Genomic DNA, 57,153 nt, shown 5'->3' on the forward strand with positions numbered 1-57,153 from the left:
AGGCGAGGCAGGAGCCATCCTCCATCCGGAAGAAGGTGTGCAGCACGTCCGCCGAGCGGCCCGTCTGGGTGCGCTCGATCCAGAGCGAGCCGACCAGCGGCAGGCCCAGGAAATCCTCGTAGAAGGCGCGGGTCTCCTCGGAGTCGCGGCAGCGCCAGGCGTTGTGGTGCAGGCCCTGGATCATCGTCGGTCCCTCCGTTCGCTGCGTCGGACTGTCCGCCCATGATACCGCGTTCCGCCCCGGCGGGACAGGACCGAGGCGGCGGTTCCCCCCGCCGAGCCCGTGCCCTATCATCGCAAACTGTCAGGTAGTGGAGACGCGCGTTGCATCGACTGGCCCCATCCTGCGCCGCGGCGCTCGCCTGCCTGGGCTGGACAGCCGCGCAGCCCGCGGCGGCGGACCCGCCGTCCGATGGCATAATCCACGAGGCGAAGATCGGCCTGCTGCACCACGACACGGGCGGCCTGTGGAGCGGCTTCCGCCGCGAGGACGGGCTGGATATCAGCCTGGAGCTGCAGTTCTCGCCCCACTGGGAGGTGCTCGGCGGGCGGCTGCGGCCTGCGCTGGGCGCCACCATCAACACCGCCGGCGACACCTCCAAGGCCTATCTCGACGCCCGCTGGCAGTACGATTTCGAGGCCGGACCCTTCGTCGCCTTCGGCCTCGGCGCGGCAGTCCACAACGGCGATCTCGCGCCGCGGAGCGCCGACCGCAAGGCGCTGGGCTCGCGGGTGCTGTTCCACATCCCCCTGGAGATCGGTTTCCGCTTCGCCGGCCGCCACAGCGTCTCGGCCTATTTCGATCATGTTTCCAACGGCTTCCTCGCCGACTTCAACGAGGGCCAGGACACCATCGGCGTGCGCTACGGCATCCGGTTCTAGGGCGTTCCGCCAGAGCAATCCTCGGCTGGATAGAATCTATTGAAGTCCTCGGGCTTGACCCGAGGACCCGTGTCGTGGCGCGGACAAGCGCACAGGCCCTCGGATCAAGTCCGAGGGCGCCAATGCTGAGCGGTTCATTCAAACACGACCGCTCCGGGCCGCGGGCGAGACGGCGCGCGGGAAAATTTCCGCACGCCCCTTCACGAATCCTCAACCGATACCAGATATGGGCGTCTTCCGGCTTCCCCTCCAGCTTCGAGTGTCCCGCCATGTCCGATACCGGAACCCGTTCCGACCGCGCCGCCCGCGTCGAGGCGATCCTCTCCCAGGGCGTCATCCTGACGCTCGCCGCCGGCGTGCTGGCGCTGTTCGTCCTGGGCCTCGACGGCGGCAAGCCGCATGCGCCCGCCGCCCCCGCCCCGTCCGGCGCGACGGCGCCCGACCGCGGCTAGTCCGCAGCCGCCGGCGCCGGCTTCATCCCGCCTTCGGCCGCCTTTTCCGCCAGCACGTCCTGCAGGTCGGCCTCCGAGATCAGGCCGAGCCCGGCGGCGTGGCGCGCCATCTCGAAGCTGTCGTCGGCGAGGACCAGCGGACTGTGGCCGTCCGCGTCCAGGCGGCGGGCCAGTTCCTCGACCGCGCGGTCGCGCTTCGGGCGGGTGACGTCGCGGATGTAGACCGCCGCGACCCGGCCGGGATGGTCGCGCACGATGCGGGCGTAGATCTCCGGATCGTGCTGGCCGCTGTCGCCGATCAGCACCACGCGGTAGTCGGGGTAGATCGCCAGCATGGCCTCGATCAGGCCGCGCTTGTGATCGACGGCGCGGCGCGGCAGGGGCCGCTGCAGCGTCAGGCCCCAGTCGCGCAGGAACAGCACCGGCCCTTCGGGGATCCGGTGCAGGCGGAAGAAGGTCTCCAGCACCTCGTAGAGGCTCCAGGGCCCGCGCGAGACATAGACCATCGGGTTGCGCTCCTCGCCCGAGGGTCCGCGGTGCAGCGCCTGATAGAAGGCGGCGACGCCGGGAAAGGCGGTTCGGCTCTCAGCGCCGGCGACGAACAGCCGCCAGAGCATGGCCAGGGTGTTGCCGACGCCGGTGAACATCACCGTGTCGTCGATGTCGCTGATCACCAGATGCCGCGCGGCGGGCGGCGGCACGAAGACATGCGCCTCGTCTTCGACCGTCTCCCCCCTGTGGTTCAGGGAAAGCTTCATGGCGTGCCACATCCCGTCCCGCGGCAGCGGCCGGGCGGGCTTCAGCCGCACCGCGAAGAAGCCGGACCGGTCGGCAGTAACCCGCGCCGTGGCGCCGGCGAACCGGGCCTCGAGTTCGGCATGGCGGTAGCCGCGGCGCAGGAAGCGGCGCAGCACGTCGACCAGATCGCGGCTGGCCGGGTCGGACCGTTCCCCCAGCCCGAAGGGCGGCTGGCGCAGGACGCGGCCCAGCACCATGACCTCCCCGCCATTGCCGCAGCCGCGCCAGGCCTGGATGACGGGACCGCCGCGCCCCCCGCTGGTCCGCGCGGGCCGCGCGAGGCGGCGGATCAGACGGCGGAGCGCGCTCATGGACGGCCGGTCCTGCGGGTGGCAGCGACGATCGCGGGCCTGCGGTGAATGGTTCGGACCATTGATTCCAGCTAGGCGGCCGGCGCGCCGTTGCAATGCCCCCGGGGCCGATGCGCCGCATGGCGCGGGCGCGGAGGCAACGCTATTGGCGGGCCATGGAGCCCATCGTCAACATCGTCCTGCCGGTCTTCGCCATCGTCGCCGCGGGCTATCTCTGCGGCCGGCGCGGCCTGCTGGGCGACGACAGTTCGCGCGCACTCAACAGCTTCGTCTACTGGGTGGCGCTGCCGGCGCTGCTGTTCCGCGCCATGGCGACCGTGGACCTGGACAGCATCCACGAGCCCGATTTCCTGTTGGGTTTCGCGGGCGCGATCATCCTTCTCTGGACGGCTTCCATCCTGGTGGCGAAGTTCGTCTTCGGGCGCAGCCTGGCGGAGGCCGCGCTCCACGGCATGAACGGCGTCTACGGCAATACCGGCTACATGGGCATTCCGCTGGCCATCGCCGCCTGGGGCGAGGCGGCGGCGCTGCCGGCGATCATGGCGACGGTGATCGCCGCGCTCATCGTCGGCGTGGCCATCTTCCTGATCGAGGCCGGCGGCCGCGGCGCGGCAAGTCCCGGCCGGGTGGCGCTGACCGCCGCCGGCGCGGTGGTGAAGAACCCGATGATCGCCGCGCCGGTGCTGGGGCTTCTCTGGGCCGCCGGCCGGCTCGATCTGCCGGTTCCCGTGGACGCCTTCACCGGCATCCCGGGCGCGGCGGCCGGACCCTGCGCGCTGTTCGCCATCGGGCTGTTCATGGTCGGCAAGCCGACCAGCGAGGGGCGCATCGAGGTCGGCGTCATGACCGCCACCAAGCTGCTGGTCCAGCCGGCGCTGACGGCGGTTCTGGTCTTCCTCGTCTTCCCTGCCGATCCGCTCTGGGCCAAGGTCGCGGTGCTGATGGCGGCGCTGCCGACGGGCGCGGGCAGCTTCGTGCTGGCGCAGGCCTACGGGATCTACGTGCTGCGCACGTCCTCCGTGATCCTGGCCAGCACGGTGCTGTCGGTGGCGACGGTCTCCGTCATCTTCCTCTGCTTTCCGCCTGGCGTCTGAACCGGCCGGTCAGTAGGAAAGCGCCGCCGCGCGGCGCAGATAGCCGCCGCCAGACAACGCGCCCAGCATGAAATGGGCGACATCGGCGCGGGAGACCTTCAACTGCAGCCGGTCCGCCGCCGAGAGCGCGCCGTGACGGTAGTCGCCGGTGAGATCGCCGTCGGTGAAGGCGCCCGGCCGCACCAGGGTCCAGTCGAGATCGCTCTCGCGCACCGCCTGCTCCTGCGTCTGATGGTCGGCATAGGCCGCCCGCAGCAGCAGGCCGAACATGATCCGCTTCCAGAAGAAGTTCAGCAGGTGACGGCTGTCCCCCGCGCCGAGCGTGGAAAGGCAGACCAGCCGCTTCGGGCCGTGCCGTTCCATGGCGGCAATGATGTTGCGGGTCCCCGCCGCGCGCACATTGCCGTGCCGGCCGGCGCCCAGGGCGACCACCACCGCATCCTGGCCATGCACCGCGCGGGCCACGGCCTCCGCATCCAGCACGTCGCTCAGTTGGTGGACGAGATTCGGGTTCTCCGGTTCGCGCGCCGGCGCCGTGCGCTGGAAGGCGGTGACGCGATGCCCTTCGGCCAGGGCCTGGCGGACGACGTGACGGCCGATCGAGCCGGTGGCGCCGAAGACGATGATGTTCATTTTCCTGCTCCATGTCCGGTCACTTGACACTGTGTCAATTGACATCGTGTCAATTAGAGATGACTTTACAGCATGTCAAGTCCCGATCCCGACACGAAGACCCGGATATTCCGGGCCGCGATCGAGCTGCTGGAAAGCGGCGAGACCGCCAGGCTGCGCATGGCCGACATCGCCCGGAAGGCGGGCGTCTCGCGCCAGGCGCTCTATCTCCACTTCGACAGCCGCGCCGACCTGCTGGTGGCGGCGACGCGCTTCCAGGACGAGGAGAAGGGCACGGCACGGCGTCTTGCCCCCAGCCGCACGGCGCAGACCGGCGCCGAACGGCTGGACGCCTTCGTCGCCGCCTGGACGGCCTACATTCCGGAGGTCTATCCGGCGGCGCGGGCGCTGCTGGCGATCTACGAGTCAGACCCCGAGGCGGCCGCGGCGTGGGACCAGCGAATGGCGGACATGAAGGAAGGCTGCGCCGCGGCCATCGGGGCGCTGGCGCGCGACGGCATGCTTTCGCCGGGTTTCACGGCGGACGCGGCAACGGACATGCTCTGGATCCTGCTGTCCGTACGGAACTGGGAACTGCTGGTGCTCAGGAGCGGCTGGTCGCAGCCGACCTATGAGGCGACCCTGCTGGCCAGCGCGCGCAAGCTGTTCGTGGCGGGACCGGAGTGACGGGCAGGGCCGGCAGACCCTCAGTCGGCGTGGATCGCGAGCACCGACGGCATCCCCTCGCCGAGCTTCAACCACTCGGCCGACGCAGAGACCCGCCAGAGCTCGCCGTTGTCGGTGCCGACCAGCACGCCACCCGGACGTTCCGGATCGGTGGTGAGGCCGTGAAAGTTCGGCGCGGAAGGCGTATGGGCTTCGTCGCAGAGCGAGCGCCAGCTCCCGCCGCCGTCCTCGGAGCGGTAGAGCATGGCCCCCGCTCCGCCTTCGTCCCTGTAGTGGGAGAACGCCGTCGGCGCGCTGGCCACCGTCAGCGCCACGCCGCCGCGGCCGTCGACGCACATGGGCCGGGCATAGCGCGGCGTGATGCCCTTCCAGGCATAGGCCCAGTTCCGCCCGCCATCGTCGGAGCGGAAGACGCCGGCATTGCCCTCCACCATCTCCGCAATGCCGTCGAAGCGGCCATAGCCGGTTGAGGCGTAGACGACGCCCGGCTGTGCCGGATCCGCGAACATCATGTGCAGATCCGGATTGCCGCCGGGCATGACGAGGTTCCAGCTCCGGCCGCGGTCCTCGCTCAGCATGATGCCGCCGACCTCGACGCCCACGGCGATCCGCTGCGGGTCGTCCGGATCGACGACGATGGCCCGCGCCCGGCCGGGCAGCGGCGGATCGATCGGCACGCACCAGCGCGCCGCCTCCGGCGATTGCGTGAAGCTCTCGATTTCGGACCAGCTTTCGCCGCCATCCTCGCTGCGGAACAGGCCCGCCGGCTGGGTGCCGGCGTAGATCGCGCCGTCACCGGCCTGGCGGATCTGCCAGATTTCCCTGTCCGCCAGCGCCGCGCAGCGCCAGCTCCCGCCGTCGTCATCGGAGATCCACAGGCCTTCCCCGGTGCCGGCCATCAGCCGGCCGCCGGCGCGGACAATGTCGCGCACGCCGCGCGCCGTGAGCGTCTGGACCGGCGCCCCGCCATTGATCCGGAAGATGCCCCTGCTGGTTCCCGCCAGAATGTCCATGACCGCTCTCCCCTTGATTGCCGCCGCGGCCCATCATAGCAGAGCGGCGCGCGCTCTGGATTATTTGCGCCGCGCGTGGCATCACGCGCGCTCGACCGAGCGCAGAAAGGCAGACGGCAGATGACCGACATCCGGCGGGCCCTGATCACCGGCATCACGGGGCAGGACGGCTCCTACCTGGCGGAGCTGCTGCTGGCCAAGGGCTACGAGGTCCACGGCATCGTCCGGCGCGCGTCGACCTTCACCACCGAGCGCATCGACCACATCTACCAGGATCCGCACGAAAGCCATCTGAGACTGAAGCTGCACTATGGCGACCTCTCCGACGGCACGGGACTCAGGCGTGTCCTCGAGATGGCGCGGCCCGACGAGGTCTACAATCTGGGCGCCCAGAGCCATGTCCGCGTGAGCTTCGATCAGCCCGAATACACCGCCGACATTGTCGGCACCGGCACGCTGCGGCTGCTGGAGGCTCTGCGCGACTACACCCAGAACACCGGCCGGCAGGTGAAGCTCTACCAGGCCGGCAGCTCGGAAATGTTCGGCGCCGCGCCGCCGCCGCAGGGCGAGACGACGGCCTTCTATCCGCGCAGTCCCTATGCCGTCGGCAAGGTCGCCGGCTACTGGTTCTCGGTGAACTACCGCGAGGCTTACGGCCTTTTCGTGGCCAACGGCATTCTCTTCAACCACGAGAGCCCGCGCCGCGGCGAGACCTTCGTCACGCGCAAGATCACGCGCGCTGTCGGACGCATCAAGATGGGCCTGCAGGACAAGCTGTTCCTCGGCAATCTGAACGCGAAGCGCGACTGGGGCTTCGCCGGCGACTTCGTCGAGGGCATGTGGCGGATGCTGCAGCAGGACGAGCCGGACGATTATGTCCTCGCCACCGGCGAGGCGCATTCGGTGCGCGAATTCCTGGATCTCGCCTTCGCCCATGCCGGCCTGGCGCCCGAGGCGCATGTGGAGTTCGATCCGCGCTATCTGCGGCCGACCGAGGTCGACCACCTTTTGGGCGATCCGTCGAAGGCGCGGGAGAAGCTGGGCTGGACGCCGAAGGTCGGCTTCGAGGAACTGGTGCGCATGATGGTCGACAACGACATGGAGCTGGCGCGGCGGGAACGGACACTGAAGGACGCCGGCCACCTGGTGTCGACCCAGGCGGAGCGCTGAACATGACCGCTCCCGGCAGGGACGATCCGATCTACGTCGCCGGCCACCGCGGCCTTGTCGGCTCGGCGGTGCTGCGCGATCTGGAGGCCGCGGGCTACGGCAACCTCATCACCCGCACCTCGGGGGAACTGGACCTGCGCGAGCAGCAGGCCGTGCGCGACTTCTTCGGCACCGAGAAGCCGGCCTGGGTGGTCTGCGCGGCGGCGAAGGTCGGCGGCATCGTCGCCAACAACGACTATCCGGGCGAGTTCATCCACGACAACCTCGCCATTCAGACCAACGTCATCGAGAACTGCCGCGCGGCCGGCGTGCAGAAGCTGATCTATCTCGGCTCCACCTGCATCTATCCGAAGATGGCGCCCCAGCCAATCCGGGAGGAGCATCTGCTGACCGGCCCGCTGGAGCCGACCAACGAGGCCTACGCCATCGCCAAGATCGCCGGGCTGAAGATGTGTGAGGCCTACCGCAAGCAGTACGGCCTGCAGTCGGTCACGCTGATGGCAACCAATCTCTACGGACCCGGCGACAATTTCGACCTGGAACGCAGTCACGTCATCCCGGCGCTGATGCGCAAGGCCCACGAGGCGAAGCTGGCCAGCGCGGCGGCGATGGAGGTCTGGGGCACCGGCAGCCCGCTCCGCGAATTTCTCCATGTCGACGACATGGCCGCGGCCGTGCGCTTCTGCCTGGAGAACGACGTGCCCCATTCCATGGTCAATGTCGGCACCGGCGACGAGATCTCGATCGCCGGTCTGACCCGGCTGATCTGCGAGGTGGTGGGATTCGAGGGCGAATTGCGCTTCGACACGACGAAGCCCGACGGCACGCCGCGCAAGCTGGCCGACTCCTCGCGGTTGCGGGAACTCGGCTGGCGCCCGGCGACCGGCCTGCGCGAGGGGCTGGCGGCAACCTATGACTGGATGCTGAACACCGCCGACCTGCGCCTCAGCGCCAGCGCCTGATATTGGCGCGCCGCCAGCGCGACTTCCCCAGCATGTAGCGGAGCAGCGCCGCCGGCTGCCTGCGGAACAGCATGTGACGGCTGAGGATCTCGGGCCGGCCCGGGCCGGCCGGCAGGTCGGCGGCGCTCTCGACCACCTCGCCGACGAAGTTCGGAATGGTCCACTCTTCCATCACGCGCCGCCGCGCCTCGACGATCGCCGGCAGGCGCCGTTCATATTCGCCCGCCGCCATCGCTTTCCGGATGACCGCCGCGGCGCCCGCCGGATCGTCGATGTCGATGGGGATGAAGCTTTCGGGCGGGAAGTAATCCCCGGCATTGGGACAGCCGGCGTAGAACGGCAGGCAATAGCCGAGAAAGGCGTCGGAGAGCTTCTCCGTCCAGTGATGGGGGCCGATGTGGTTCTCGACGGCGACGTGGTAGCGGGAGACATCCAGCGCCTCCGCCTTCTTCTCCACCGGCCGGAAGTGACGTCCGTAGTGCTCCATGTCCGGCACTGCCTTCGACAGCGCCTCCAGGAAGACGTAACGGCGGTAGTTGAGCGTGTGCTTCGCCTGCTTGGGGGACATGAAGGTGGAGAGCCCGATGGTCTTCTCCGGCGGGGCGGGGTGGCGCGCCGCATCCGCCACGCCGCCATAGTACCAGATGCCGACCGGGGGCATGTCGCGCCGGCCCGGATGGGCGAGGGCCGACGGTTCGTGACTGGTCAGCACGTGGGCGAACTGCGCCAGGTAGTCGGGACCGTAATAGCGGATCGACGACGGCTCGTAGGTCATCAGGATGGTATTCGACGGCGGGCAAGCGAGAACCTCGCGGTTGAGGCTCAGCTTCTCGCCGCTGCGGCGCGGCAGGTCGTCATAGACAACGAACCAGTCATAGTCCCGCGCCGCCGGGTCGAGGACGAACTCATGGCCGGGATAGCGCCGCGGCAGGTCGGTGAAATGCGCCGGCTCGAGGCGATTCTTGGCGACGATCTTGATGCGGACGCTGCGTGACATGCGGGGAACTCGGGCCGGCCGGGACAGGGCCCGTTGTCATAGAACAAGATCGCGACCGTTGGAACAGGCCGGCGCCTGCCGGAGGCCCAAGCATGCGCGACCGGTACAGGTCCCGATTCGTGAACGTGCCTTCAGTCAAATATTAACGTATTGTTTACTTCAAGATCGCAGAGTCCAGAACGGGTAGGCGTGATCAACAAGATGCATGATAAATCAAGGGATACCACGCCCGGTTCGGTAAGTGCTGCATCGCCGGTCCAGTACGGCGCCACCGAATACGCGGCAATACGGAAACTCACGCTGGTTTTTCGGGACAGCGAGCTCGAGTCCCGTTTTCGCCACGAACAGCTTCAGCGTTCCCTGCCCGTCATCCGCCTGGCGCTGTTCTGCGGCATCGTCCTCTATGCCCTGTTCGGTGTTCTCGACTGGTACCTGATCGAGCGCAATCTCGACATCGTGCTGGCGATCCGCTTCTGTTTCGGCATCGGTCTGATGTCGATCTTCGTGGGTCTCACCTATTCCCGGCGCTTCCTCGACTACGCCCAGATCGTCCTGTCGCTGGCCATGCTCTCGGCGGGACTCGCCATCGTCGCCATGACCGCGATCATCGACAGGCCGGCGGCGGAGACCTACTACGCCGGGCTGATCATGGTGATCATCTACGCCGCGACGCTGGTGCGCATACGTTTCGTGCACGTCATCGCGGTCTCCCTGATCATCGCCGCCGCCTACTTCGCCGTGGCGACGCTGATCAACCCCATCCCCCGATGGGCGCTGGTCAGCAACATGTTCTTCCTCACGATGACCGTCGGCGTGGGCATCTTCGCCTCCTACGCCCTCGAACTGTCGTCACGCCAGAAGTTCGCCCACACCGTCGCGCTGGAAAACGCGACGGATGTCGCGATCCGGCTGAGGAACGAAGCCGTATCCGCCAACAACGCAAAGACCGAGTTCCTGGCCACCATGAGCCACGAACTGCGGACCCCTCTCAACGCCGTCCTTGGATTCTCGGAAGTCATGAAAGCTGAAATGTTCGGACCGATCGGATCGCCCCGCTACAGGGAATACGCCAGCGACATTCACAACAGCGCTGAGCACCTGCTGGCGATCATCAACGACATCCTCGACATCACCAAGGCGGACGCGGGCCGCATGGAGCTGGAGGAGAACGATGTCGACGCCAGCAACATCCTGCGCAACGCCATCCGCATCTGCTACGACCTGGCGGCCAAGAAGGGTGTGCGCGTCACCACCGAGTTCCCCGAATGGACGCCGGTAGTGCGGGTCGACAAGCGCCTGATGCAGCAGGTCGTGGTCAACCTGCTGTCCAACGCCATCAAGTTCACGCCTTCGGCCGGCGAGGTGAACGCACGTCTCTACTTCGAGGACGGCGGCGCCTGCCGCATCGCCATCACCGACACCGGCATCGGCATTCCGGCCGAGGATCAGGAGCGCGTCTTCGAACCCTTCACCCAGCTCCAGGACGCCTTTGCGCGCGACCATGGCGGCACAGGGCTCGGCCTGCCGCTGGTGCGGCGGATCACGGAACTGCACGGCGGCCAGGTATGGCTCAGCAGCCGTCTGGGCGAAGGCACGCAGGTGGTGGTGGAACTGCCGAAGTCCCGCACTGCCGGCTTCGCCGAACTTCAGGACACGCCGGTGCGGACGCTGAAGTCCGCCTGAGCGCGCTCAGGCCGCGTCCGGCCGGCGGAGCTGCAGCATCCAGACGCGGCCGGTGCGATCGGGCCGGACCGTCACCTCGGCGCCCGCGCAATCGGCGGCGAGACGCTGCATCTCCTCGCGGCTGCGGTAGATGACGTTCCAGTCGGCGATGAATTCCATCGGCCAGTAATTGCTCAAGGCGCTGTCGGCCATGTTGCCGATCATCAGCAGCCCGCCCGGCTCGACATGACCATAGAGGCCGGCGATCAGCCGCTGCGCCTGGCGCTCGCGGAAATAATCGACCAAGCCCACCGCATAGATCATGTCCTGCGGACCCAGCGCCTCGGCGACGGCGCGGCCGGACAGGAGTTGCCGGAAGGAAAGGTGCAGGCAGTTGACGCTGGCCTGGCCGCCCAGCCGCGCCAGATTCGGCATTGCCTCCTCGTAGGCGTGGGCCAGCGCCTCCTCCTCCTGGTCGATCAGGGTGAAGGCGGCAGCGCCGTCCAGGCGCGAGGCCTGCAGGATGTTCTGGACCTCCTTGGCGGGACCACAGCCGAGGCTGGCGATGCGCGCCACCTCGCCCGCCTTCGCGCGCCGCCGGATGGTTTCCGCGATGGACTGCTGCACCAGCACCATGCGGGTGGCGATGCATTCGGCGACCTCCAGACCGAGACGATGGAGAAGCTGACCGTAGGGATCCTTCCCCTCCCGCGCCCAGGCGTAGACCATGCGCATGATCTTGAAGTCGCCCGGATAGCCCAGCGGCTTCTCGAAGCTGCGCTGCCAGATCGGCCCGTCCATGAATTCCGGCGTCAGCACCTGCTCGGTGAAACGCTTGATCGCCCGGACCTGGGCGCTGTCGTGGGCGAACGCCCCGACAATGTCCTCGCCGCGCTGCCACAGGGTCTTCCAGTCGCGCAGGAGCCCGGCCTCGCAGGCGCGGTAGGCATCCTCCATGTCCTCGGGCGGAATCGGCGCATGGCCATTCGCCCGCACCCGGAAACGGGCGAGCAGCGCCTTCTGGCGGCGCAGCAGGTGGATCACGTCGGCGCACAGCGTCCGATAGGCGCCCGGCACCGCCTCGAGTTCGACGTCCGCGGGCCGATCGAGATCGAACTTGAGCAAAAGCTGTTCGTGGCGCCGGATCAGAGCCGCCATGTCCAGGAAGTCGTCCACGAAACGGATGCCAACGAGCTGGCCGCGCGCGGCCTCCTCGACGCGGCAGATCAGGCCGGGACTGCTGAACGCCGTCTCGCCGCCGAGCGTGATCTCGACGGGCACGCTGTCACCGGCGCGTTCCGACCAGTCGGCATTGGCGTCGCCGTCGATCAGGGCGATGCCCGACATGGAGAGATTCTCGATCTGGACCGGCCGCCCGTCCAGACGGGCGACCGCCAGCTCCGAGGAGAATACTTCGGCTGCCCGGAGTCGCCTGGCGCGATAATACACGCTCCGACCGCTGCCGCCGGCCAGGCTCTCGTAGTGCTTCATTACCCCTCACCATGCCCCCATGGAAACTCGTTTCAATTCTCAACCAAAAATTAACCATGAGTACAAGAGTTAGTTGCAACCTATTGGATTCGCATTGGCGAATATCTGTGGCCGGACGCAAGAATTCACGCCCCCCGGACGCGCGAATTCACGCGCCGACCAGCCGGGCCGGCGCCGGGAAATCAGGGGCTCAGGATACCGGTGGCGGCGAGGCGGCCGCTACCAGCTGTTGCGCAACTCGCGCAGCTTCAGGAACACCTCGCGCGGGCTCGGCTCCTTCGGCAGATCCGGGAATTTCTCGCGCAGGGCGTCGATCACGCTCCGGCTGCGCAGACGGAAGAAGGTGTTGACCTCCTTCTCCAGCGCCAGCGTGGTCAGCATCGCCTCGGCCGGATCCTGGCCCTCGACCTCGCCCAGCAGCGACTTCGCCCTGGCGTTGTCGGGCTCACGGTCCAGGGTGAACTGCAGATTGTTGGTAATGTAGTCGTGCCCCGGATAGATCAGCGTGTCCTCGGGCAGCCGGTCGAGCTGGTTGACGAAGGTGTCGTAGAGCTCATCGGGGTGGCCGCCATTGTGGCAATTGCCGGCCCCGGCGTTGAAAAGGGTGTCGCCGCTGATCAGCGCCGGCTGATCCGTCTTCGTCAGCAGGCAGACATGGCACATGGTGTGGCCGGGCGTATCGAGGGCTTCGATGTCGACGGTGCGGCCGACCTTGATCACGTCGCCGGCCTTCAGGCCGCGGTCCATGCCACGGATCTTGTCCTTGGCGTTGGCGTGGGCCAGCAGCTTCGCGCCCGTCGCCTCGATCACCTGGCGGTTGCCGCCGGTGTGATCAGGATGTTCATGGGTGTTCAGCACCTGGGTGATGTCCCAGCCCTTCTCCTTCGCGCGGGCCAGGCATTTCTCATGGTCCAGCGGATCGATGGCCATCGCCTCGCCGGTCTCGGGGCAGGCGATCAGGTAGTTGAAGTTCCGATAGGCGTTGCCGGTCCAGATCTGCTCGACGATCATCGCGATGGGCCTCCTGACCGTGTCGGTTCGCTTTGCTTGCAGTCCAACATGGCGCGGGGGCACAGTCAGTGCAAATCTTTCAACGGCGCGGGGGAGCAGGCGGCCATGGGCGACAGGATCAGCATCGAAATCTCGGACGGCGTCGCCGACGTCAGGCTCGCCCGGCCCGAGAAGATGAACGCCCTGGACCGCGATATGTTCCAGGCCCTGAACGACGCGGCGGCCCGCCTCGCCGATACGAAGGGCCTGCGCGCCGTGACGCTCTCCGGCGAGGGCCGGGCCTTCTGCGCCGGACTCGACTTCGGCAGCTTCCAGCAGATGGGCGACGGCGACCGCGAACTGGTCAACCGGCTGACCGACCGCACACACGGTCTGGCCAACCACGCCCAGAATGTCGCCTGGGCCTGGCGGGAACTGCCTGTCCCGGTCATCGCGGCCGTGCACGGCGTCGCCTTCGGCGGCGGCTGCCAGATCGCGCTGGGCGCCGACGTCCGTCTGATCGCGCCGGACGCGCGCATGTCGGTGATGGAGATCAAGTGGGGCCTGGTGCCCGACATGGCGGGGCTGGCGCTGATGCGCGGCCTGATCCGCGACGACGTCGCCCGGGAACTGACCTACACGGGCCGGCAGGTCACGGGGCAGGACGCTGTCGATCTCGGCCTCGCAACCCGGGTTGAAGCCGACCCGCGCGCGGCGGCGCTGGCCATGGCGCGAGAGATCGCATCGAAGAGCCCGGACGCCGTGCGCGCCGCCAAGCGGCTGCTCAATCTCGCCGCCGACGGCGACGCTGCGGCGATCCTGCTGGCCGAGTCCGCCGAGCAGGAGAAGCTGATCAGCAGCGCCAACCAGGTCGAGGCGGTGAAGGCCGGCCTGGCCGGACGCGACCCCCGTTTCGAGGATGTGGCATGAACCAGCAGACGCAGATTTCCAAACTCCCCGATCCGGCCGAGGGTATGGACTTCGAAACGCTCGTCGCCACGCGCCGCAGCGTGCGGGGCTATCGCAAGGATCCAGTCCCGCGCGAGCTGATCGAGGAAATCATCACCCTCGCCAAGTTCGCGCCCTCGTCCATGAACACCCAGCCCTGGCATGTTCACGTGCTCACGGGCGCGGCGCTGGACGAGGTCCGCCGGCGCAACATGGAAGCCATGTCGGCCGGCGCCGAGGTGAAGCGGGACATCAACACCCACGGCGCCTATGAGGGCATCCACCGCTTCCGTCAGGTCGACATCGCCAAGCGCCTGTTCGCCGCCATGGGCATCGAACGCGACGACAAGGACGGGCGGCAGGACTGGGTGCTGCGCGGCTTCCGCCAGTTCGACGCGCCGGTCTCCCTGATCCTGACCTACGACCGCGATCTCGACCCGGGCGCCGTGGTGCATTTCGACATGGGCGCCATCGCCTACGGCATCGTCCTGGCCGCCTGGTCGAAGGGCCTCGGCTGCGTCACCAACGGCCAGGGCATCATGCGCTCCGACATCGTCCGCGACGTCATCGGCGTGCCGGACGAGGAGGTGATCATGACGGCCATCGCCATGGGCTGGCCCGACGACGGCTTCGCCGCCAACCATGTCCGCTCCGACCGGGAGCCGAACGAGAACTTCGTCCGCTACCACGGCTTCGACTGACGGCCGCCATGCCTGTGGGGCGGGTTCACGGGCCGGCGCGGCCATGGTTGAATGCGTCTTTCAACGAAGGGGAGCGTTGAAGCCATGAGCCATCCGAAGCGCGAGGCGGACCTGGACGTCCTGATCGTGGGCGCCGGTTTCGCCGGCATGTACATGCTCTACCGGACCCGCAAGCTGGGCCTGAAGGGCCGCGTGTTCGAGCGCGGCAACGGCGTCGGCGGCACCTGGTACTGGAACCGCTATCCCGGCGCGCGCTGCGATGTGGAAAGCATGCAGTACTCCATGCAGTTCGATCCGGACCTGGAGCAGGAATGGGAGTGGACGGAGCGCTACGCCCCGCAGCCCGAAATCCTCGACTACGCCAACCACATCGCCGACCGCTACGATCTCAGGTCCGGCATCCGCCTGTCCTGCCCGGTCCGGGCGGCGCATTTCGACGAGAAGGCGGCGCTCTGGCGGGTCACCGTCGGCGACGGCAACGGTTCGGGCGAGACGCTAACCGCCCGCTTTGTGGTGATGGCCACGGGCTGCCTCTCCCAGCCCAACAAGCCAGGCGTCGAGGGCATGGAGGATTACCGGGGGCCGATCTACCACACCGGCGAATGGCCGAAGGAAGGCGTCGACTTCACCGGCCAGCGCGTCGGCATCGTCGGCACCGGCTCCTCGGCCATCCAGTCGATCCCGATCATCGCCGAGCAGGCGGCGCATCTCACTGTCTTCCAGCGCACGCCGAACTACGCCGTACCCGCCCACAACGGGCCCATAGACCGGGACATGGTGGAGCAGATCAAGGCGAACTACCGCGAACTGCGCGAGAAGGCCAAGACCATGCCGGCCGGCATCGCCTTCGACCTGCGCGACGTCTCCGCTTTCGAGGCCGACGACACCGAACGCCGCCGTCAGTTCCAGAGCCGCTGGGACTATGGCGGCCTCACCTTCCTCGGCTGTTTCAACGACCTGCTGCTGGACGAGGAAGCGAACCGCTTCGCCGCGGAGTTCGTGCGCGAGAAGATCCGCGAGATCGTCAAGGATCCGGCGACCGCGGAGATGCTCTGTCCCGACAACATCATCGGCTGCAAGCGCCTGTGTGTGGACACCGGCTACTACCGGACCTTCAACCGCGGCAATGTCAGCCTGGTCGACATCGCCGAAACCCCGGTCGAACGGCTGACCGAGAGCGGGCTGAGAGTGGACGGCCGCGACTACGCGTTCGACGCCATCGTCTTCGCCACCGGCTTCGACGCCATGACCGGCGCGCTGCTCAACATCGACATCCGGGGCCGCGGCAGCGAACGCCTGCGGGACAAGTGGGACGGCGGCCCGCGCAACTATCTCGGCCTGTCCATGCACGGCTTCCCCAACCTGTTCACGGTCACAGGGCCGGGCAGCCCGTCGGTGCTGACCAACATGCTGCCCTCCATCGAGCAGCATGTGGAGTGGATCGCCGATTGCATCGGGCACATGGACGCGAACGGCCGCGACCTCATCGAGCCGGAGCCGGAGGCCGAGGATTCCTGGGTGGACCATGTCAACGAGGTTTCCGGCCTGTCGCTGCGCTCGACCTGCAGTTCCTGGTATGTGGGCGCCAACGTGCCCGGCAAGCCCCGGGTCTTCATGCCCTATATCGGCGGGTTCCCCGCCTATGCCGAGAAGATCCGCGACGTCGTCGCCAACGGCTATGAGGGCTTCCGTCTCTCGACCGCGGCGTGAGACGCGGGCCCTCGCGGTTCCTTCAGGCAGAAAAAAATCGGCGTGCGGCAAGCAGTGGCCATCGGTCCGACCGCAGGGGCGGCAATGGCTGACCCCGCGTGCGGCAATGGTTGACGCATCGTAAACCAACATCGCGGCGGCCGTCGCCGTTCGTTTTCTCGCCCTGATCGGCAAACGACAGAACAGACGGATCAGTATTGGCGCGACGTACCTCGAATATTTGAACAGAAACCAAAGGTCAAAACGCCGAGTCCGAAGATATTCATGCGCCAAATCAGGCGCCTGCTGGGTCAGCAAAGCTGTCCTACGACATCGATTTCTCTCGGAGCGACATGCACATATCTAATCCAGGCAAGGGTCTTATGATCCTCGCGCTTGACTAACGGTCCGGCAATGAGAAGGATTTGGCATGGGCCATTCCGAGGGCGCGCCGCGATGTTCAGTTCCGCGCGCGTTCCGGCGTTGAGCATCGGCCCTCGAGCGACAGGGCGGGGCCGGTCGATCAGGCCAGGATCCAAAGACGGGCGGAAACACACCGAAGAGCCCGACCGAGCTAACTGGGAGACATCATGGACAAGAGAACCGAATCCGAACTCATCGAGCGCATGGCTCGTGAAGCGAAGCAGGGCCGACTGTCGCGCCGGGATTTCATGCACTACGCCCTCGCCGCCGGCGTCACCGCATCGACCGCAGCGGGCCTCTGGACCACCAAGGTCGCCCATGCGCAGCCCAAGAAGGGCGGCACCTTCCGTCTCGGCACCCATGACGGCAACACCTCCGACACGCACGATCCGGGCACCTATCTCAGCTTCTCGGTCATCCAGCTGGCGCACACCTACCGCAGTTATCTGACGCTGATCACGCCGACCAACGAGCTCGGCCCGGACATCGCCACTTCCTGGGAAGCGACGCCCGACGCCAAGAACTGGACGTTCAAGCTGAACAAGAACGCGTCCTTCCACGACGGCCGGCCCTTCACCGCCGAGGACGCCATCGCCTCGCTGAACCATCACCGCGGCGAGAAATCGACTTCCGCGGCCAAGGCGCTACTGAAGGACGTGGACGACATCGTCAAGGACGATGACCACACGATCACGGTCAAGCTTGCGACCGGCAATGCCGACCTGCCCTGGCTGATGACCGACTACCACCTGGCCATGTGCCCGGCGAACGAGGACGGCACCATCGACTGGCAGTCCGGCCTCGGCACGGGCCCCTACAAGATCGTCAGCCACGAGTTCGGCGTCGGCACCTCGCTGGAACGCCACGAGGGCTGGCATCTGGACGGCGCCTATTTCGACAATGTCGAGATGCTGGTGCTGAACGACCCGAACGCGCGCCAGACCGCCCTGGTCACCGGCGACGTGGACGCGGTCACCCAGCTCGAGCTCAAGACGCTGGCGCTGCTGCAGCGTTCGCCGGACATCGAGATCGACAACGTGCCCAGCGCCGCGGCGATCACCATGCCCATGTTCTGCGACCAGGCGCCGTTCGACGACGTCAACGTCCGCAACGCGCTGAAACTGGCCATGAACCGCGAGGAGATCATCCAGAAGATCGCCTTCGGCACGGCCATTCCGGGCAACGACTTCCACGTCGCGCCGAACATGCCCTACCACCCCGACGACATTCCGCAGCGGACCTTCGATCCCGACCAGGCGAAGTCGCTGCTGAAGAAGGCGGGCGCGGAGAACCTCTCGGTGGACCTGCGCGTGGCCGACAGCGTCTATTCCGGCGCAGTCGACCTCTGCGTGCTCTACGCCGAGCAGGCGAAGCAGGCGGGCATCGACATCAATGTCGTGCGGGAGCCGAACGACGGCTACTACTCCGACGTCTGGCTGAAGAAGCCGTTCTGCATGGTGCAGTGGGGCGCCCGTCCGACGCCGGACGTGATGTTCTCGCTGGCCTACAAGGACGACGCCGCCTGGAACGAGAGCCACTGGCAGAACGAGCGCTTCAACGTGCTGCTCCGCCAGGCCAAGGCCGAACTCGACCAGGCGAAACGTGCGGAGATGTACCGGGAAATGTGCCAGCTCGCCCGCGACGACGGCGGCACCATCATTCCGATGTTCACCAACTTCGTCTACGCGCGGCGCAAGAACGTCCGCCACTCGGGCAACCTGGCGGCAAGCTGGCAGTGCGACGGCGCGCGCGCCTGCAGCCGCTGGTGGTTCGCCTGATTGAGGCGAAGGAGATCCGGCGTCGGGGGGCGCCGGATCTCCGCCGCGGTGCGGCGCGCCGGCAACGCCGGGGCGCCGGACCGCGCCATTCTTTTGATCATTTGCCAACCGCACGGTCGCGCTGACCGCAGCGGCATGAGGGACAGGGCCCGCCGAGGCGGCGCCCGGATCGGAGGGGCAAGATGGGCGATGTAGTCAAGATCGTTCTCAAACGACTGGGACTCGGGTTACTGACGTTGTTCGTCATCTCGATCCTGATTTTCGGCGCCGTGGAACTGCTCCCCGGCGACATCGCGGAAGCGGTGCTGGGACAGGGCGCGACCGAGGAGAACGTCGCGGCGATGCGGGAGGCGCTGGGACTCAACCAGCCGGCGCCGTTGCGCTATCTGGACTGGCTCTCGGGCGCCGTCGTCGGCGACTTCGGCGTCTCGCTGGTTTCCGGCGCGAGCGTCAGCGAAACCATCGCGCCGCGCTTCGGCAACACGCTGTTCCTGGCGGCCTATGCGGCGATCATCGCCGTGCCCTTCGCGATCATGCTGGGCGTCCTCGTCGCGCTGCTGCGCAACTCGGTCTTCGACCGGGTGGCCAACGTGCTGACGCTGACCTCGATCTCCTCGCCGGAGTTCTTCCTGGGCTACATCCTGATCCTCTACCTGGCGGTGAAAACGGGCTATTTCCCCGCGATCGCCAAGCTGAGCGACGACATGAGCTTCTGGGAGGTGCTGAACAGGACGTTCCTGCCGGCCCTGACCATGGTGCTGGTGGTGACGGCGCACATGATGCGCATGACCCGCGCGACCATCATCAGCCTGCTGTCCTCGCCCTATATCGAGATGGCGCGGCTGAAGGGCACGCCGGCGTGGAAGGTGATCGTCCATCACGCCCTGCCCAACGCCTGGGCGCCGATCATCAACGTCGTGGCGCTGAACCTCGCCTACCTGATCACCGGCGTGGTGCTGGTGGAAGTGGTGTTCGTCTATCCAGGCATCGGCCAGTTGCTCGTCGACGCGGTCACCAAGCGCGACTTCCCCGTGGTGCAGGCCTGCTGCCTCATCTTCGCGGCGACCTTCATCCTGCTCAATCTCGCGGCCGACGTCGGGGCGATCCTGACCAATCCGCGTCTGCGGCATCCGAAGTGAGAGGCGAGCCATGAACTATTTCGTCATCGGTTATTACGCGCTCCTCATCGGAGCTTCCTGCGGGGCTGCGTACTACAAGCAGCGCTCGGCCTTCCTGCTGCTGTTCTCGCTGACGCTGGCGTCGTTCGTCATGGGCATCGTCGGCGGCGAGTCGGCGCTGTGGACCGTGACCATCGGGGCCGGCCTGCTGGCCCTTGCGGCGGGCACCTCCTACGCCTTCCGCGAGTTCCTGATAATCATCGCCGGGCCGGAGACGGCGAAGATGCTGCGCACCGCGCCGCTGACCGCGGCCTTCGGACTGTTCGTCATTTTCGTCTATGCGATCCTGGGCATCTTCGCCCCGATCATCGCGCCGTTCGGCGAATCGGAGGTGATCTCCCAGGCGTTCGCGCCGGCGGATGACGTGATGCTGCTGGGCGCCGACCAGCTCGGCCGCGACATGTTCAGCCGCATCGTCTACGGCGCGCGCAACACGGTCGGCCTGGCGCTGACCGCCACTCTGCTGGCGTTCTTCATGGGCGCGTTTGCCGGCCTGCTGGCGGCGACGCGGGGCGGCTGGTTCGATCAGTTCATGGGCCGCGTGGCCGACATCATCATGTCGATCCCGTCGCTGATCTTCGCCCTGCTGCTGCTGTCGATCTTCGGCACCAGCGTGCCGGTGCTGATCGTCATCGTCGCCATCATCTACAGCCCGCGCGTCTTCCGCCTCACCCGGGCGGTGGCCGGCAACGTCGTGGTGATGGACTATATCGAGGCGGCGCGGCTGCGCGGCGAGGGCATGTGGTACCTGATCCGCCGGGAGATCCTGCCCAACTCGACGGCGCCCCTGATCGCCGAGTTCGGCCTGGAGTTCTGCTTCGTCTTCCTGCTGGTCGCGGGCCTCTCCTTCCTCGGCCTCGGCATCCAGCCACCGACGGCGGACTGGGGCTCGATGGTGCGTGAGAACGCGACGCTGATCTCCTTCGGCGAGATCACCCCGCTCATTCCCGCCGCCGCGATCGCCTTGCTGACCGTGGCGGTCAATTTCGTGGTCGACTGGATGCTGTACCGCTCGTCCGGCCTGAAGGAGTAGTTGCGATGAATGACAAGAAGAAGGACGTGCTTCTGGAGATCGAGGGCCTTCGCATCGAGGGCTATGCCGACGAGAAGTGGATCGAGATCGTCCACGGCATCGATCTCACCCTGCATCGCGGCGAGGTCATGGGCCTGATCGGGGAATCCGGCGCGGGCAAGTCCACCATCGGCCTCGCGGCCATGGGGTTCACCCGCGATGGCTGCCGCATCTCCGGCGGCTCGGTCGAGTTCGACGGCATGGAGCTGACGACGTCGACCGAGTCGGAGCGACAGGCGTTGCGCGGCTCCCGCATCGCCTATGTCGCCCAGTCCGCGGCGGCCTCGTTCAACCCGGCTCACAAGCTGATCGACCAGCACACCGAAGCGCCGGTGCACTACCGCATCAACAAGCGGCTGCAGGCCCAGGAAGACGCCATGGAGCTCTATGAGCGCCTGCGCCTGCCCAACCCGCGCGAGATCGGCTTCCGCTATCCGCACCAGGTCTCGGGCGGCCAGCTCCAGCGCGCCATGACGGCCATGGCGATGGCCTGCAGGCCCGACCTGATCATCTTCGACGAGCCCACCACGGCGCTGGACGTGACCACGCAGATCGAGGTGCTGGCCGCGATCCGCGACATCGTCGACCAGTTCAACACCGCAGCGATCTACATCACCCACGACCTCGCGGTGGTCGCGCAGATGGCTGACACCATCAAGGTGCTGCTGAAGGGCGACGAGGTCGAGCAGGCGCCGACGGCGGAAATGCTCGACAACCCGAAGGAGGACTACACCAAGAGCCTCTGGGCGGTGCGCAGCTTCAAGCGCGAGCAGAAGTCCCGGCCCGGCGGCGACGCCGTGCCGGTGGTCTCGGTGCAGGACATCGACGCCGCCTATGGCACGACGAAGGTGCTGGAGGATGTCTCCTTCGACGTCTATTCCGGCATGACGGTCGCGGTCGTTGGTGAATCCGGCTCGGGCAAGTCCACCACGGCCCGCTGCATCACCGGCCTGCTGCCGCCGACCAAGGGCAAGATCCTGTTCAAGGGCGAGGAGCTGCCGCCAAGCTACAAGCAGCGCACCAAGGACCAGCTCCGCCAGGCGCAGATGATCTACCAGATGGCCGACACGGCGTTGAACCCGAAGGTGCGCATCAGCGAGATCATCGGCCGCCCGGCGCAGTTCTACAGCGGCCTGAAGGGCACGGCGCTGAAGAGCCGGGTGGACGAACTGCTCGACCTGATCGAACTGGAGCCGTCGAAGTTCTACAACCGCTATCCGCCGGAGCTCTCGGGCGGCCAGAAGCAGCGCATCGGCATCGCGCGGGCGCTGGCGGCGGAGCCGTCGTTCATCATCTGCGACGAGGTCACCAGCGCGCTGGACCAGCTCGTCGCCGAAGGCATCCTGCGGCTGCTGGACCGCCTGCAGCGGGAGCTGGACCTGGCCTACATGTTCATCACCCACGATCTGGCGACGGTGCGCTCCATCGCCGACGAGGTCGTGGTCATGAAACAGGGCCGCGTGGTGGAGCAGGGACCGAAGACGGAGATGTTCACCCCGCCGCACCATCCCTATACGGACCTGCTGCTCTCATCGGTGCCGGAGATGGATCCGGACTGGCTGACAACGGTGCTGGAGGAGCGCGGCGTCGACAATGTCGGCGAGGCCGCAACGACATGAACCGAAAACCGGGTAGGTCCCCCAGGGCCTTCAGACGGCGTCGGGAAGCGTGTCGCTTTCGGGTCGGCCCGTCCGGCCGCTGCGTCCGAAGCGGCTGCGGCTGAACCGCTCGGCGAGATTTTCAAGCCGTTTGAGCCGCCGGTCCAGCGCCGACATGGTGCGCGAGAGGTCGTCGCTGTCGTCGTCGAGAAACGTCCGGAAGGCATCGCCATAGGCCAGCGCCAGAGCGCGCGCGCGCATGCGCCCGAGAGGGCCGCCCGACGATACGCCGGCAGCCTCGAGAGCGAGCTTCATCGAGCGCATTCCGGGCTCCGCGGCCAGCGTCAGCGCGCCGAGCGGATCCGCGGGCAGGGACGTGAGGACGGCGCGGAGCCCCTCCCGATGCGGCCTGAGGTTGTCGAAACGGGCCATCAGCAGCGCGAACAGGCGATCGCGCACGCCCTCCTCGCGCCAGTCTTCGTCGACCGCAGCCAGCATCGCCGCATCCGCCCTGCGCGCCATTTCCCGGATGACGCCATGGCGGCTGTCCACCGCGGCGACAACCTCGCCGACCTCCAGCCCTGCCTCCTCGGCGATGTCGTAGAGACTGACATTTCGCCAGCCGGACAGGCCCGCCAGGGTCATGGCGGCCTGGATGCACTTGCCGGCGTCGTCGCGTTTGCGGGGCATGGTCTTCTCCTGCGTCATACGGACTGCACACTTATCTGGTGATATCCGCGGCGGCTTGAAGCTTTCAGCCCTTCTCCCGGGCCTCCCAGACCTGCTTCTTGCGGTAGATCGTGGACGGGCTGACGCCGAGCAGGGAGGCGGCGCGGGCGATATTGCCCTGGCAGAATTCCACCGCCTGCTCGATGGCCTCGCGCTCGACGTCCTCCAGCGGCCGGATGTCGGCCTCGGTGCGCGGGGCCGCAGCCGGCGCCGGCGCCGCGATGTCAGGGGCCGCGCCCGGCGCCGACGCAGGCCGGCCGGCCTTGATCGCCGGCGGCATCATCTCCGCCGTCACTTCGTCGCCATCGTAGAGCACGGTGATGGAGCGGACGATGTTCTGCAGTTCCCGGATATTTCCGGGCCAGTGATAGGCCGTCATCGCCGCCGCCGCATCGGCGCTGAAGCGGCAGAATTCCTTGCGCTCTTCCTCGGCAAACTGCTGCAGGAAGCGTTCGGCGATCAGCATGATGTCGTCGCCGCGCTCCCTCAGCGGCGGCAGGCCGAGGGGAATGACGTGCAGGCGATAGAACAGATCCTCGCGGAAGCGCCCTTCCCGGACGGCCTCCATGGGGTCCTGGTTGGTGGCGCAGACGAAACGCACGTCGACATGGCGCGTGCGGCTGTCGCCGACCTTCTCGAAGCTGCCGGTCTGGACGAAGCGCAGCAGCTTGCTCTGCAGGTCCAGGTCCATCTCGCAGATCTCGTCGAGGAACAGCGTACCATTGTGGGACCGCGAGGCCGCACCCTCCCGGTCCTGGACGGCGCCAGTGAAGGCCCCGCGCACATGGCCGAAAATCTCGCTCTCGATCAGCCCCTTCGGAATCGCGGCGCAGTTGATGGCGACCATCGGCCCGGCGGCCCGCGGGCTCAGCGCATGGACGGCGTGGGCGGCCAGTTCCTTGCCGGTGCCCGATTCGCCCACCACGAAGACGGTGGCCTTGCTGGCCGCGGCCATCTTCAGTGTCTTGTAGACCTGCTGCATGGCGCCCGAGCCGCCGACGAAGCCATGGAACTCGTTGCCGTCGTCAGCGGCTTCCTGCAGTTCCCCGGTCTCCACCCGCCGCCCCAGATCGGTGGCGTTGCGCAGGGTCAGCACCAGCCGCTCCTTGTTGAACGGCTTGACCAGAAAGTCATAGGCGCCGAGGCGCATCGCCTCGACCGCGATGTTGATGGAGCCATGGGCGGTGATCACCACCACCGGCGTCTTGTCGCCGCGATGCTGCAGACGCTTCAGGATCTCCATGCCGTCCATGTCGGGCAGCCTGAGATCGAGCAGCACGGCGTCGAACCGGCGCTGTTCCAGTTCCTGCACGGCCTCGCCGCCGGTTTCCGCCGTCGTCAGTTCGAAGGGTTCGTCGGCGAGATAGTGTTCATAGGCGCGGATCAGAGATCGGCTGTCCTCGATCAGCAGTACGCGTCGATTGCCGCCTTCCGTCATCGCCGGGGACCGTCCACCATGCCGTTGATTGGGCGACGACTATTGCCGAGCACGGGCCGTGTTTCAAACGCAATCTTCGCAAAATGCAAAAAAGAAGGGCCGCTGTCCCGGGAGACAACGGCCCTCGCCGTGCAAGACGATCCGATGGCTCAGACGCCCGAGAAGCGGCGCCACTGATCGGCCTGATCCTTGAAGCCGTTCATGAGCGGCTCGAAGGAGCGGGTAAACATGTCCTGATACTTGTCGTTCAGCGCCGTGAGATGCTGGCTGTAGGCTTTGGCCGCATCCTCGAAATAGTTCTGCTGCGCCTTGATCAGGTCGGCCGGCGACTCGATCTGGCTGAGCTCGTTGACGAAATCCATGTTGTCGTCGATCCGCATGCGCACGAACTCCGCGATCGACTCCCCGATCTCGTTGGAGAGCGACAGCGCCGCGGTTGCCGCGTGGTCGGTGGCCCTGGCGGAGCTTTGCGCCGTGGCCGCGGCGGCCTTCGCCGGGGTCGGCTTCCTGGCGGCGGAGGGCTTCGCAGCGGGGGCAGTCTTCTTCGGCGCGGCCGGCTTCGCGGCGGCGGCCTTCTTCGGCGCAGCCTTCCGCGCGGTGGCGGCGGTCTTCTTCGGCGCGGCCTTCTGCGCAGTCGCCGCAGCCGGCTTCGTCGCCGCCGCCGTCTTCGCAACGGTCGTCTCGGCCGTCTTCGCGGTATCGGTGACAACGGCCTTCGCGGTATCGGCGGCAGTCTCGGCGGCCTTGGAAGCCGTCTCGGCGGTCTTCACGTCCGCCTGCTCGGATTTGTTCTGGTCAGTCATCGAAATGTCCCATGTCCTGATGAACGACGGGCGGGCGTCGCACGCCCTGCGCTTCGTCGTTCAGACATAGGCATTTCTATCGCAGTGCACAATGATATTTATTGCACTGCGACAAAGCGGATCCGCCGCTCAGGCGGGCGCCTCCGAACGCCCCCCATGCGCGGCCGACCAGCCGATGGGATTGTTCAGGAACTTCTCCACCTCGTCGAGCGTCCGGGCCTCGAAATAGCCGCTGGCCCGGGCCGCATCCAGCACGTCCCACCAGGTGGCGAGATGGTGGAGTTCGACTCCCGCCTTCTCGAAGTTCGCCGCCGCATGGGGGAAGATGGCGTAATAGAAGACGACAAAGGCGTGATCGACTTTGGCGCCGGCCTTCCGGATGGCGTCGCAGAAATTGACCTTCGAGCCGCCGTCGGAGGTCAGATCCTCCACCAGCAGAACCCGGTCGCCTTCGTTGAGCTCGCCCTCGATCTGCGCCATCCGGCCGAAGCCCTTCGGCTTCTTGCGGACATACTGCATGGGCAGCATCAGGTGATCGGCGATCCAGGCGGCGTAGGGAATTCCCGCTGTCTCGCCGCCGGCGACACTGTCGAAACTTTCGAAACCGACTTCACGGCCGAGATTCTCCCCGGCCAGTTCGACGATCTTCCGGCGTACGCGCGGGAAGGAAATCAGCCGGCGACAGTCGATGTAGACGGGACTGGCCCAGCCCGCGGTGAAGATGAACGGCTTGTCCGCATTGAAATGCACGGAGTTCGTTTCGATCAGCATCCGGCTGACCAGACGCGCCGCTTCGATCGCCATGGGGTGGTCTCGTTCGGGCTTCATCCCATATCCCCTCCTGTCACGCCAACGGGCCGGTTATAGTCGCCGCGCCCGCTTCCCTCAAAGCCCGGAATGAGCCAGACCATGACGATTTCTCCGCCAGTCGCCGAACGCCGCCCGCACATGCTGGCCGCCCACGGGGTGGAGCGCGACGATCCCTACCACTGGCTGCGCGACGAGAACTGGCGCGAGGTGATGCGCGATCCGTCGGTTCTGCGGCAGGACATCCGCGACTATCTGGAAGCCGAAAACGCCTACACCGAAGCGATGCTGGCCGACGTCGCCGACCTGCGCGGGAAGCTGTTCGAGGAACTGAAGGGCCGCATCAAGGCCGACGATTCGTCCCCGCCGCTGCCGGACGGGCCCTTCGCCTACTATGTCCGCTTCGAGGAGGCCGGCGAGCATCCGCTCTATTGCCGGCAGCCGCGCGAGGGCGGCCCCGAAGAAATCCTGCTGGATGGCGACGCGCTGTCGAAGGAGCACGCCTTCTACCGTCTCGGCGCAGTACGTCAGTCCTTCGACCACAGGCTGCTGGCCTGGGCCGAGGACGTGAAGGGTTCCGAACTCTATCGGGTCAGGGTGCGCGACGTCGATTCGGGTGCGGTCATCGACGAAGGCCCGGAAGGCACACACGGCAACATCGTCTGGGCGAAGGACAACGCCCATTACTTCTATACCGCGCTGAACGAGGATCTGCGCCCGGACCGGGTCTACTGCCATCGCATCGGCGACGGTCCGTCGAAGGACCGTCTCGTCTATCACGAGACCGACAACGGCTATTACCTGGGGGTCGACGAGGGCGACAGCCGGGAACTGGTCTACATCGTCTCCCACGCTTCCGAGACCACCGAGGTGCGGATTCTCCCCGCCGACCGACCCGACGCCGATCCCGTCGTGATCGCGCCGCGGCGCGAGGGCCATGAATACGACGTCACCGATCAGGGCGGACGGCTGATCATCCGCACCAACCGCGACGGCGCCGTTGACTTCAAGCTGATGGAGACGCCGCTGGCGGCGCCGGGCGAGGAGAACTGGCGCGAACTCGTGCCGGCGCGCGAAGGCGTGCTGCTGCGCGGCGTCACGGCATTTTCGGGCTGGCTGGCGCGCCTGGAGACCGTGGACGCCCTGCCCCGCATCGTCATCACCGACACGGCGACGAACGAAAGCCACGAAATCGCCTTCGACGAGGAGGCCTATTCGCTCGGCATCGGCGGCGGGCAGGAGTACGAGAGCGGCCGCCTGCGGTTCTCCTACTCCTCGCCCACGACGCCGGAACGGGTGTTCGACTACGACATGGTCGTGCGGGAGCGGGAACTGCTGAAGGAGCAGGAAATCCCCTCCGGCCACGATCCGGCCGACTACGTCGTCCGGCGCATCCAGGCGAAGGCCCATGACGGCGAGGAGATCCCGGTGACCGTCCTCCATCGCGCCGACGCGCGGCTGGACGGGACCGAACCGCTGATGCTCTACGGCTACGGCTCCTACGGCATCTCCATCCCGGCGAGCTTCAGCCCGCACCGCTTCAGCCTGGTCGACCGCGGTTTCGTCTACGCCATCGCCCATATCCGCGGCGGCATGGAGAAGGGCTACCGCTGGTACCTCGACGGCAAGCTGGAGAAGAAGACCAACACCTTCCGCGACTTCATTTCCGCCGCCGAAGCCCTGATCGGACGCGGTTGGGCCCGGGCCGGCGAGATCGCCATCCACGGCGGCAGCGCCGGCGGCATGCTGGTCGGCGCGGTCGCCAACATGCGCCCCGACCTGTGGAAGGCCGTCGTCGCCGAGGTGCCGTTCGTCGACTGTCTGACGACGATCCTGGACGACAGCCTGCCGCTGACCCCGCCCGAATGGACCGAATGGGGCAACCCGATCACGACGAAGGCGGTCCACGACCTGATGCTGTCCTACAGCCCCTACGACAATGTCGAGGCGAAGGCCTATCCGGCGATGCTGATCAATGGCGGGCTGACGGACCCGCGCGTGACCTACTGGGAGCCGTCGAAATGGGCGGCGAAGCTGCGCGCGAGCAAGACCGACGACAATCTGCTGCTGCTGAAGATCAACATGGAATCGGGCCATGGCGGCTCGGCCGGCCGCTTCGACAAGCTGAAGGAAGTGGCGCTGAACCACGTCTTCCTGCTCAAGGTCTTCGACAGGACATGAGACGGAGTTGATTTCCGCCCCGGCCCGAACACATCAACGCCCATGACCGCGAGTGAACCGACCCACGTGAAACTGCCCAACCGGGGCGTCCTCAGCGTCGCCGGGGCGGAGGCCGAGAGCTTCCTGCAGAACCTCGTCTCCAACAACGTCGCGCCGGCATCGCCGGAGACCGGAGTCTACGCCACGCTGCTGACGCCGCAGGGCAAGTTCCTGCACGACTTCTTCGTCGTCCGCGACGCCGCAGGCACGATCCTCCTCGACTGCGAGGCCGACCGTCTGGAGGACCTGAAGCGGCGGCTGACCCTCTACAAGCTGCGTGCGAAGGTCGAACTTGCGGACGTGAGCGCCGACTGGGCCGTCGTCGCCCTGCTTGCGGGCAGCGCCGGCGCGCCGATCGAATTCCAGGATCCCCGCCACGCCGACATGGGCCGCCGCGCGTTGCGGCCGGCCGGCGCGGAAATCCCCGGCGAGGAGCGGCCCTTCGCCGACTACGAGCGCCGGCGGCTGGAATGCGGCGTGCCCGACGGCAGCCGCGACATGGAGGTCGAACGCTCCTTCCTGCTGGAGAACCGCATCGACGAGTTCCACGGCATCGACTTCAAGAAGGGCTGCTATGTCGGCCAGGAGCTGACGGCGCGCACCAAGTACCGCGGCAATGTCCGCAAGCGCCTGACGCCGGTGACGGTGGATGGTGAACTGCCCGAACCCGGAACCCCGGTCACGATCGACGGCAAGGAAGTCGGCGCTGTGCGCTCGGGCCTCGGCGACCGGGCGCTGGCCATGCTGCGGATCGAGCGGCCCGAAGGCGAGCTCCGGGCCGGAGAGACGCGGCTTACGCCCCTCTGAACACCCGCCTCAGCGCCGCCGCATAGTCGTCGAGAGCCGCCTGGGCCATGGCGACCGGCTTGATCATCCGCATGAAACCGTGAACCACCGTCGGATATTCGATCAGTTCCACCGTCACCCCGGCTTCGCGCAGGCGGTCGGCATAGGCCACGCCCTCGTCGCGCAGCGGATCATAGCCGGCGACCTGCACCAGCGCCGGCGGCAGACCGGCGAGATCGCCGGCCAGCAGCGGCGAGGCGTCGGGGTTCTTTCGCGCCCCGGCGTCGGGCACGTACATCGAACTCACCAGGTCGATCGCCGCCTTCGTCAGGAAATAGCCCTCGGCGTTCTCGACCAGCGATCCGCCCTCGGCGGTGAAGTCGGTGGCCGGATAGATCAGCGCCTGGAAAACAGGCTGCACCCCACCGGCATCGCGCAGGCGGCGCGCGATCACCGCCGCCAGATTGCCGCCGGCGCTGTCGCCGCCGACGGCGAGGCGCGCCGGATCGACGTCCAGCCGCCGCGCGTTCTCCGCGATGTAGCGCCAGGCATGTTCGCAGTCCTCGACCGCCGCCGGAAAACGATGCTCCGGCGCCAGACGGTAGTCGACGGCGATCACGACGGCGTCCGAGCGCGCGGCCACGATGCGGCAGAGCGCGTCATGCGATTCCAGATCGCCCATGACCCAGCCGCCGCCGTGGAAGAAGACCAGCGCCGGCGCCACGGCCGGCGCGAAGCGCGGACGATAGATGCGGATCGGCACGTCCGGCTGCCTTGCCCCGTCGCCGGGCGCCGTCGAGTTCTCGACCGAGGCGAGATCGGGCGTCGGCGGGTTGAAGGCCGGATTGGCGGCGTTGTAGCCGGCGCGCATCTGGTGATGGTCCGGCTTGTCGATGCCGCCGCCCCCGGCGGCCAGGCCGTCCAGCAGCGCCTGGCAGTCGGCGTCCAGCGGCGGTCGGCTGTTGCGCGGGCTGTCCATGTCCTCGTCTCCCCTCAGCTCAGCGGTATCATGACATGCTCGGCATAGGCCGGGCGCTGCTGCAGCCGCTCGTAATAGGCCGCGACATGGCCCAGGTCCGGCCGCTCCATCGGCAGGTGCAGCCAGCGGTGAACCAGCGCGCCGACGGGAATGTCGCCCATGGTCATCGCACCGCCGGCGACCCATTCGTTGCGGCCGAGATGGTCGTCGAGTACGCCCATGTGACCGTTGAGCCGCCGCGCCGCGTCACCGATGGCGATCCAGTCCCGCTCGGCTTCCGGCGTGCGGATCAGCCCTAGGAACACCGTCACCAGGTCGGCGATCAGGCTCGAGTTCTGCCAGTCCATCCAGCGGTCGGCCAGGCTGCGCGCCGCCGGGTCGTCGGCCCAGAGCTCGCCGGCCGAGTGTGTGGCGCAGAGATAGCGCACGATGGCGTTGCTTTCCCACACCACGACGCCGTCGTCGTCGATCACCGGCACCCGGCCATTGGGATTCATCGTCAGATAGGCGGGATCGTCCAGCCCGCCGAAGCTGCCGCCGGCATCCTTGTGTTCGTGGGCAAGGCCCAGTTCGGCGACCGTCCACATGACCTTCTGGACATTGATCGAGTTCCGCCGGCCCCAGATTCTCAGCAAGGTTCCCTCCCCTGACGCTCTCAACCGCGCTTCAGGCGCTGTCTCACGATCGTGAATACCGTGAAGGTCCCGCAGATGGCGACCATGGCCCAGACGAAACCTTCCGGATCATGGTAGTCCATGCTGGCGCCGAGGACCATCGGCCCGGCCAATGCGCCGAAGCCATAGAGCGTGCCGAATGCGGCGTTGGCGGTCACCAGATCGGCGCCCGAGAACCGCTCGCCCTGGATCGCCATGGCGACGGTGTAGATCGACGCGGCCGCGCCGCCCCACAGGAACAGATCGAGCAGCCGCGCAGGCCGGCTGTCCATCAGGCCAGGCAGCAATATGATCAGAAACGTGGCCGTCGCAGCCAGGATGACCAGCAGCTTGATCCGGTCCATGCGGTCTGCCAGCCAGCCGACGGGAAACGCGAAGACCATGCCGCCGAAGACCACCGCCGAGATCAGGGTCACGGCCTCGGCGTCGCGGAGGCCGGACCGGCGGCCGAACACCGCCATCAGCGCCGTCGAGCCGTTCTCGATCATGGCGTAGAGCAGCATGGCGCCGGCCAGGGTGGGCGCGACCCAGAGATAGCGCCAGACGCTGAAACTGGGCCGGCCCTCGAAGACCGGCGCGACGACGGGCACGAAGGCCATCGGCAGCGCCGCCGCCGCCATGATCGCCGCCCCGGCGACGAAGGGTGTCCAGCCTTCCACGCCGACCACCCAGATCAGCAGCGGCCCGCTGGCGAAGGCGGCGGACAGCACGGTGTTGTAGAGCGCCATGACCCGGCCGCGATTGTGGTTCTGCGTGACCTGGTTGATCCAGCTTTCCGAGGTCACGAACAGCGCCGCGACGGCGACGCCCATGACGAAGCGGATGGGCAGCCAGATGTAGTAGTTCTGGAACGCCTTCAGCGCCAGCAACAGGGCGACGTCGGTCAGCACCGCCGCCAGGATCACCTTCTTCGCGCCGAGCCGGTTGACCCAGAGCGGAATGAACTGCGCGGTGATCAGGATCGCCAGGGGCGCCATTGCCGAATTGACCCCAATGGCGGTGCGGCTCCAGCCCTCGCCCTCCAGGATCAGCCCGACCAGCGGAAAGGTGAGGCCCAGCGCCATGGCGGCAACGGCGATGGAACTGATGGCGACGGTGACGCCGACGACGCGTTCGCGCCGCGCCAGCGCCGCCACGGTCATTCGGAATCCAGGTGCTGGTAACGGATGATCGGGGCGTTGTTCTGATAGGAAAAGATGGGAATCGCTTCGATCGAGGTGCCCCGCAGCCGGCGCAGCAGTTCCTCCAGCACGAACTCGGTGACGTCGGCGATGGGCATCGTCAGCGCCTCCCGCACCGGACGGAAGGCGAGATCCAGCAGTTCCCCCGAGCCGCCGAGCGGCGTTCCCGGGCCGCCATGCGCATGCGCCGCGTCGGCCACGAAGAAGCGCGCGTGGAACCGGATCGGCGAGGGCGGCGGCGTGATGGCGCGCGCCATGTAGTCCAGCGGCGCGAGGTCCGGCTTCAGCCGCTCTCCCTCCAGCTCGCCGAAGATGAAGCCCGTCTCCTCCCAGGTTTCCCGCACGGCGGCGACGGCAAGCCCGCGGGCCACGTCCTCTCCGACCTGTCTCGTCAGGCGGCTCTTCGGCTTCGGCGGCAGGTCACGCAGCACCTCCGCCATGCGGTCCTCCCGGTCCAGACGACCGCCGGGGAAGACATACATGTGCGGCATGAAGCGGTGCCGGCTGGCGCGCCGTCCCATAAGCACCTCGGCGTCCTCGCCCTCGCCCCGCAGGATGACCAGGGAGGCGGCGTCGCGCGGCCGGACGGGCCGCGTGCCCTGCCCGCTCATTCTTCCAGATCCAGATGCTTGCCGTGCAGATAGCGGAACAGCGGCACCTTGTGCTTGCCCGACCTGGGCGGCGGATTTTCCAGATTGTCCTCGATCGTGCGCAGGACGACGCCGGTGATCCGCGGGATCGGCAGCGTCAGCGCCTTCTCGATCGTCACCCAGTGAATGTCCAGCAGTTCGCCCGAGGATTCGATAACCTCGTTGGCCAGCCGGTCCGCATCGGCCATGAAGAAGCGCGCGTTGAAGCGGCGCGGCCGGTAGGGCGGCGTGATCGCGCGGTAGACATATTCGAGGGCTTCGAAGTCCGGCGCATGGCCGGTGGCGAAGAAATCGCGCCAGTTGCGCGGCACCGACTTTTCCGGTTCCGGGTCCGGCTTGCCCAGGATCAGGCCCGTCTCTTCGAAGGTTTCCCGGATCGCCGCCGCCGCCAGGGCGCGGACGCGCGCCGCCGTCGCGGCCTTTCCCAGATGGGCGGCGACGTGGGGCTGCAGATCGTTGGCGCCGCGCACCCGCCAGTCGGTGCGCTCGACACCGCCGCCGGGGAAGACCCAGTTGTTGGGCATGAAGCTGTGCTTGCCATGCCGTTCGCCCATCACGACTTCGATCTTCCTGCCCGCCTTGCGGTAGAGCACGAGCGTGGCGGCGTCGCGCGGGCGCAGCGCCTTCGTGCCGGGTTTTCTCAGATGCTTGTCGTTGTGGTCTTTCGGCGGTTCGGCCATGGTCTGATGCTCTCTCCCCTGCAAGCAGCGGGGCGAAAATGACCGCTGCAGGCGGGGTTGTCCAGTTGGCATGGCCGCATTGCGGCCCTGCGGAGGAAAGCTTCAGTCGCCCGGATTGAGCAGGGGCCCGTCGCCGGCGTCGAGGGCCGGCAGGTTGACGATGTCGCCGACGACCCGCGCCTTGCCCTCGGCGATCAGGCGTACGGCCAGGGGATAGATCCGGTGCTCGACCTCCAGCACGCGGCCGGCCAGCGTCTCGGGCGTGTCATCGGCCATCACCGGCACGGCGCCCTGCACGATGATCGGCCCTTCGTCCATCTCGGGCCGGATGAAGTGCACCGTGCAGCCGGTGATGCGGACCCCGGCCTCCAGCACGCGCTCGTGGACGTGCAGACCCTTGAAGGCCGGCAGCAACGAAGGATGGATGTTGATGATGCGGTCGCGCCACCGGTCGACGAAGGCCTTCGACAGGATGCGCAGGAAACCGGCGAGACAGACCAGGCCGACGTCGTGGGTCTCCAGCGCGGAAGCGACAGCCTGGTCGAATTTCGCCCGCGATTCGAATTCCCGGTGATCGATGACGAGGGTATGGATGCCGGCCTTGCGGGCGCGCTCCAGCCCCGCGGCCCCCTCCACGTTGGAAACGACCAGCGCGATCTCCGCCGGAAAGGCGTCTGCCGCACAGGCGTCGATCAGGGCCTGCAGATTGGTGCCGCGCCCCGATATCAGAACACCCAGCTTCAGACTTGCCACGCCTCGATCCCCGCGATCTCGACGCCGGGCGTGGCGGTGACCTCGCCCATGCGCCAGACCCGCTCCTTCTTGTACTTCAGGAACGCGATCACCTTCTCGGCCTCGGCCTCGGGCACGATGGCGACCATGCCGACGCCGCAGTTGAAGGTGCGCGCCATCTCGGCGGGCGTGACGCCGCCGGCCTTGGCCAGCCAGCGGAACACGGCCGGCAGCTCCCAGCTCGCCGCATCCAGCGCGACGCCCGTCCCGTCCGGCAGGACGCGCGGGATGTTGTCGGTCAGCCCGCCCCCGGTGATGTGCGCCAGCGCCCGCACCTGGTCCAGCTTGAGCGCCGAAAGCAACGGCTTCACGTAGATCCGGGTGGGGGTCAGCAGCGCCTCGCCCAGACTTGACGTATCGTCGAAGGGCGCCGGGGCCGCGATGTCCGCGCCGCTGTGTTCGACGATGCGGCGAATCAGGGAATAGCCGTTGGAATGCGGACCGCTGGACGCGATCCCCAGCACCGCGTCGCCCGGGCGGATGGCGTCGATGCGCGGCAGAACCCGGTCGCGCTCCACCGCGCCGACGCAGAACCCGGCCAGATCGTACTCGCCCGGGCGGTAAAGGCCGGGCATTTCCGCGGTCTCTCCGCCGATCAGGGCGCAGCCGGCCAGCCGGCAACCCTCGGCAATGCCGCGGACCACGTCCGCCGCCTGCTCGACCGACAGCTTGCCGGTGGCGAAATAATCCAGGAAGAACAGGGGCTCGGCGCCCTGTACCACCAGGTCGTTGACGCACATGGCCACCAGATCCTGGCCCACCGTGTCATGTCGGCCGACCTGCCCGGCCAGGGTCAGCTTGGTGCCGACGCCGTCGGTCGCCGCCACCAGAAGCGGATCGGCATATCCCGCGGCCTTCGGATCGAACAGCCCGCCAAAACCGCCCAGGGAACCGACGACGCCCGAACGGGCCGTCGAATCCGCATCGTTCCTGATGCGGTCCACCAGGTCCGCGCCGGCATCGACATCGACGCCGGCGTCGCGATATGTGAGGCCGTTGGTGATGACGTCCGTCCGCCCGCGGTTTAAGGTGCGCGGCGACTATTCCGTCAATGGAGCTGGATTGCAATGCCTGCCGGCGTCACCCGATTGGCTGTGCTGATATGCCTGATCCTTTCGGCCGCGGCGCCCGCCGCGGCGGCCGATCTGTTCACGGTCAGCGGCATTGCCGTCGAAGCCCGGGCCGAGAGCACCGAGGCGGCCAAGGTGCAGGCGCTGGTCAACGCCCGCCGGCAGGCGCTGGAGGCGCTGACCGCCAAACTGGCGCGGCGCGGGGACCAGGCGGCCGTGCAGTATCCGGACGACGCCGCCATCGACGCCATGATCGCCTCGACCCAGGTCGCGGACGAACAGACCGCGCCCGACGGCTATCGCGGCGTCTTCAGTTTCGAGTTCGAACCGGAGGCCGTGCGCGGCCTGCTGCGCCGGCAGCAGATCCCCTTCACCGAGGCGCGCTCCGGCCCGATGCTGGTGCTGCCGGTGCTGCGGACGGCCGGAGAACCGGCGCTCTGGGCAGACCCCAACCCCTGGCTGGAAGCATGGGAACGCTTCGACAGCAGCACCCGGCTGACCCCGATCCGCACGCCCTTCGGCGACGTCGAGGATGTCCTGTCCCTTTCGGCCGAACAGGCCCTGGCGGGAGACGAGGCCGCCATCGAGGCGCTGGCCGACCGCTATGGCGTGGAGACCGTGCTGGTGTTCGACGCGGCGCTGACCATCGATCAGGAAGCCGGCCGCACGGACATGGACGTCTCCATGATGAGTTACGGTCCCGACCCCTATCCGCTGGTCACCCGCGGCTTCAGCGCCGATACGACCGAGGACGTGCCGCTGTTCCTCGATCGGGCGGTGATCGAGATGGTCGGCGAGATCGAGGATCTCTGGAAGGAGGCGGCGATCGCCGGCGCCGACCGGGCGCAGCAGGCGCTGAGCGCTCTGGTGCCGCTCGGCTCGTTGGCCGACTGGGTCGACATTTCGGCCCGGATCGAGGCGATCCATCTCGTCCGCCGCCTGCACCTGGAAGCGCTGAACGCGCGCGGGGCGCTGGTCGCCATATACCATACCGGCGATGCCGAGCGGCTCGGGCGCGCCGCGCAACGGCAGGGTCTCGGCCTGGAGGAGCAGCCGGAAGGCTTCTGGATCATCACCTCCCGGGGCGGCCTCAGGTGACCGCAGGCCGCCAGACGGCCTGGTGGGCCGCCATCCTGATCGGTTTCGTTCTCTCGGTCTATCTGCTGCGGGACATGCTGCTGCCCTTCGTCGTGGGCATGGGCGTCGCCTATCTGTTCGACCCGCTGGCCGACCGGCTGGAGCGGATCGGTCTGAACCGGACCATGGCGACCACGGTCATCACGTGCTTCGCCTTCGTGCTGTTCCTCGTGATCCTCGTCGTACTCGTCCCCATGATCGTTGAGCAGTCGGCAGCGCTGCTGAACCAGATGCCGGAATACGCCAACCGGGCAGCAGAGATGATGCGCACCCTGGTCTACGACATCCAGCAGGCGGCCGAACTGCGCGGCGTGGAGGTATCGGAAGCGGAAAAGGAAGACGCGATCCGGCGCTATGCGGAGCAGGCCATCGACTTCTTCGGTCAACTGGCCGGAAACATGCTCCGTGGCGGCGTGGCGGTGCTCAACTTCGTCTCCCTTCTGGTCATCACCCCGGTCGTGGCCTTCTATCTGCTGCTGGACTGGGACCGGATGGTGGCCGCGATCGGCCGGTGGCTGCCGCGGGAGCATGCCGACGAGATCAAGACGGTCGCGCGCGAGATCGACCGCACCCTGGCCGGCTTCATCCGCGGCCAGGGCACGGTCTGCATCACGCTTGTCATCTACTACGCCGTGCTGCTGGAACTGACCGGACTCAACTTCGGCTTCCTGATCGGCCTCTTCTCGGGTCTGCTGTCCTTCATTCCCTTCGTCGGGGCCATTTTCGGCGCCGTCGCTTCGATCGGGCTCGCTGTCGTGCAGTTCGGCTTCGAAGGCATATGGCTCATCGTGGCGGTGGCCGTCATCTACGTCGTCGGCCAGTTGCTGGAAGCCTATGTCCTGACGCCGAAACTGGTGGGCAACAAGGTCGGACTGCATCCGGTCTGGGTGATGTTCGGCGTGCTGGCCGGCGGCGTGCTGTTCGGCTTCGTCGGCATGCTGCTGGCCCTGCCGGTCAGCGCCGTGATCGGCGTGCTGGCGCGTCACGGTCTGCAGCGCTACATGGCCAGCCGGCTCTACGATCCCGAGAACCCGGTATGACGGCGGCCCGGCAGCTCGGACTGGATTTCGGCGGCCGTCCGATCTACGCCCGCGACCACTATCTGCGCGCAGCCTGCAACGCCGCGGCGCACGACTGGGTGCTGCGCTGGCCGGACTGGCCGGCCCCGGCCATCGCCCTCTACGGCCCCGCGCGCAGCGGCAAGTCTCACCTGGCTCACATCTGGGCCGAGATCGCCGGCGCCCGGATCGTCGACGCCGACGATCTGACGCTGGAGAGCGTGGCCGAGTACGCCGGCGCGCCGGTGGCGCTGGAGCGCGCGGAACGCGTGGCCCAGCCCAGGGCACTGCTGCATCTCTACAACCTGCAGCGGGAGGCGCGGACGCACCTGCTGCTGCTGTCGCGGACCGCGCCGGCGCACTGGCCCCACGATCTGCCCGACCTCACCTCCCGGCTTCAGGCCGCGCCCGCGGTGGCGATCGATCAACCGGACGACGCGCTGTTCGGTCCGCTGCTGGTCAAGCTGGCCGCGGACCGCCAGCTTTCCATGCCACCGGAGGTGGTGCACTATCTGACCCAAAGGCTGGAACGCACCTTCGAAGCGGCCGAAACCACGATCTCGGCCATCGACCGCGCCGCGCTGGGCGGCAAGCGCGCGGTGACGGTGCCGCTGGCCGGGCAGGTAACAAGGGAACTCAGGGGGGAATAGCCATGGATCTCGGCATCAGGGGCCGCAGCGCCATCGTCTGCGCGGCCAGCAAGGGACTGGGGAAGGGCTGCGCCATGGCCCTGGCGGAGGAAGGCGTCGACGTCGTCATCACCGCCCGCAGCGAGGACGTGCTGGAAGCGACGGCGAAGGAAATCCGCGACCGCGCAGGCGTCAATGTCACGCCCGTCGCCGGCGACATCACCACCGAGGCCGGCCGCCGGGCCGCTCTGGCCGCCTGTCCCGATCCGGACATCCTGGTCAACAACGCCGGCGGACCGCCGCCGGGCAATTTCCGCGACTGGACGCGCGAGGACTGGATCAAGGCGCTCGACGCCAACATGATCACCGCCATCGAGCTCATCAAGGCAACTGTGGACGGCATGATGGACCGGGGCTTCGGGCGGATCGTCAACATCACCTCCCAGTCCGTGAAGCAGCCGATCGACATCCTTGGCCTCTCCAACGGCGCGCGGGCCGGATTGCACGGCTTCGTTGCAGGCGTCAGCCGCACCACCGTCCACCGCAATGTCACCATCAACAACCTGCTGCCCGGCCCTTTCGACACCGACCGGCTGAATTCCGGCTTTGCCTTCCGCGCACAGAAGGACGGGCGTCCGGCAGCCGAACACAAGGCCGAGGCGGCAGCCGTGAACCCATCGGGCCGTTTCGGCACGGCGGACGAATTCGGACGCGTCTGCGCCTTCATGTGTTCCGTCCATACCGGCTACATGACCGGTCAGAACGTCCTGCTTGACGGCGGCGCCTATCCGGGCACGTTCTAGGACAGATCCTCTCGAATGAACGAGGTAGCATGATGAAATTGAAGGACTTCCTGATCGCTGCCGCCGCGGTTGCGGTATTGGCCGCACCTGCCGCCGCTCAGATCGACCCGGTCATCGGCAAATGGTGGAACGTCAAGAAGACCGCGCATATCGAGATCGCGCCCTGCGGCGACAGTGTCTGCGGCAACATCGTCTGGATGCAGGAGCCGAACAACGCGGACGGCACGCCGAAACGCGACGTCAACAACGACGACGAAGCGCTGCGCGACCGCACGATCCAGGGCCTGCAGATCATCGGCGGCTTCGAGAAGGAAGGGCCCGGCGTCTGGGACGACGGCGAGATCTACAATCCCGAGGACGGCAACACCTACAGCTCCAACATGGCAATCCAGGAGAACGGCAACCTGGCGGTCGAGGGCTGCGTGCTGTTTCTCTGCAGGGAGCAGGTCTGGGAACCGGTCAAGGAGTAGACGCCGCGCGCCCGTTCAGGATTCCCGCATCGCCCGCCGGAGCGAGATGCGGATGGGCTCCAGCAGGTATTCGAGCGGAGTCTGCTCGCCGGTGACGATCATGACTTCGGCGGGCATGCCGGGCAGCAGTTCGGCGCCTTCCGGAAGCGGCGACAGGTCCGTCAGTTCCACCTGCGCCACATAGAAGGTTTCGCCGGTGCGCTCGTCCTGCAGCGCATCCGCGGAGACCGTGCGCACCCGTCCGTCGAGTATGGGATTCTCCGCGATCTTGAAGGCGGCGATACGCACCCGGGCCGGCAATCCGGCATGCACCACGTCGATGTCGGCCGGGCTCACCCGCGCCTCGACGGTCAGGCTCTCGCTGGCCGGCACGATGTCGAGCAGCGGTTGGCCCGGAGAGACGACACCACCCGTGGTGTTGACCTGAACATTGACGACGATGCCGGAGACGGGCGCGACGATTTCCGTACGGCGGATGACGTCATCGGCGGCGGAGAGCCTGTCCCGCAGGTCGGCGATCTCCGCCTGCACTTCCTGCATGCGGCCCACGACCTCGTTCAGGAAGCGGGTCCGGACATCCAGGATCGTCAGCTCGGTCTCGCCGATCTGGCGTTCGGCACGGGCGATGGCGGCGCGGTTGCGCGCCAGTTCGCCGCGCAGGGCCGCCTGCTGGCGCTGCAGGTCCAGCAGGCGCGGACGGCGGGCCAGCCCCTTCTCCACCAAGTCGGCGAGGCCCTGCTCCTCTTCCCGGATCAGTTCGAGCTGGCGCTCGACCGCCTGGATTTCCTCGCGCAGGCCGGTGATCTCCTCGCCGAACTGGCTGATGCGCTCGCGGTTTATGTTGGTCTGGCTGGTCAGGAAATTGCGCCGTTCCCCGAAGACCGTGCGCTCTCCCTCGATCAGCGCCTCTCGTTCCTGGCGGTCCGTCACCAGCTGCGTCAACGCTTCCGGGAACGCGATGCTCTCGGCCCGGTCGCGCTCAGCTTCCAGCCGCGCCCTCGCGGCCATGGCGGAGGCGAGACGACCGCGCAGCAGTTCGACCTCGGAGCGCGCCCGGATGTCGTCGAGGACGATGACGACCTCGCCCTGCGCGACCAGGTCGCCTTCCTTGACCCGAATCTCCCGCACGATGCCGCCTTCCAGGTGCTGCAGCGTCTTGCGCCGCCCCTCCACGATCACGGTGCCCGGCGCGATGGCCGCGCTCTGCAGCGGCACGAAGACGGCCCAGCCACCGATGCCGAGAAAGAACGCGGCCACGACAAGGCACCCGAACAGAGTGAGTCGCCCGATGCCCAGCTTCGGCTGACGGTCCAGCGGGTTCTCGCCGGCTGGCGCCGGCGCAGAATCAATGCGGCCCAGCGCCTGGCTCACTGGCCGGGCTCCACGGGATGCACCTGGCGGATCGCCGCGCGCTTCGCGTTCGCGCCGAATTTCGCCATCACCTTGTCGCGTTCGTCGAAATCGGTCACCCGGCCGTCCTGCATCACCATGATCCGGTCCACCGCCGCCAGCAGGGCGGGCTTGTGGGAAACCATCACAATGGTGTGGCCGGCCTCCTTCAGCGCAGTGATCGCCTGGACAAGGGCATCCTCGCCTTCCGCGTCCAGGCTGGCATTGGGCTCGTCCAGCACCAGCAGGCGCGGCCGCCCGAAGACCGCGCGGGCCAGAGCAATGCGCTGGCGCTGACCGCCGGAAAGATAGGCGCCCCGTTCGCCGATCGGCGTCTCGTAGGCCTGCGGCAGATGCAGGATCATGTCGTGGACGCCGGCGAGCTGCGCGGCCGCGACGACGTCGTCGTCATCGGCCTCGGCGAGACGGGCGATATTCTCCTTCACCGTTCCGTCGAACAGTTCCACGTCCTGGGGCAGGTAGCCGACATGGCGCGCCCGGTCGAGCGGATCCCAGACCGCCATGTCCGCGCCGTCGAGGCGGACGCCGCCGCGCTGCGGCAGGCGGGTGCCCACGATCACCCTGGCCAGCGTGGTCTTGCCGGAGCCGGTCGGGCCGATCAGTCCCACCGCCGTACCGGCCGGGACGCGGAACGACACGCCCTTCAGCACCGGCGTGTCGGCCGTCCGGGGCTGGTAGACGACATTGTCGGCGACCAGTTCGCCCTTCGGTTCGGGCAGGCGCGTGCCCTGCCCCAGCGCCGGGCGGTGCGCCAGCACTTCCTTCAGCCGCCGCCAGGCCGCCTGGGCGTTGATCAGGCCCTGCCAGGCGCTGATGGACTGCTCCACCGGCGCCAGGGCCCGCGACATCATGATCGACGCCGCGATCATCATGCCGGGCGTGATTTCGGCGCCCAGCACCAGCCACGCGCCGGTGCCGAGGATCGCCGATTGCAGGAACAGGCGCATGCCCTTGGCCACGGCGCCCAGCATCCCGGAACGGCCGCCGGCGCGGAGCTGCAAGGCCCGCCACTGCTCGGCGCCCTCGTCGATGCGCCGCGCCAGTGCCGGCATCATGCCCATGGCGGCGACCACGTCGGCATTGCGCACCGCCGCGTCGGCGGCGTTGAAGGTCTTCGCCGATGCGCCGGAAGCCTGCTGCAGCGCCTTGCGGGTACTGAGTTCGTTGACCAGCGCCAGCACGAACAGGAAGACCGCGCCGACGCTGGCGACGATGCCCAGCAGCGGATGCATGACGAACAGGATCAGAAGGAACAGCGGCGCCATCGGCGCATCGAACAGCGGGAAGATCGCCGGCGAAGCGAGATAGGAGCGCACGGCCGTGACGTCCCGCAGACCCTGCGCGGAGGCGCCGCTCTCGCTCAACGCCTGGGACACGCCGCCGGCCAGGGTGGGACCGAAAAGCTTGCGGTCCAGCCAGACCCCGACCCGCTGCGCCACCAGCGTGCGCACGCCCTCCAGCAGGGTGAAGACCGCCAGCGCCGCGAAGATGATGATGGTCAGCGCCGTCAGCGTGTCGACATTGCCGGTGTTGATCACCCGGTCGTAGATCTGGAGCATGTAGATGGGACCGGCCAGCATCAACAGGCTGGTGCAGATACTGAAGAGCCCGATGACCAGAAAGGCCCTGATGAAGACCGAGCGTGTCTGTTCCAGAGGAGATGACGTCATGGAAGCCCCTTGGACACGCATTTTCGATCCCCGCCCCCGAAGACCACGGGGCGTGCCCCGCAGCTCCGGATCGATAGCACAACACGGGGATGTTTAATATGTCGTTTTCCGGCCGGCAGACCGCCGCGCAACGGCCCGCCTGGCCATTGCCGCCGCCGGATAGTGCACGGGCAACGCTTCACCGAGGCCCGCCATGGCGATCAGCGTCTTCGACCTGTTCAAGGTCGGCATCGGCCCGTCGAGTTCCCACACGGTGGGGCCGATCTGGGCCGCGCACCGCTTTCTGCTCGCACTGGACAGCCGCGGGCTGTGCGACCGGGTCGAACGGGTGCGGGTGGAACTCTATGGTTCGCTGGCCCTGACCGGCCTCGGACACGCGACGGACAAGGCGCTGATGCTGGGGCTGGCGGGCGAGACGCCGGACGCGGTCGATCCCGACCTGGCCGACGCGGCAGTCGCGCGTATCCGCCGCGAGCGTCGCCTGTCACTGGCCGGCCGGCGGGAGATCGCGTTCGATCCGCGCCGCGATCTCGATTTCCGCGCCGAGCAGATCCTGCCCGAGCATCCCAACGGCATGATCTTCGTCGCCGAGGACGGGACCGGCGCCGAGCTACACCGTGAGACCCTGTTCTCCATCGGCGGCGGCTTCGTGCAGGATCTGGCCGAGATGCGCGGCGAGACGCCAATCCTGTCGGGCCACAATGCCGCCGTGCCCCACGAGTTCGCCAGCGCCGAGGAACTGCTGGCGCGCTGCGACGCTGCCGGCGCCTCCATCTCCCAGGTCATGCTGGAGAACGAACGCGTCCTCCACCCGGAAGGCGAAATCCGCGCGCGCCTGTTCCGCATCTGGGAAATGATGGAGTGCGCCATCGAGCGCGGCTGCCGGGAGGACGGCATCCTGCCAGGGGGACTGAAGGTAAAGCGCCGCGCCCGGGCCATCCGCGAAAGCCTGGTGGCGCGGCCGGAAGCCGGCATGCGCGATCCGCTGACGGTGATGGACTGGGTCAATCTCTACGCCCTGGCGGTGAACGAGGAGAACGCCGCCGGCGGCCGCGTCGTCACGGCGCCGACCAATGGCGCCGCCGGTGTGATCCCGGCGGTGCTCGCCTATTACGTCCGTTTCGTGCCGGGGGCGACAGACGACGGCGTCGCGCGCTTCATGCTGACGGCGGGGGCCATAGGCGCGCTCTACAAGATGAACGCCTCGATCTCGGCAGCGGAAGTCGGCTGCCAGGGCGAAGTGGGCGTCGCCTGCTCCATGGCGGCAGGCGCGCTGACCGAGGTGCTGGGCGGCACGCCGCGGCAGGCGGAGAACGCCGCCGAAATCGGCATGGAACACAATCTGGGCCTGACCTGCGACCCCATCGGCGGGCTGGTCCAGGTGCCCTGCATCGAGCGCAACACGATGGGTGCGGTGAAGGCGATCAATGCCGCGCGGCTGGCGCTCAAGGGCGACGGCCAGCATTTCGTCAGCCTGGATCAGGTGATCGACACGATGCGGGAGACCGGCCGCGACATGGCGGCGACGTACAAGGAAACCTCGCGCGGCGGGCTCGCACTGCGCATCCCCGTCGCCGTCACGGAGTGCTAGGGCGGAAACGCAAGCGCCTCGTCATTGCCCGGTTCATCCGGGCAATCCATCCATCTCGCGGTTCGATGGGCTGCCCGGACAAGCCGGGCAGCGACGGGAACGGGGTGGCAGCCGGTTACGGTTCGACCGGCTGATCTTCCTCGCCGCCGAAGCCGTGCATGCGGTTGGCCCATTGCAGGCCGATCACCGCACCCTTGAGCCGCGGCAACAGCCAGAGCGACGAGAGCACGAGCGACGGTATCCAGACGGCCCAGTGGACCCAGGTCTCCGGATGCCACGCCTGCTCGGTCATCAGCACCAGCGGAATCAGGATATGGCCGACCAGCAGGATGGTCAGATAGGGCGGCATGTCGTCGGCCCGGTGATGATGCAGCGCCGCGCCGCAGGACGGGCAATCGTCGCGCACCTTCACATAGGCCCGGTAGAGGCTGGCCTCACCGCAGCTCGGGCAGCGCTGTCCGAATCCGCGGCGTATCGCCTGCCAGACGGAACGCGGTTCCGGATCTTCGATGGTTTCAATGGTCATGGCGCAAATATCGGTCATGAGGCCGGAAAGGGGATGTGGCCGGCGGTCGCAGCGTTGCCGCCCCCCTGTCGCTGAATTACGCTGAGGCAATTGGGGAGAGAGGAGAAGCGGCCATGGCCCTCGCCAACGACTACCGCCTGATCGAGGTGACGCCCGTCCAGCCCGCCATCGGCGCGGAGATCCGCGGCGTCGACCTTGCCGACGGTCTGAGCCCCGACGCCTTCGCCGAGGTCAGGCGCGCCTTCCTGGAGAACCAGGTCCTGTTCTTCAAGCAGCAGTCGCCGATGACGCCTGAACGGCAGATCGAGATCGGCCGCATGTTCGGCGAACTGCATGTCCATCCGGCGGCGCCGCACCTGGACGGCCATCCGGAAGTCTTCGTCATCCACGCGCACCGGGATTCGAAGATCGTCAACGGCGGCGGCTGGCACACCGATGTGAGCTGCGAGGATGAACCGCCGGCGGCGACGATGCTGCAGCTCCATGTCCTGCCGTCCAGCGGGGGCGACACGCTGTTCTCCAGCATGTACGCGGCATATGAGGCGCTTTCGAAGCCCATGCAGCGCTTCCTGCTGGAGCTGACGGCGACCCACGATTCCGAGCATGTCTATCGCGGCCGCTACAAGGACCGTGGCGTCGACGACGCCGAGCGGACCTATCCGTCCGCCGTGCATCCGGTGGTCCGCACCCACCCGGAGACCGGCCGCAAGGCGCTCTACGTCAATGCCGGGTTCACCACGCATATCAATGAGCTGAGTTCGGCGGAAAGCAAGAACCTGCTGGGGTTCCTGTTCCGCCATGTCGAGAACCCGCTGTTCCAGGCCCGCCAGCGGTGGGCGGCGAACGACGTGGCGCTGTGGGACAACCGCTGCCTGCAGCACTTCGCGCTGTGGGACTACTGGCCGGAGGAGCGCAAGGGTCACCGCGTGACCATCAAGGGCGACCGCCCCTTTCTCGTGGCCTGAGCCGGGCGTTCAGGCCCGCTCGAAGCCGCGCCTGACCTCGTAGTCGGTGACCTTGCGGTCGAAATCTTCCTGTTCCCAGCGCGCGGCGCGGACATAGTGGTCGACGACCGTGTCACCGAAGGCGTGGCGCAGCATCTGCGAACGGCTGAGGCGCCGCTCCGCCTCGCGCAGCGTCCCCGGCACCCGACGCGCACGGCGCGCCTGGTAGGCGTTGCCGCGCAGGGCCGGCTCCAGCTCGAGTTCCTGCTCCAGCCCGGCGATGCCGGCGGCGATCAGGGCCGCGAGCGCCAGATAGGGATTGAGGTCGGCGCCGCCGATGCGGCATTCGACACGGATGCCGGAGCCGCCCGGCGCGACGACCCGGTAACCGGCGGTCCGGTTGTCGACCGACCAGACCGCGCGCGTCGGCGCGAACAGGTCCTCGGTGAAGCGCTTGTAGGAATTGACGTAGGGCGCGAGGAACCAGGTGATCTCCGCGGAATGGGCGAGCAGGCCCGCGAGCCAGGAGCGCATCACGCCCGACATGCCATGCTCGGCGTCCGCATCGAGAAAGACCGGCCGGCCGTCCAGGGTCTGGAGCGACTGGTGGATGTGGCTGGAGGAACCGGCGTGGTCATGGCTCCACTTGGCCATGAAGGTCACAGCCCGGCCCTGCGCCCAGGCGATTTCCTTGACCGCATTCTTGGTGACGACATGGTTGTCTGCGCAGGTCAGGGCGTCGGCGTAGCGGACGTTGATTTCCTCCTGACCCGCCTCCGCCTCGCCTTTGGAGCATTCGACGGGCACGCCCGCGCCGTAGAGGCCATTGCGCACCGCGCGCATCACCTCTTCTTCCTTGGTGGTCTGGAAGACGTGATAATCCTCGTTGTAGGCGCTGATCGGCGTCATGCCGCGCCAGTCGAGATCCCGCATGTCGTCCAGGCTCTCGCGGAAGAGAAAGAACTCCAGTTCCGTCGCCGCCATGGCCCGGTAGCCCATGGCCTCCAGCCGGGCGAGCTGGCGCTGCAGTACCGCGCGCGGGCTGTGCGGCACCGCCGCCTTGCCGTGATGATCCAGCACGTCGCAGAGCACAAGCGCCGTCCCCGGCAGCCAGGGGATGCGGCGCAGTGTCGCCAGGTCGGGCCGCATGACATAGTCGCCATAGCCCCCGGCCCAACTGGTCGCGGCGTAGCCCTGAACGGTCTGCATCTCCATGTCTGTCGCCAGCAGGTAGTTGCAGCTGTGGGTTTCCGCCCAGGCCTCGTCGACGAAATGCTGCGCGTGGAAGCGCTTGCCGACCAGCCGGCCCTGCATGTCGGTCTGGGCGGCGACGACCGTGTCGATCTCGCCGGTTTCCACCAGCCCCCGGAGCTGCTCGAAGTCCAGATTGCCCGCCATCGGCCCGTTCCCCTCGCTGCGCCTGACCCGACCAGCCTAGATCAATCCCCGGGGAGATTGAATCGCCACCGCTGTTTCCGTGTCATGCCCGCCCCCGTGCGGGCATCCGGTCAGGCTGTCGACTTGCGGCGAAGCCGCTCCGGACCCCCGCACAGAGGCGGGGGTGACACGCTGAGTGGGCGGCGGTTCAGTAAACGGTGGAATGACCCGGCCGGGTTTCGGCGCGGGGCGGAAACCTTCCGCGGGCCTCAGCCCATGTTGCGGCCCATGGTGTAGAATTCGTCGTTCGGCCGCATGGAACTGAAATTGGCGATGCGGTTCGACATGGCGAAGAAGGCCGCGATGGCGCCGATGTCCCAGATGTCGTCGTCGTCGAAGCCGTGTTCGCGCAGCGGCTCGAAGTCCGCGTCCCCGATCGCCCGCGAATCCAGCGCCACCTTCATGGCGAAGTCGAGCATCGCCCGCTGGCGCGGCGTGATGTCGGCCTTGCGGTAGTTGATCGCCACCTGGTCGGCGATCAACGGATTTTTCGCCCGGATGCGCAGGATCGCGCCATGGGCGACGACGCAGTACTGGCAGCCATTGGCCCCCGAGGTGGCGACGACGATCATCTCCCGGTCGGCCTTGGTGAGGCCGCCTTCCCGCTCCATCAACGCGTCGTGCATCGCGAAGAATGCGCGCAATTCCTCCGGCCGGTGCGCCATGCCGAGGAAGACGTTCGGCACGAAGCCCGACTTTTCCTGCACCTTCAGGATCATCTCGCGTATGTCTTCAGGCAGGTTGGCCAGCTGCGGCACCGGGAACCGGCTGATGCTCTTTTCACTCATTTTCGGCTCTCCCCTGTTCAATCCGTCCATGACAGCTATCGTAGCGGCCAATTCGCCCCGGACCGTTCGGTCCGCACGGGGCTTCGCAAGTTACTGGCATTTCCGGGAGGACACATGAAGCTGTTTCATACGCAGAACTCACCCTATGCGCGCCGCGCGCGCCTCGTTGCCCGCGCCTGCCGCCTGGACATCGAGGAAGTCGACATGTCGCCACTCGCCGAACGCGCCGGCGAATTGCTGGAGAACGGCCCCGGCGGCAAGGTGCCGGGGCTGCTGACCGACACCGGCGTCTTCATCTGCGAGACGCTGCTGATCACCCGTTACCTGAACGACGCGGCCGGCGGCAAGCTGACGCCGCGCGATGCGCAGGCGGCGGAGAAGGTCATGGAGCTGGAAGGGATCGGCTCGCTGCTGATGGATTCGCTTTTCCAGCGCTCCCACGAGAAGCGCCGCGAGGCGGGTGAGAAGTCCCAGGCCGTGATCGACAAGGAAGCCGAACGCGCCGCCCGCTGCTACGATGCGCTGAGCCAGCGGCTGACCCATCAGCCGACGGTGCTGAACCTCGGCACCATCGCCGCGATCTCCGCATTGGGCTACGCCGAATGGCGCCACGCCGACGACAACTGGCGCGAAGGCCGCCCCGGTCTCGCCGCCTGGTTCAACGAGATGATGGTCAATCCGGCCGTTACCGAGACCGCGCCGAAGTTCTGAACAATCAAATTGGGTCCGCGGGCCTGACCCGAGGACCTGTGAACCGGAAGCGCTTCGGCACAGGCCCTCGGATCGGGTTCGATGGCCGCAATCTCGGGTGCGTCGGCGCGCGGGCCGGCCCCGCCATCACCCGCGCGCCGACCTGCCTAGAACAGCCCTTCGATCTCGCCGGCGTCGTTGAGCATGATCTGCTCGGCCGCCGGTTCCCGAGGCAGGCCGGGCATCGTCATGATCTCGCCGCAGATCACCACGATGAAACCGGCGCCGGCCGATAGCCTGACCTCCCGGACCGGCACGGAATGGCCGTCGGGCGCCCCGCGCAGGTTCGGGTCGGTCGAGAAGCTGTACTGGGTCTTGGCCATGCAGATCGGCAGGTCGCCGAAGCCCTCGGCCTCCCACTTGCGCAGCTGGTCGCGGACCTTCTTGTCGGCCAGCACCTCGTCGGCGCGGTAGATGCGCTTGGCGATGGTCTCGATCTTCTGGAACAGCGGCATGTCGTCGGGATAGAGCGGGCTGAACTGCGCCATGCCGCTGTCGGCGATCTCGGCCACGCGCTCGGCCAGTTCCGTGATTCCTGCCGAACCCTGAGCCCAGTGGCGGCAGACGATAGCCTCGGAGCCCATCCATTCGACATAGTCCTTCACCGCCTGGATCTCGGCCTCGGTGTCGGTGACGAAGTGGTTGATCGCGACCACGGCCGGCACGCCGAAGGACTTCACGTTCTCGATGTGGCGGCCCAGATTGGCGCAGCCCTTCTCGACCGCCTCGACGTTCTCCCGGCCCAGGTCGTCCTTGCCGACGCCGCCGTTCATCTTCATCGCACGCACTGTGGCGACGATGACCACGGCGTCAGGCGACAGACCGGCCTTGCGGCACTTGATGTCGAAGAACTTCTCGGCGCCCAGGTCCGCGCCGAAACCGGCCTCGGTGACGACGTAATCAGCCAGCTTCAGCGCCGTGCGGGTGGCGGCGACGGAGTTGCAGCCATGGGCGATGTTGGCGAACGGCCCGCCGTGGACGAAGGCGGGATTGTTCTCCAGCGTCTGCACCAGGTTCGGCTGCATGGCGTCCTTCAGCAGCACCGTCATGGCGCCGTCGGCCTTCAGGTCGCGGCAATAGATCGGCTTCCGGTCGCGGGTGTAGGCGACGATGATGCCGCCCAGCCGCGCCTGCAGATCCTCCAGGTCGTTGGCCAGGCAGAGGATCGCCATGACCTCGGAGGCCACGGTGATGTCGAAGCCGCTCTCGCGCGGATAGCCGTTGCCGACGCCGCCCAGCGAATGCACCACCTGGCGGAGCGCGCGGTCGTTCATGTCCAGCACACGCCGCCAGGCGACGCGGCGGGCGTCGATGCCCAGCTTGTTGCCCCAGTGGATGTGGTTGTCGATCATCGCCGCCAGCAGGTTGTGCGCGGCGGTGATGGCGTGGAAGTCGCCGGTGAAGTGGAGGTTGATGTCCTCCATCGGGATCACCTGGGCATAGCCGCCGCCGGCGGCGCCGCCCTTCATGCCGAAGCACGGACCGAGCGAGGCCTCGCGGATGCAGATCGCCGCCTTGCGGCCGATGGCGTTGAGGCCGTCGCCGAGGCCCACGGTGGTCGTGGTCTTGCCCTCGCCCGCCGGGGTCGGGTTGACCGCAGTGACCAGGATCAGCTTGCCGTCCTCGCGGTCCTTCTGGGCGTTGATGAAGTCCTGGCTGATCTTCGCCTTGTCATGGCCGAAGGGCAGCAGCGCCTCGGATGGAATGCCGAGCCGCGCGCCGACTTCCTGGATGGGCTGTTTCGTCGCCGCGCGGGCGATCTCGATGTCGCTCTTGTGGGCCATGGCTCGCTGCTCCTGCTGGCGCCTGGTCGCCGCCCGCCCCGCCGGGTCGGCGTCACGGAACCTCGACTAAAGGATGTATGAAGGCGCGGCTTATTCCGCCGCGACAGCGCCTGCCGTTTTCTCGACGCGCACGGCAGAGAACTTGAACTCCGGGATCTTGCCATAAGGGTCGAGGGCCGGATTGGTCAGGATGTTGGCCGCCGCCTCGACGAAGGCGAAGGGCATGAAGACGTTGTCTTCCGAGATTGCGCGGTCGGCGCGGGCCATCACCAGAAGCGATCCCCGCCGGGTCGACAGCCGGACCATGTCGCCCGGCCCGACCCCCAGCCTGCGGAGCGTTTTCGGGTGCATCGAACAGCTGGCTTCGGGCTCAAGCCCGTCGAGCACCTGGGTGCGGCGGGTCATCGAACCCGTGTGCCAGTGCTCCAGTTGCCGCCCGGTGATCAGGATCATCGGGTACTCGGCGTCGGGCGTGTCGTCGGGCGGCACGATGGCGGCCGGCGTGAAGCGCGCGCGGCCCTCGGGACGCGGGAAGCCGTCGCCGAAGACGATGGGCTGGCCCGGATCGTCCGGGGACAGGCTGGGATAGGTCACCGCCTCCCGCTCCAGCCGCTCCCAGGTGATGTTGTCGAGCGATTTCATGGACCGCTTCATCTCGGCGAAGACGTCGCGCGGGTGGGCGTAGTCCCAGTCCAGGCCGAGGCGCCTGGCCAGTTCGACGGTGATCCACCAGTCCGACTTCGCCTGCCCCGGCGGCGCCACGGCGGGCCGGCCCATCTGCACCTGGCGGTTGGTATTGGTGACCGTACCGGCCTTCTCCGCCCAGGCGGTGGCCGGCAGGATGACATCGGCGTAATTCGCCGTCTCCGTCAGGAAGATATCCTGCACCACCAGGTGCTCCAGCTTTGCCAGCGCCTCACGGGCGTGCTCCACGTCCGGGTCGGACATGGCCGGATTCTCGCCCATGATGTACATGCCGCGGATCCGGCCGTCGTGGACCGCGTCCATGATCTCGACGACCGTCAGTCCCTTCTCGGCGGAGAAGTCGCCGGAAGCCCAGATATCGCGGAACAGCGAACGCACGCCCTCGTCGCCGACGGGCTGATAGTCGGGCAGGAACATCGGGATCAGCCCGGCGTCGGAAGCGCCCTGGACGTTGTTCTGGCCGCGCAGCGGGTGCAGGCCCGTCCCGGGCCGGCCCACATGGCCGCACATCAGCGCCAGCGAGATCAGGCAGCGGGAGTTGTCGGTGCCATGGATGTGCTGGCTGATGCCCATGCCCCAGAAGATCATGCCTGCGCGCGCGCCGGCGAAAGTCCGCGCCACCGTGCGCAGGGTCTCCGCCTCGACGCCGCAGATTTCGGCCATCTTCTCCGGCGGGAAGCCCTTCAGATGGGCCTTCATCGCCTCCCAGTTCTCGGTGAAGCCCTGGATGTACTGCTCGTCGTAGAGCCTCTCCTCGACGATCACGTGCATGATCGCATTCAGCATCGCCACGTCCGTGCCGGGCCGGAAGCGCAGCATGTGGGTGGCGTAGCGGCCCAGGCCGACGCCGCGCGGATCCATGACGATCAGCTTACCACCGCGCTTGGCGAACTGCTTGAAATACGTCGCCGCCACCGGATGGTTCTCGACCGGATTGGCGCCGATGACGATGGCGCAGTCGGCATTCTCGATCTCGTTGAAGGTCGCGGTGACCGCGCCGGAGCCGACATTCTCCATCAGCGCCGCGACCGACGAGGCGTGGCAGAGCCGGGTGCAGTGATCGACATTGTTGTGGCCGAAGCCCTGCCGGATCAGCTTCTGGAAAAGGTAGGCTTCCTCGTTCGAGCACTTGGCCGAGCCGAAGCCGGCCACCGCCGGGCCGCCTTGGTCCTTGCGCAGTTGTGCGAGCCCGCCGGCAGCGCGGTCCAGCGCCTCCTCCCAGGTGGCCTCGCGGAAATGCGTCGAGAGGTCGGCCGGATCGACGTTCAGCCCCTTGGGCGGCGCGTCCTCGCGGCGGATCAGCGGCGTCTTCAGCCGGTGGGGATGATCGACATAATCGAAGCCGAAGCGGCCCTTGACGCAGAGCCGCTGTTCGTTGGCCGGCCCGTCGACGCCGTCCACCCAGGCGATGCGGCCGTCGCGGAGCTTGAAGCTGAGCTGGCAGCCGACGCCGCAATAGGGGCAGACCGACTTCACTTCCTCGTCGAAGGCCGCGCTGTCGCCGTGACCGGCGGCATCGAGGGCCGTCGATTCCATCAGTGCGCCGGTGGGGCAGGCCTGCACGCATTCGCCGCAGGCAACGCAGGTGCTCTGGCCCATGGGATCGGCGAAATCGAAGACGATCTCCGCGTCATGACCGCGGAAGGCCATGCCGATGACGTCGTTGACCTGGACTTCCCGGCAGGCGCGGACGCAGAGATTGCAATGGATGCAAGCGTCCAGGTTGACGCGCATGGCGACATGGCTGTCGTCCAGCAGCGGCACGCGGTCCGGCGCCAGCGCGGGGAAGCGGCTTTCCGCGACGCCTTGCAGATCCGCCATCTTCCAGAAGTGCGAGGAGCGGTCGTGCGCCGCCTCGCGCGGCGGCTGGTCGGCCATCAGCATCTCGATCACCAGCTTCCGCGCCTTCGCGGCGCGGTCGGTCGCGGTCTGCACGACCATTCCCTCGGCGGGCGCGCGGATGCAGGAAGCGGCGAGATTCCGCTCGCCATCAATCTCGACCATGCAGGCGCGGCAATTGCCGTCGGCGCGATAGCCGGGCTGGTCGGCGTGGCACAGATGCGGGATCAGCGTTCCCTCGCGCCTGGCCACGTCCCAGATGCTTTCGCCCTCGGCCGCGGTGACGACCCGGCCGTCGAGCGTGAAGGAAACCGTCATGTCAGTGCCTTCCGTGCTTGCCGTGTCCGGCCCCGTAGCCCCGCAGCAGCGCATAGGCCTCGCGCTGGTGCGCGGTCAGCAGGGGCGTGACTTCCAGGTGGGCGCGCAGGTGCGTCTCCCGCAATTCCATCCGCAGGTCCGCCGCCTTCCGCAGCGCCACGACGAGTGTGTCCGGATCGGCGCGGCGGTCGCGGAACAGCGCATCCAGCTCCGCCTCCGCCTCGACCAGCCGCGCGCCGAGATCGCGCGCCTTCAACTGCATCCGCTCGAAGGCGGCGCGGATGACGGCGATCTGTTCGCCGCTGAGTTCCAGTTCCTCCTGCATGTCCAGCAGGTGCGACGGCCCCGGATAGCCGTTCAGCTCCGCCGGCCTCGCCATGCCCCGCCCCTCACCGGCGAGCAGGGCGGCAACATCACGTTCGCTGTAGCTGCTCACCGCCCGGTGCTGCTGCCCGGCATAGGGCTGCGCCTGATCGGCAGCGGCGGCGGCGGCAAAGGTCAGACAACCGAACGCGAAAAGGACGAGACGCATCAGACTTCCCCCGGAAAATGCTTCATCGTCAACCTTATCGGGTTCGGCGCGGCCTGGCCCAGACCGCAGATCGATGCGTCGGCCATGGCCTGGCAGAGGTCTTCCAGCAGGTCGCCGTCCCAGCGATCGGCCTCCATCAGCTTGACCGCCTTCTCGCAGCCGACGCGGCAGGGCGTGCACTGGCCGCAGCTCTCGTCCTCGAAGAAACGCAGCATGTTGAGCGCCGCGGCCCTGGCGCTGTCCTTGTCGGAAAGGACGACCACGGCGGCCGAGCCGATGAAACTGCCGTGAGGCTGCAGCATGTCGAAGTCGAGCGGCACGTCGTCCAGCGCCGCCGGCAGCAAGCCGGATGACGGCCCGCCGGGCTGGTAGGCCTTGAAGACATGGCCGTCGAGCATGCCGCCGGACGCCTCGATCAGATCGCGGATGGTGGAACCCGCGGGCAATAGTTTCACCCCCGGCTCCTTCACGCGGCCGGAAACCGAATAGGCGCGCAGCCCCTTGCGGCCGTTCTTCTCGACCGAGCTCAGAATCTCCGGACCCTCCCGGACGATGCGCGCGACCCAGTGGAGCGTCTCGACATTGTGGACAAGCGTCGGGCGGCCGAAGACGCCGAACTCGGCGACATAGGGCGGGCGGTGACGCGGCAGGCCGCGCTTGCCCTCGATGCTCTCGATCATCGCGCTCTCTTCGCCGCAGATATAGGCGCCCGCGCCACGACGGAGGTCAATATAGCCCGGCTCGATCAGCCGCGCCTTCTCCAGCGCGGCGATCTCCCGTCGCAGGATCTCGAGCACCGCCGGGTATTCGTCGCGCATGTAGATGAAGACCCGTTCCGCCTCGACCGCCCAGGCGGCGATCAGCGCGCCCTCCAGGAAGAGATGCGGCGTCCGCTCCAGGAAATAGCGATCCTTGAAGGTGCCGGGCTCGCCCTCGTCGCCGTTGACGGCGAGATAGCGCGGCCCCTCGTAGCCGCGGACGAAGGACCATTTGCGGCCCGAAGGGAAACCGGCGCCGCCCAGACCGCGAAGGCCGGACTCGAGCACCGTCTGCTGCACCTCGTCGGGCGACCGCGCGCCGCCGCGGAGGTCGGTCAGTTCCACATAGCCGCCCCTGGCGGTGTAGGCGGCGAGATTCTGGTAGTCGGGAATATGCGGGTAGACGTCGTTGGCCGTGATCGCCGCCTTCACCTTCACCGGTGTCGCGGCGTCGATATGGTTGTGGCCGATCTCCAGCGCCGGCGCGGTGTCGCAGCGGCCCATGCAGGGCGCGCGGACGACCCGGACCCGATCCGCGGGAAAATCGTCCGCCAGAGCCCGCATCAGACCCTGCGCGCCGGCCAGTTCGCAGGAAAGCGAGTCGCAGACCCGGATGGTCAGCGGCGGCGGCGGGGTCTCGCCCTCCTTCACCACGTCGAAATGGGCGTAGAAGGTGGCGACCTCGTAGACCTCGGCCTGGGCCAGTTTCATCTCCTCCGCCAGAGCGCGGAGATGGGCGGCCGAAAGATGGCCGAAGGCGTCCTGGATCAGGTGCAGATGCTCGATCAGCAGGTCGCGGCGGCGCGGCCGTTCGCCCAGCAGGCTACGCACCTCGGCCAGGGCGTCGTCGTCGAGCTGACGGCCCTTCGGCGTACGGCGCCCCTTGCCCTTTCCGGATTTCCAGACGCCCTTGCGTTCAGCCTCGCCCTGCACCGGCAGTCTCCTAGCCTTCGGGACGCCCTTTATGCCCCGTGATCCCCGCCGCGCACAATGTTCCGCGCCGACGTCTCGACCATGTGCAGGAACGACAGGGCCGACGACGAGGGCGACATCAGGCGGAAGCGGTCTTCCGCCAGGCGCATGACGATGACCGAGAGATGCTCCATCAGCGTGCGCTGGGCCATGTCGGCGGCAAAGACGTCCGGATGCAGGTCCAGCGGACAGACACGCTCCAGTGCGGCGCGCACCCCTGACCCCTCCACGTCGAGCACGGCCCAGGCGTCGGATTGTTCGGCGACCCAGGCCGCGCCGTCCAGCGCCGCCGCCACGATCCGCGCCGCGTCGTGCCCCTCGCACGGGAAGACCGCGAAGAACTGGTCCGGCGACATGCCGATGAGCACAAGGCCGTCCGTTCCGATCGAATAACGGCCGACGGCCGGCAACTTCAGGCCCCAGGCCGCGCGTACGGCGTCCGCCAGCGCGGCATCGCCGCCGCGTGGCGCGGCGATCGCGGCGATACCCAGCCCGGCCGGCTCCGACAGGCTCACACCGTCGAAATCCTGTCGGATGCCGCCGAGCGGGCTTCGCGGAGACATTTCGAACTCAGCCACGCAGCCGCTCCCCGTCGGGATCGACGAAATGCGGCGAGACAATTTCGACCTCAATCATCTCCCCGCGCAGCGGATCGGCGGCGACAACCACATCGCCCAGGCGCGCCGCCCCGCGGCGGATGAAGCCGAGGCCGATCGAATGGCCGAGCGTCGGGGACCACGCCGCCGAACTCATCCAGCCGAGATCGTTCCCGGTGGTCACGGCTTCGCCCGGATCGACGAAATGCGCGCCGGAACGCAGCTCCCGTGTGCGGTCCACGGGACGGAAGCCCATCAGGCGCGGGCGGTCCTCGCGCTTCATCTCCGGCCGGTCGCAGAGGACATTGCCGATGGCGACCTTCTTCCTGTTGACCATCCGGTCCATGCCGAGGTCCAGCGCCGTGGTCTGTCCGTTCAGTTCATTGCCGGCCGGATGCCCCTTCTCGATCCGCATCACCCCCAGCGCCTCGGTGCCGTAGGGGACGACGCCGAGCGGCCGGCCCGCGGCCATCAGCGCCCGGATCATGGCATCGCCATAGCGCGCCGGCACGGCGACCTCGTAGGCCAGTTCGCCGGAAAAGGAGATGCGGAACAGCCGGGCCGGCACGCCCCCGCAGACCGTGACTTCGGCGCAGGCCATGAAGGGAAAGGCTTCGTTGGAGATGTCGGTATCCGCGTCGACCAGCTTGCGCAGCAATTCGCGCGACCGCGGGCCGGCGACTGCGAACTGCGCCCACTGATCGGTGCCGGAGATCAGGTGCACGTCCAGGTCCGGCCAGTGGCACTGGCGGTGGAACTCGAGATTGCGGAACACCAGCCCTGCATTGGCGGTCGTGGTGGTCATGACGAAGTGATCCTCGGCCACCCGCGCCGCGGTGCCGTCGTCACAGACGAAGCCGTCCTCCCGCAGCATCAGGCCGTAGCGGACCCTGCCGACGGGCAGTCTGGCAAAGCCATTGGCATAGATCCGGTTGAGGAAGGCCGCGGCGTCACCGCCCTGCACCTCGATCTTGCCAAGCGTCGTGACGTCGCAGACGCCCACGGCCGAGCGCACCTGCCGGACCTCCCGGTCGACGCTCTCTCGCCAGTGCGTCTCGCCGGTCCGCGGAAACCACTGGGCGCGGAGCCACTGGCCTGCCTCCACGAAAACCGCGCCCT

At 67.6% G+C, this 57,153-nt stretch carries 53 protein-coding genes and 1 pseudogene (2 of these 54 cut by a window edge); 25 read left to right on the plus strand and 29 right to left on the minus strand.

Annotation, left to right across the window (positions count from 1 at the left end):
* Window positions 1-184 carry the start of a lactoylglutathione lyase gene (locus tag TEF_17590; GenBank protein ANK82401.1) on the minus strand. 299 nt of this gene lie to the left of the window's left edge, so 184 of the gene's 483 nt are visible here — the first part of the coding sequence; its start codon is at window positions 182-184; its stop codon lies off the left edge, out of view.
* A gap of 149 nt (window positions 185-333) precedes the next feature.
* Between TEF_17590 and TEF_17595 the strand changes: the two genes are divergently transcribed.
* Together TEF_17595 and TEF_17600 are read left to right on the plus strand one after the other, a co-directional pair.
* Window positions 334-882, plus strand: a complete 549-nt coding sequence (locus TEF_17595; GenBank protein ANK83577.1) for a lipid A 3-O-deacylase — start codon at window positions 334-336, stop codon at window positions 880-882.
* A gap of 269 nt (window positions 883-1,151) precedes the next feature.
* Complete coding sequence (locus TEF_17600; GenBank protein ID ANK82402.1) at window positions 1,152-1,334, plus strand: hypothetical protein; 183 nt, start codon at window positions 1,152-1,154, stop codon at window positions 1,332-1,334.
* Here the strand turns inward: TEF_17600 and TEF_17605 are convergent.
* Complete coding sequence (locus tag TEF_17605; protein ID ANK82403.1) at window positions 1,331-2,443, minus strand: hypothetical protein; 1,113 nt, start codon at window positions 2,441-2,443, stop codon at window positions 1,331-1,333. The two genes, TEF_17600 and TEF_17605, sit on opposite strands and share 4 nt — an antisense overlap.
* A gap of 155 nt (window positions 2,444-2,598) precedes the next feature.
* Between TEF_17605 and TEF_17610 the strand changes: the two are divergent.
* Window positions 2,599-3,608 (plus strand): annotated as a pseudogene (locus TEF_17610) (hypothetical protein).
* Here the strand turns inward: TEF_17610 and TEF_17615 are convergent.
* A complete protein-coding gene (locus TEF_17615; GenBank protein ID ANK82404.1) occupies window positions 3,547-4,170 on the minus strand; it encodes an epimerase in 624 nt (207 codons plus the stop codon). The pseudogene TEF_17610 and the gene TEF_17615 overlap by 62 nt on opposite strands.
* A 72-nt stretch (window positions 4,171-4,242) precedes the next feature.
* Between TEF_17615 and TEF_17620 the strand changes: the two genes are divergently transcribed.
* Window positions 4,243-4,836, plus strand: coding sequence for a TetR family transcriptional regulator (locus tag TEF_17620; protein ID ANK82405.1), 594 nt, complete (start codon window positions 4,243-4,245; stop codon window positions 4,834-4,836).
* Between the two features lie 20 nt (window positions 4,837-4,856).
* Here the strand turns inward: TEF_17620 and TEF_17625 are convergent, their stop codons facing one another.
* Window positions 4,857-5,849 carry a hypothetical protein gene (locus tag TEF_17625; protein ID ANK82406.1) on the minus strand — a complete coding sequence of 331 codons (993 nt, stop codon included), beginning with the start codon at window positions 5,847-5,849 and terminating at the stop codon, window positions 4,857-4,859.
* Window positions 5,850-5,978: 129 nt separating this feature from the next.
* On the opposite strand from TEF_17625, the gene TEF_17630 reads away from it, so the two are divergent.
* Window positions 5,979-7,019 (plus strand): GDP-mannose 4,6-dehydratase, encoded by a 1,041-nt coding sequence (locus tag TEF_17630; protein ANK83578.1) that lies wholly within the window; start codon window positions 5,979-5,981, stop codon window positions 7,017-7,019.
* A gap of 2 nt (window positions 7,020-7,021) precedes the next feature.
* Complete coding sequence (locus TEF_17635; GenBank protein ANK82407.1) at window positions 7,022-7,981, plus strand: GDP-fucose synthetase; 960 nt, start codon at window positions 7,022-7,024, stop codon at window positions 7,979-7,981.
* Here TEF_17635 and TEF_17640 read toward each other — a convergent pair.
* Entirely contained in the window at window positions 7,965-8,978 is a 1,014-nt protein-coding gene (locus TEF_17640; protein ANK82408.1) for a hypothetical protein, read from the minus strand. The genes TEF_17635 and TEF_17640 overlap by 17 nt on opposite strands.
* A 189-nt stretch (window positions 8,979-9,167) precedes the next feature.
* Between TEF_17640 and TEF_17645 the strand changes: the two genes are divergently transcribed.
* Window positions 9,168-10,661 carry a hypothetical protein gene (locus TEF_17645; GenBank protein ID ANK82409.1) on the plus strand — a complete coding sequence of 498 codons (1,494 nt, stop codon included), beginning with the start codon at window positions 9,168-9,170 and terminating at the stop codon, window positions 10,659-10,661.
* Window positions 10,662-10,667: 6 nt separating this feature from the next.
* Here the strand turns inward: TEF_17645 and TEF_17650 are convergent, their stop codons facing one another.
* Both TEF_17650 and TEF_17655 read right to left on the minus strand, forming a co-directional pair.
* Window positions 10,668-12,131, minus strand: a complete 1,464-nt coding sequence (locus TEF_17650; GenBank protein ANK82410.1) for a hypothetical protein — start codon at window positions 12,129-12,131, stop codon at window positions 10,668-10,670.
* Between the two features lie 219 nt (window positions 12,132-12,350).
* A complete protein-coding gene (locus tag TEF_17655) occupies window positions 12,351-13,142 on the minus strand; it encodes a hydroxyacylglutathione hydrolase (protein ID ANK82411.1) in 792 nt (263 codons plus the stop codon).
* Window positions 13,143-13,247: 105 nt separating this feature from the next.
* Here TEF_17655 and TEF_17660 point away from each other — a divergent pair, with 105 nt between their 5' ends.
* From TEF_17660 to TEF_17690, 7 genes are all read left to right on the plus strand, one after another.
* Window positions 13,248-14,051 carry an enoyl-CoA hydratase gene (locus tag TEF_17660; GenBank protein ANK82412.1) on the plus strand — a complete coding sequence of 268 codons (804 nt, stop codon included), beginning with the start codon at window positions 13,248-13,250 and terminating at the stop codon, window positions 14,049-14,051.
* A gap of 44 nt (window positions 14,052-14,095) precedes the next feature.
* Window positions 14,096-14,770, plus strand: a complete 675-nt coding sequence (locus TEF_17665; GenBank protein ID ANK83579.1) for a nitroreductase — start codon at window positions 14,096-14,098, stop codon at window positions 14,768-14,770.
* A gap of 84 nt (window positions 14,771-14,854) precedes the next feature.
* Entirely contained in the window at window positions 14,855-16,480 is a 1,626-nt protein-coding gene (locus TEF_17670; protein ANK82413.1) for a cyclohexanone monooxygenase, read from the plus strand.
* A 569-nt stretch (window positions 16,481-17,049) separates the two neighbouring features.
* A complete protein-coding gene (locus TEF_17675; protein ANK82414.1) occupies window positions 17,050-18,660 on the plus strand; it encodes a peptide ABC transporter substrate-binding protein in 1,611 nt (536 codons plus the stop codon).
* A 182-nt stretch (window positions 18,661-18,842) separates the two neighbouring features.
* Window positions 18,843-19,799, plus strand: coding sequence for an ABC transporter permease (locus tag TEF_17680; GenBank protein ANK82415.1), 957 nt, complete (start codon window positions 18,843-18,845; stop codon window positions 19,797-19,799).
* 10 nt (window positions 19,800-19,809) lie between these two features.
* On the plus strand, window positions 19,810-20,871 hold the full coding sequence (locus TEF_17685; protein ANK82416.1) for an ABC transporter permease: 1,062 nt from the start codon (window positions 19,810-19,812) through the stop codon (window positions 20,869-20,871).
* 5 nt (window positions 20,872-20,876) lie between these two features.
* Window positions 20,877-22,529 (plus strand): ABC transporter, encoded by a 1,653-nt coding sequence (locus tag TEF_17690; GenBank protein ANK82417.1) that lies wholly within the window; start codon window positions 20,877-20,879, stop codon window positions 22,527-22,529.
* 30 nt (window positions 22,530-22,559) lie between these two features.
* On the opposite strand, the gene TEF_17695 is transcribed toward TEF_17690, so the two are convergent.
* From TEF_17695 to TEF_17705, 3 genes are all read right to left on the minus strand, one after another.
* Complete coding sequence (locus TEF_17695; protein ID ANK82418.1) at window positions 22,560-23,216, minus strand: hypothetical protein; 657 nt, start codon at window positions 23,214-23,216, stop codon at window positions 22,560-22,562.
* Window positions 23,217-23,262: 46 nt separating this feature from the next.
* Entirely contained in the window at window positions 23,263-24,675 is a 1,413-nt protein-coding gene (locus TEF_17700; protein ID ANK82419.1) for a sigma-54-dependent Fis family transcriptional regulator, read from the minus strand.
* A 149-nt stretch (window positions 24,676-24,824) separates the two neighbouring features.
* Window positions 24,825-25,055 (minus strand): hypothetical protein, encoded by a 231-nt coding sequence (locus TEF_17705; GenBank protein ANK82420.1) that lies wholly within the window; start codon window positions 25,053-25,055, stop codon window positions 24,825-24,827.
* Between TEF_17705 and TEF_17710 the strand changes: the two genes are divergently transcribed.
* On the plus strand, window positions 25,054-25,548 hold the full coding sequence (locus tag TEF_17710) for a hypothetical protein (protein ID ANK82421.1): 495 nt from the start codon (window positions 25,054-25,056) through the stop codon (window positions 25,546-25,548). The genes TEF_17705 and TEF_17710 overlap by 2 nt on opposite strands.
* 59 nt (window positions 25,549-25,607) lie before the next feature.
* Here the strand turns inward: TEF_17710 and TEF_17715 are convergent, their stop codons facing one another.
* Window positions 25,608-26,282: an orotate phosphoribosyltransferase gene (locus TEF_17715; GenBank protein ID ANK82422.1), complete on the minus strand. Its 675-nt coding sequence runs from the start codon at window positions 26,280-26,282 to the stop codon at window positions 25,608-25,610.
* A 93-nt stretch (window positions 26,283-26,375) separates the two neighbouring features.
* Between TEF_17715 and TEF_17720 the strand changes: the two genes are divergently transcribed.
* A complete protein-coding gene (locus tag TEF_17720) occupies window positions 26,376-28,466 on the plus strand; it encodes a peptidase S9 (protein ANK82423.1) in 2,091 nt (696 codons plus the stop codon).
* 42 nt (window positions 28,467-28,508) lie between these two features.
* The gene (locus TEF_17725; GenBank protein ANK82424.1) at window positions 28,509-29,312 is read left to right on the plus strand and encodes a hypothetical protein; all 804 of its coding nucleotides are present in this window, start codon (window positions 28,509-28,511) and stop codon (window positions 29,310-29,312) included.
* On the opposite strand, the gene TEF_17730 is transcribed toward TEF_17725, so the two are convergent.
* The 7 genes from TEF_17730 to TEF_17760 form a co-directional block, all read right to left on the minus strand.
* Entirely contained in the window at window positions 29,299-30,270 is a 972-nt protein-coding gene (locus TEF_17730) for a hypothetical protein (GenBank protein ANK82425.1), read from the minus strand. The two genes, TEF_17725 and TEF_17730, sit on opposite strands and share 14 nt — an antisense overlap.
* A 14-nt stretch (window positions 30,271-30,284) precedes the next feature.
* Window positions 30,285-30,905: a glutathione S-transferase gene (locus TEF_17735; protein ANK82426.1), complete on the minus strand. Its 621-nt coding sequence runs from the start codon at window positions 30,903-30,905 to the stop codon at window positions 30,285-30,287.
* Window positions 30,906-30,925: 20 nt separating this feature from the next.
* Window positions 30,926-32,086: a hypothetical protein gene (locus tag TEF_17740; GenBank protein ANK82427.1), complete on the minus strand. Its 1,161-nt coding sequence runs from the start codon at window positions 32,084-32,086 to the stop codon at window positions 30,926-30,928.
* Entirely contained in the window at window positions 32,083-32,736 is a 654-nt protein-coding gene (locus TEF_17745; protein ID ANK82428.1) for a hypothetical protein, read from the minus strand. Before TEF_17745 ends, TEF_17740 begins: the two co-directional genes overlap by 4 nt.
* Entirely contained in the window at window positions 32,733-33,455 is a 723-nt protein-coding gene (locus TEF_17750; protein ANK82429.1) for a hypothetical protein, read from the minus strand. Before TEF_17750 ends, TEF_17745 begins: the two co-directional genes overlap by 4 nt.
* Window positions 33,456-33,557: 102 nt before the next feature.
* Window positions 33,558-34,208 (minus strand): phosphoribosylglycinamide formyltransferase, encoded by a 651-nt coding sequence (locus TEF_17755; protein ANK82430.1) that lies wholly within the window; start codon window positions 34,206-34,208, stop codon window positions 33,558-33,560.
* The gene (locus TEF_17760) at window positions 34,196-35,251 is read right to left on the minus strand and encodes a phosphoribosylformylglycinamidine cyclo-ligase (protein ANK82431.1); all 1,056 of its coding nucleotides are present in this window, start codon (window positions 35,249-35,251) and stop codon (window positions 34,196-34,198) included. The genes TEF_17755 and TEF_17760 overlap by 13 nt, the downstream gene beginning before the upstream one ends.
* 90 nt (window positions 35,252-35,341) lie before the next feature.
* Here TEF_17760 and TEF_17765 point away from each other — a divergent pair, with 90 nt between their 5' ends.
* The 5 genes from TEF_17765 to TEF_17785 are packed head-to-tail and all read left to right on the plus strand — an operon-like array spanning window position 35,342 to window position 39,414.
* Entirely contained in the window at window positions 35,342-36,415 is a 1,074-nt protein-coding gene (locus TEF_17765; protein ANK82432.1) for a hypothetical protein, read from the plus strand.
* The gene (locus TEF_17770; GenBank protein ANK82433.1) at window positions 36,412-37,494 is read left to right on the plus strand and encodes a hypothetical protein; all 1,083 of its coding nucleotides are present in this window, start codon (window positions 36,412-36,414) and stop codon (window positions 37,492-37,494) included. Before TEF_17765 ends, TEF_17770 begins: the two co-directional genes overlap by 4 nt.
* Window positions 37,491-38,162: a hypothetical protein gene (locus TEF_17775; protein ANK82434.1), complete on the plus strand. Its 672-nt coding sequence runs from the start codon at window positions 37,491-37,493 to the stop codon at window positions 38,160-38,162. The genes TEF_17770 and TEF_17775 overlap by 4 nt, the downstream gene beginning before the upstream one ends.
* 2 nt (window positions 38,163-38,164) lie before the next feature.
* A complete protein-coding gene (locus TEF_17780; GenBank protein ID ANK82435.1) occupies window positions 38,165-38,944 on the plus strand; it encodes a 3-oxoacyl-ACP reductase in 780 nt (259 codons plus the stop codon).
* A 32-nt stretch (window positions 38,945-38,976) separates the two neighbouring features.
* The gene (locus TEF_17785; protein ID ANK83580.1) at window positions 38,977-39,414 is read left to right on the plus strand and encodes a hypothetical protein; all 438 of its coding nucleotides are present in this window, start codon (window positions 38,977-38,979) and stop codon (window positions 39,412-39,414) included.
* Between the two features lie 15 nt (window positions 39,415-39,429).
* Here TEF_17785 and TEF_17790 read toward each other — a convergent pair whose 3' ends face one another.
* Together TEF_17790 and TEF_17795 are read right to left on the minus strand one after the other, a co-directional pair.
* Complete coding sequence (locus tag TEF_17790; protein ID ANK83581.1) at window positions 39,430-40,710, minus strand: hypothetical protein; 1,281 nt, start codon at window positions 40,708-40,710, stop codon at window positions 39,430-39,432.
* Between the two features lie 71 nt (window positions 40,711-40,781).
* Window positions 40,782-42,494 carry a hypothetical protein gene (locus TEF_17795; GenBank protein ID ANK82436.1) on the minus strand — a complete coding sequence of 571 codons (1,713 nt, stop codon included), beginning with the start codon at window positions 42,492-42,494 and terminating at the stop codon, window positions 40,782-40,784.
* 193 nt (window positions 42,495-42,687) lie between these two features.
* Here TEF_17795 and TEF_17800 point away from each other — a divergent pair, with 193 nt between their 5' ends.
* Window positions 42,688-44,085: an L-serine ammonia-lyase gene (locus TEF_17800; protein ANK82437.1), complete on the plus strand. Its 1,398-nt coding sequence runs from the start codon at window positions 42,688-42,690 to the stop codon at window positions 44,083-44,085.
* Between the two features lie 115 nt (window positions 44,086-44,200).
* Here the strand turns inward: TEF_17800 and TEF_17805 are convergent, their stop codons facing one another.
* The gene (locus TEF_17805) at window positions 44,201-44,629 is read right to left on the minus strand and encodes a hypothetical protein (GenBank protein ID ANK82438.1); all 429 of its coding nucleotides are present in this window, start codon (window positions 44,627-44,629) and stop codon (window positions 44,201-44,203) included.
* Between the two features lie 95 nt (window positions 44,630-44,724).
* Here TEF_17805 and TEF_17810 point away from each other — a divergent pair, with 95 nt between their 5' ends.
* Window positions 44,725-45,576, plus strand: a complete 852-nt coding sequence (locus TEF_17810; protein ANK82439.1) for a taurine dioxygenase — start codon at window positions 44,725-44,727, stop codon at window positions 45,574-45,576.
* Window positions 45,577-45,585: 9 nt separating this feature from the next.
* Here the strand turns inward: TEF_17810 and TEF_17815 are convergent, their stop codons facing one another.
* Complete coding sequence (locus TEF_17815; protein ID ANK82440.1) at window positions 45,586-46,953, minus strand: glutamine synthetase; 1,368 nt, start codon at window positions 46,951-46,953, stop codon at window positions 45,586-45,588.
* Between the two features lie 248 nt (window positions 46,954-47,201).
* A complete protein-coding gene (locus TEF_17820; protein ID ANK82441.1) occupies window positions 47,202-47,780 on the minus strand; it encodes an alkylhydroperoxidase in 579 nt (192 codons plus the stop codon).
* Between the two features lie 114 nt (window positions 47,781-47,894).
* Here TEF_17820 and TEF_17825 point away from each other — a divergent pair, with 114 nt between their 5' ends.
* The gene (locus TEF_17825; GenBank protein ID ANK82442.1) at window positions 47,895-48,491 is read left to right on the plus strand and encodes a hypothetical protein; all 597 of its coding nucleotides are present in this window, start codon (window positions 47,895-47,897) and stop codon (window positions 48,489-48,491) included.
* Between the two features lie 146 nt (window positions 48,492-48,637).
* On the opposite strand, the gene TEF_17830 is transcribed toward TEF_17825, so the two are convergent.
* The 6 genes from TEF_17830 to TEF_17855 form a co-directional block, all read right to left on the minus strand.
* Window positions 48,638-50,314: a formate--tetrahydrofolate ligase gene (locus TEF_17830; GenBank protein ID ANK82443.1), complete on the minus strand. Its 1,677-nt coding sequence runs from the start codon at window positions 50,312-50,314 to the stop codon at window positions 48,638-48,640.
* A 90-nt stretch (window positions 50,315-50,404) separates the two neighbouring features.
* Window positions 50,405-53,176, minus strand: coding sequence for a formate dehydrogenase subunit alpha (locus tag TEF_17835; protein ANK82444.1), 2,772 nt, complete (start codon window positions 53,174-53,176; stop codon window positions 50,405-50,407).
* Window position 53,177: 1 nt separating this feature from the next.
* Window positions 53,178-53,708, minus strand: a complete 531-nt coding sequence (locus tag TEF_17840; protein ANK82445.1) for a hypothetical protein — start codon at window positions 53,706-53,708, stop codon at window positions 53,178-53,180.
* Entirely contained in the window at window positions 53,708-55,399 is a 1,692-nt protein-coding gene (locus tag TEF_17845) for an NADH-quinone oxidoreductase subunit F (protein ANK82446.1), read from the minus strand. Before TEF_17845 ends, TEF_17840 begins: the two co-directional genes overlap by 1 nt.
* A 29-nt stretch (window positions 55,400-55,428) precedes the next feature.
* Entirely contained in the window at window positions 55,429-56,016 is a 588-nt protein-coding gene (locus TEF_17850; protein ANK82447.1) for a hypothetical protein, read from the minus strand.
* Window positions 56,009-57,153: the final stretch of a sarcosine oxidase subunit alpha gene (locus TEF_17855; protein ID ANK82448.1), read on the minus strand. 1,795 nt of this gene lie beyond the right edge of the window; only the last 1,145 of its 2,940 coding nucleotides appear in the window; its start codon lies beyond the right edge, outside the window — the gene reads right to left on this strand; the stop codon is at window positions 56,009-56,011. Before TEF_17855 ends, TEF_17850 begins: the two co-directional genes overlap by 8 nt.

This window comes from Rhizobiales bacterium NRL2 (assembly GCA_001664005.1).
In the GTDB taxonomy this organism is placed as follows: Bacteria; Pseudomonadota; Alphaproteobacteria; order Minwuiales; family Minwuiaceae; genus Minwuia.

Excerpts from the sequence above, each read along its gene's own strand:
- TEF_17625 (ANK82406.1), bottom strand. The coding sequence starts at position 5,849 with ATGGACATTCTGGCGGGAACCAGCAGGGGCATCTTCCGGATCAATGGC.
- TEF_17820 (ANK82441.1), bottom strand. The coding sequence starts at position 47,780 with ATGAGTGAAAAGAGCATCAGCCGGTTCCCGGTGCCGCAGCTGGCCAAC.
- TEF_17615 (ANK82404.1), bottom strand. The coding sequence starts at position 4,170 with ATGAACATCATCGTCTTCGGCGCCACCGGCTCGATCGGCCGTCACGTC.
- TEF_17660 (ANK82412.1), top strand. The coding sequence starts at position 13,248 with ATGGGCGACAGGATCAGCATCGAAATCTCGGACGGCGTCGCCGACGTC.
- TEF_17655 (ANK82411.1), bottom strand. The coding sequence starts at position 13,142 with ATGATCGTCGAGCAGATCTGGACCGGCAACGCCTATCGGAACTTCAAC.
- TEF_17665 (ANK83579.1), top strand. The coding sequence starts at position 14,096 with ATGGACTTCGAAACGCTCGTCGCCACGCGCCGCAGCGTGCGGGGCTAT.
- TEF_17715 (ANK82422.1), bottom strand. The coding sequence starts at position 26,282 with ATGGCGATCGAAGCGGCGCGTCTGGTCAGCCGGATGCTGATCGAAACG.
- TEF_17700 (ANK82419.1), bottom strand. The coding sequence starts at position 24,675 with ATGACGGAAGGCGGCAATCGACGCGTACTGCTGATCGAGGACAGCCGA.
- TEF_17620 (ANK82405.1), top strand. The coding sequence starts at position 4,243 with ATGTCAAGTCCCGATCCCGACACGAAGACCCGGATATTCCGGGCCGCG.
- TEF_17725 (ANK82424.1), top strand. The coding sequence starts at position 28,509 with ATGACCGCGAGTGAACCGACCCACGTGAAACTGCCCAACCGGGGCGTC.
- TEF_17805 (ANK82438.1), bottom strand. The coding sequence starts at position 44,629 with ATGACCGATATTTGCGCCATGACCATTGAAACCATCGAAGATCCGGAA.
- TEF_17815 (ANK82440.1), bottom strand. The coding sequence starts at position 46,953 with ATGGCGGGCAATCTGGACTTCGAGCAGCTCCGGGGGCTGGTGGAAACC.
- TEF_17650 (ANK82410.1), bottom strand. The coding sequence starts at position 12,131 with ATGAAGCACTACGAGAGCCTGGCCGGCGGCAGCGGTCGGAGCGTGTAT.
- TEF_17840 (ANK82445.1), bottom strand. The coding sequence starts at position 53,708 with ATGCGTCTCGTCCTTTTCGCGTTCGGTTGTCTGACCTTTGCCGCCGCC.
- TEF_17690 (ANK82417.1), top strand. The coding sequence starts at position 20,877 with ATGAATGACAAGAAGAAGGACGTGCTTCTGGAGATCGAGGGCCTTCGC.
- TEF_17830 (ANK82443.1), bottom strand. The coding sequence starts at position 50,314 with ATGGCCCACAAGAGCGACATCGAGATCGCCCGCGCGGCGACGAAACAG.
- TEF_17675 (ANK82414.1), top strand. The coding sequence starts at position 17,050 with ATGGACAAGAGAACCGAATCCGAACTCATCGAGCGCATGGCTCGTGAA.
- TEF_17825 (ANK82442.1), top strand. The coding sequence starts at position 47,895 with ATGAAGCTGTTTCATACGCAGAACTCACCCTATGCGCGCCGCGCGCGC.
- TEF_17635 (ANK82407.1), top strand. The coding sequence starts at position 7,022 with ATGACCGCTCCCGGCAGGGACGATCCGATCTACGTCGCCGGCCACCGC.
- TEF_17710 (ANK82421.1), top strand. The coding sequence starts at position 25,054 with ATGCGCACGAACTCCGCGATCGACTCCCCGATCTCGTTGGAGAGCGAC.
- TEF_17600 (ANK82402.1), top strand. The coding sequence starts at position 1,152 with ATGTCCGATACCGGAACCCGTTCCGACCGCGCCGCCCGCGTCGAGGCG.
- TEF_17795 (ANK82436.1), bottom strand. The coding sequence starts at position 42,494 with ATGACGTCATCTCCTCTGGAACAGACACGCTCGGTCTTCATCAGGGCC.
- TEF_17835 (ANK82444.1), bottom strand. The coding sequence starts at position 53,176 with ATGACGGTTTCCTTCACGCTCGACGGCCGGGTCGTCACCGCGGCCGAG.
- TEF_17730 (ANK82425.1), bottom strand. The coding sequence starts at position 30,270 with ATGGACAGCCCGCGCAACAGCCGACCGCCGCTGGACGCCGACTGCCAG.
- TEF_17720 (ANK82423.1), top strand. The coding sequence starts at position 26,376 with ATGAGCCAGACCATGACGATTTCTCCGCCAGTCGCCGAACGCCGCCCG.
- TEF_17810 (ANK82439.1), top strand. The coding sequence starts at position 44,725 with ATGGCCCTCGCCAACGACTACCGCCTGATCGAGGTGACGCCCGTCCAG.
- TEF_17695 (ANK82418.1), bottom strand. The coding sequence starts at position 23,216 with ATGACGCAGGAGAAGACCATGCCCCGCAAACGCGACGACGCCGGCAAG.
- TEF_17775 (ANK82434.1), top strand. The coding sequence starts at position 37,491 with ATGACGGCGGCCCGGCAGCTCGGACTGGATTTCGGCGGCCGTCCGATC.
- TEF_17685 (ANK82416.1), top strand. The coding sequence starts at position 19,810 with ATGAACTATTTCGTCATCGGTTATTACGCGCTCCTCATCGGAGCTTCC.
- TEF_17785 (ANK83580.1), top strand. The coding sequence starts at position 38,977 with ATGAAATTGAAGGACTTCCTGATCGCTGCCGCCGCGGTTGCGGTATTG.
- TEF_17605 (ANK82403.1), bottom strand. The coding sequence starts at position 2,443 with ATGAGCGCGCTCCGCCGTCTGATCCGCCGCCTCGCGCGGCCCGCGCGG.
- TEF_17800 (ANK82437.1), top strand. The coding sequence starts at position 42,688 with ATGGCGATCAGCGTCTTCGACCTGTTCAAGGTCGGCATCGGCCCGTCG.
- TEF_17705 (ANK82420.1), bottom strand. The coding sequence starts at position 25,055 with ATGCGGATCGACGACAACATGGATTTCGTCAACGAGCTCAGCCAGATC.
- TEF_17750 (ANK82429.1), bottom strand. The coding sequence starts at position 33,455 with ATGGCCGAACCGCCGAAAGACCACAACGACAAGCATCTGAGAAAACCC.
- TEF_17745 (ANK82428.1), bottom strand. The coding sequence starts at position 32,736 with ATGAGCGGGCAGGGCACGCGGCCCGTCCGGCCGCGCGACGCCGCCTCC.
- TEF_17640 (ANK82408.1), bottom strand. The coding sequence starts at position 8,978 with ATGTCACGCAGCGTCCGCATCAAGATCGTCGCCAAGAATCGCCTCGAG.
- TEF_17680 (ANK82415.1), top strand. The coding sequence starts at position 18,843 with ATGGGCGATGTAGTCAAGATCGTTCTCAAACGACTGGGACTCGGGTTA.
- TEF_17740 (ANK82427.1), bottom strand. The coding sequence starts at position 32,086 with ATGACCGTGGCGGCGCTGGCGCGGCGCGAACGCGTCGTCGGCGTCACC.
- TEF_17780 (ANK82435.1), top strand. The coding sequence starts at position 38,165 with ATGGATCTCGGCATCAGGGGCCGCAGCGCCATCGTCTGCGCGGCCAGC.
- TEF_17670 (ANK82413.1), top strand. The coding sequence starts at position 14,855 with ATGAGCCATCCGAAGCGCGAGGCGGACCTGGACGTCCTGATCGTGGGC.